The 44650-nt window shown below is 60.9% G+C and carries 38 protein-coding genes; 14 read left to right on the forward strand and 24 right to left on the reverse strand.

Features of this window, described 5'->3' with window-relative positions:
- Positions 1-164 precede the first annotated feature (164 nt).
- Genes ACIPL2_RS15670 through ACIPL2_RS15685 form a run of 4 tightly spaced genes read right to left on the reverse strand, consistent with a single transcriptional unit; the run spans position 165 to position 5793 of the window.
- The gene (locus tag ACIPL2_RS15670; RefSeq protein WP_401357719.1) at positions 165-1613 is read right to left on the reverse strand and encodes a curlin; all 1449 of its coding nucleotides are present in this window, start codon (positions 1611-1613) and stop codon (positions 165-167) included.
- A 27-nt stretch (positions 1614-1640) separates the two neighbouring features.
- Positions 1641-2102, reverse strand: a complete 462-nt coding sequence (locus tag ACIPL2_RS15675) for a curlin (protein WP_401357720.1) — start codon at positions 2100-2102, stop codon at positions 1641-1643.
- A gap of 59 nt (positions 2103-2161) precedes the next feature.
- Positions 2162-4411, reverse strand: coding sequence for an Ig-like domain-containing protein (locus ACIPL2_RS15680; protein WP_401357722.1), 2250 nt, complete (start codon positions 4409-4411; stop codon positions 2162-2164).
- A gap of 35 nt (positions 4412-4446) precedes the next feature.
- On the reverse strand, positions 4447-5793 hold the full coding sequence (locus ACIPL2_RS15685; protein ID WP_401357723.1) for a hypothetical protein: 1347 nt from the start codon (positions 5791-5793) through the stop codon (positions 4447-4449).
- A gap of 282 nt (positions 5794-6075) precedes the next feature.
- On the opposite strand from ACIPL2_RS15685, the gene ACIPL2_RS15690 reads away from it, so the two are divergent.
- From ACIPL2_RS15690 to ACIPL2_RS15710, 5 genes are all read left to right on the forward strand, one after another.
- Positions 6076-7524, forward strand: coding sequence for a sensor histidine kinase (locus ACIPL2_RS15690; RefSeq protein WP_401357724.1), 1449 nt, complete (start codon positions 6076-6078; stop codon positions 7522-7524).
- Between the two features lie 224 nt (positions 7525-7748).
- Positions 7749-8096, forward strand: coding sequence for a hypothetical protein (locus ACIPL2_RS15695; RefSeq protein WP_401357725.1), 348 nt, complete (start codon positions 7749-7751; stop codon positions 8094-8096).
- A complete protein-coding gene (locus ACIPL2_RS15700) occupies positions 8093-9121 on the forward strand; it encodes an SCO family protein (protein WP_401357726.1) in 1029 nt (342 codons plus the stop codon). The genes ACIPL2_RS15695 and ACIPL2_RS15700 overlap by 4 nt, the downstream gene beginning before the upstream one ends.
- 101 nt (positions 9122-9222) lie before the next feature.
- Positions 9223-10716 (forward strand): sensor histidine kinase, encoded by a 1494-nt coding sequence (locus tag ACIPL2_RS15705; RefSeq protein ID WP_401357727.1) that lies wholly within the window; start codon positions 9223-9225, stop codon positions 10714-10716.
- Positions 10685-12115: a sigma-54-dependent transcriptional regulator gene (locus ACIPL2_RS15710; protein WP_401357728.1), complete on the forward strand. Its 1431-nt coding sequence runs from the start codon at positions 10685-10687 to the stop codon at positions 12113-12115. The genes ACIPL2_RS15705 and ACIPL2_RS15710 overlap by 32 nt, the downstream gene beginning before the upstream one ends.
- Positions 12116-12121: 6 nt before the next feature.
- Here the strand turns inward: ACIPL2_RS15710 and ACIPL2_RS15715 are convergent, their stop codons facing one another.
- Positions 12122-12505, reverse strand: a complete 384-nt coding sequence (locus ACIPL2_RS15715; RefSeq protein WP_401357729.1) for a hypothetical protein — start codon at positions 12503-12505, stop codon at positions 12122-12124.
- Between the two features lie 177 nt (positions 12506-12682).
- On the opposite strand from ACIPL2_RS15715, the gene ACIPL2_RS15720 reads away from it, so the two are divergent.
- The gene (locus ACIPL2_RS15720) at positions 12683-13489 is read left to right on the forward strand and encodes a class I SAM-dependent methyltransferase (protein WP_401357731.1); all 807 of its coding nucleotides are present in this window, start codon (positions 12683-12685) and stop codon (positions 13487-13489) included.
- Positions 13490-14295: 806 nt separating this feature from the next.
- Here ACIPL2_RS15720 and ACIPL2_RS15725 read toward each other — a convergent pair.
- The 17 genes from ACIPL2_RS15725 to ACIPL2_RS15805 form a co-directional block, all read right to left on the reverse strand.
- On the reverse strand, positions 14296-14988 hold the full coding sequence (locus tag ACIPL2_RS15725) for an N-acetyltransferase (protein ID WP_401357733.1): 693 nt from the start codon (positions 14986-14988) through the stop codon (positions 14296-14298).
- Positions 14989-15103: 115 nt separating this feature from the next.
- Complete coding sequence (locus ACIPL2_RS15730; RefSeq protein ID WP_401357735.1) at positions 15104-15895, reverse strand: ChbG/HpnK family deacetylase; 792 nt, start codon at positions 15893-15895, stop codon at positions 15104-15106.
- Positions 15873-17108 carry a GNAT family N-acetyltransferase gene (locus ACIPL2_RS15735; RefSeq protein WP_401357737.1) on the reverse strand — a complete coding sequence of 412 codons (1236 nt, stop codon included), beginning with the start codon at positions 17106-17108 and terminating at the stop codon, positions 15873-15875. Before ACIPL2_RS15735 ends, ACIPL2_RS15730 begins: the two co-directional genes overlap by 23 nt.
- A 4-nt stretch (positions 17109-17112) precedes the next feature.
- Positions 17113-17802, reverse strand: coding sequence for an N-acetyltransferase (locus ACIPL2_RS15740; RefSeq protein WP_401357738.1), 690 nt, complete (start codon positions 17800-17802; stop codon positions 17113-17115).
- 86 nt (positions 17803-17888) lie between these two features.
- Positions 17889-19808 (reverse strand): hypothetical protein, encoded by a 1920-nt coding sequence (locus tag ACIPL2_RS15745; RefSeq protein WP_401357739.1) that lies wholly within the window; start codon positions 19806-19808, stop codon positions 17889-17891.
- Positions 19805-21109, reverse strand: a complete 1305-nt coding sequence (locus tag ACIPL2_RS15750; RefSeq protein ID WP_401357740.1) for a lipopolysaccharide biosynthesis protein — start codon at positions 21107-21109, stop codon at positions 19805-19807. The genes ACIPL2_RS15745 and ACIPL2_RS15750 overlap by 4 nt, the downstream gene beginning before the upstream one ends.
- Positions 21106-22107 (reverse strand): polysaccharide deacetylase family protein, encoded by a 1002-nt coding sequence (locus tag ACIPL2_RS15755; protein WP_401357741.1) that lies wholly within the window; start codon positions 22105-22107, stop codon positions 21106-21108. The genes ACIPL2_RS15750 and ACIPL2_RS15755 overlap by 4 nt, the downstream gene beginning before the upstream one ends.
- Before the next feature lie 12 nt (positions 22108-22119).
- Positions 22120-23256 (reverse strand): glycosyltransferase, encoded by a 1137-nt coding sequence (locus ACIPL2_RS15760; RefSeq protein ID WP_401357742.1) that lies wholly within the window; start codon positions 23254-23256, stop codon positions 22120-22122.
- Positions 23249-24217 (reverse strand): glycosyltransferase family 2 protein, encoded by a 969-nt coding sequence (locus ACIPL2_RS15765; protein WP_401357743.1) that lies wholly within the window; start codon positions 24215-24217, stop codon positions 23249-23251. Before ACIPL2_RS15765 ends, ACIPL2_RS15760 begins: the two co-directional genes overlap by 8 nt.
- A complete protein-coding gene (locus tag ACIPL2_RS15770; protein WP_401357744.1) occupies positions 24214-25581 on the reverse strand; it encodes an O-antigen ligase family protein in 1368 nt (455 codons plus the stop codon). Before ACIPL2_RS15770 ends, ACIPL2_RS15765 begins: the two co-directional genes overlap by 4 nt.
- Positions 25578-26678 carry a glycosyltransferase family 4 protein gene (locus tag ACIPL2_RS15775; RefSeq protein ID WP_401357745.1) on the reverse strand — a complete coding sequence of 367 codons (1101 nt, stop codon included), beginning with the start codon at positions 26676-26678 and terminating at the stop codon, positions 25578-25580. The genes ACIPL2_RS15770 and ACIPL2_RS15775 overlap by 4 nt, the downstream gene beginning before the upstream one ends.
- On the reverse strand, positions 26663-28255 hold the full coding sequence (locus tag ACIPL2_RS15780) for a GumC family protein (RefSeq protein ID WP_401357747.1): 1593 nt from the start codon (positions 28253-28255) through the stop codon (positions 26663-26665). The genes ACIPL2_RS15775 and ACIPL2_RS15780 overlap by 16 nt, the downstream gene beginning before the upstream one ends.
- A 17-nt stretch (positions 28256-28272) precedes the next feature.
- Positions 28273-29298, reverse strand: coding sequence for a polysaccharide biosynthesis/export family protein (locus ACIPL2_RS15785; RefSeq protein WP_401357749.1), 1026 nt, complete (start codon positions 29296-29298; stop codon positions 28273-28275).
- 22 nt (positions 29299-29320) lie between these two features.
- Positions 29321-29968, reverse strand: coding sequence for a CpsD/CapB family tyrosine-protein kinase (locus ACIPL2_RS15790; protein WP_401357750.1), 648 nt, complete (start codon positions 29966-29968; stop codon positions 29321-29323).
- A complete protein-coding gene (locus ACIPL2_RS15795; protein WP_401357751.1) occupies positions 29969-30715 on the reverse strand; it encodes a sugar transferase in 747 nt (248 codons plus the stop codon).
- Positions 30712-31770 (reverse strand): NAD-dependent epimerase, encoded by a 1059-nt coding sequence (locus tag ACIPL2_RS15800; protein WP_401357752.1) that lies wholly within the window; start codon positions 31768-31770, stop codon positions 30712-30714. The genes ACIPL2_RS15795 and ACIPL2_RS15800 overlap by 4 nt, the downstream gene beginning before the upstream one ends.
- Entirely contained in the window at positions 31767-33119 is a 1353-nt protein-coding gene (locus tag ACIPL2_RS15805; RefSeq protein WP_401357753.1) for a UDP-glucose dehydrogenase family protein, read from the reverse strand. The genes ACIPL2_RS15800 and ACIPL2_RS15805 overlap by 4 nt, the downstream gene beginning before the upstream one ends.
- A 388-nt stretch (positions 33120-33507) precedes the next feature.
- Here ACIPL2_RS15805 and ACIPL2_RS15810 point away from each other — a divergent pair, with 388 nt between their 5' ends.
- The 7 genes from ACIPL2_RS15810 (at position 33508) to ACIPL2_RS15840 (ending at position 40828) form a co-directional block, all read left to right on the forward strand.
- Positions 33508-35205 carry a sulfatase-like hydrolase/transferase gene (locus ACIPL2_RS15810; RefSeq protein WP_401357755.1) on the forward strand — a complete coding sequence of 566 codons (1698 nt, stop codon included), beginning with the start codon at positions 33508-33510 and terminating at the stop codon, positions 35203-35205.
- A gap of 236 nt (positions 35206-35441) precedes the next feature.
- Entirely contained in the window at positions 35442-36110 is a 669-nt protein-coding gene (locus tag ACIPL2_RS15815; protein WP_401357756.1) for an ABC transporter ATP-binding protein, read from the forward strand.
- Between the two features lies 1 nt (position 36111).
- A complete protein-coding gene (locus ACIPL2_RS15820) occupies positions 36112-38583 on the forward strand; it encodes an ABC transporter permease (RefSeq protein ID WP_401357979.1) in 2472 nt (823 codons plus the stop codon).
- On the forward strand, positions 38573-39643 hold the full coding sequence (locus ACIPL2_RS15825; RefSeq protein WP_401357758.1) for a lipocalin-like domain-containing protein: 1071 nt from the start codon (positions 38573-38575) through the stop codon (positions 39641-39643). Before ACIPL2_RS15820 ends, ACIPL2_RS15825 begins: the two co-directional genes overlap by 11 nt.
- 92 nt (positions 39644-39735) lie before the next feature.
- Positions 39736-39978: a hypothetical protein gene (locus ACIPL2_RS15830; protein WP_401357760.1), complete on the forward strand. Its 243-nt coding sequence runs from the start codon at positions 39736-39738 to the stop codon at positions 39976-39978.
- Positions 39979-39989: 11 nt separating this feature from the next.
- The gene (locus ACIPL2_RS15835) at positions 39990-40157 is read left to right on the forward strand and encodes a hypothetical protein (protein WP_401357762.1); all 168 of its coding nucleotides are present in this window, start codon (positions 39990-39992) and stop codon (positions 40155-40157) included.
- 86 nt (positions 40158-40243) lie between these two features.
- On the forward strand, positions 40244-40828 hold the full coding sequence (locus tag ACIPL2_RS15840; RefSeq protein WP_401357764.1) for a hypothetical protein: 585 nt from the start codon (positions 40244-40246) through the stop codon (positions 40826-40828).
- Between the two features lie 434 nt (positions 40829-41262).
- On the opposite strand, the gene ACIPL2_RS15845 is transcribed toward ACIPL2_RS15840, so the two are convergent.
- Positions 41263-41781, reverse strand: coding sequence for an Hcp family type VI secretion system effector (locus ACIPL2_RS15845; RefSeq protein WP_401357766.1), 519 nt, complete (start codon positions 41779-41781; stop codon positions 41263-41265).
- 442 nt (positions 41782-42223) lie between these two features.
- On the opposite strand from ACIPL2_RS15845, the gene ACIPL2_RS15850 reads away from it, so the two are divergent.
- On the forward strand, positions 42224-42901 hold the full coding sequence (locus ACIPL2_RS15850; protein ID WP_401357767.1) for a type 1 glutamine amidotransferase domain-containing protein: 678 nt from the start codon (positions 42224-42226) through the stop codon (positions 42899-42901).
- A 159-nt stretch (positions 42902-43060) separates the two neighbouring features.
- Here the strand turns inward: ACIPL2_RS15850 and ACIPL2_RS15855 are convergent, their stop codons facing one another.
- A complete protein-coding gene (locus tag ACIPL2_RS15855) occupies positions 43061-44440 on the reverse strand; it encodes a VOC family protein (RefSeq protein WP_401357768.1) in 1380 nt (459 codons plus the stop codon).
- Between the last annotated feature and the right edge of the window lie 210 nt (positions 44441-44650).

Genomic DNA, 44650 nt, shown 5'->3' on the forward strand with positions numbered 1-44650 from the left:
TACGGAGATCGATTCATCAGACCAAACTGGTGAAATGAAGGCCTGCCTAACGGCAGGCCGTTATCGGCCCGCACACAAAAAATCTGACACTCTCCGACCTCCCGCCCATAAAAAAAACCGCGACCCTCCCTCAAGAGTCGCGGTTTTTTCATCCCCCGCCCCGATTATTGCTGCAACACGGTCGCCCGGTTATCCGCCCCCATCTGCTGCACTGTCGCCATCTGCGTCATGCCACTCTGATCAACGCTGGCAATGTTCCCGGTACCCCCTTGGGTCACATACGCCACGTTCATCGTGTCAGCCTGTTTCACCGTGATCTGGTTGTCGCTGCCCCACAGCTGGTTGGTGTAAGCCTGGTTGCCGGTGCCTTCCTGGTTGAACTCGGTGCTGTTACCCGAACCGTTGGAAGACCCCTGGGCCAGGTTGGTGGTGCCGCGCTGGTCGGCGATGAGGATGTTGTCGCTCCCGTTCTGGTCGAAGTACAGCTCGTTGTAGTTGTCGGCCTGGCTGACAGTGGTTTTGTTGCCGGTGCCGGTCTGGTTCGTGGTCATGATGTGGCCGACGCCATCCTGCTTGAAGCTGGCCACGTTGGCGTTGCCGTTCTGGGTGATGGTGGCGCGCTGGTTGCTGCCGAACTGGCCGCCCAGTTGCGGGCCTTTCCAGTTGCTGGCGTAGACCTTGTTGTCATTGCCCACCGAGGTGGCGTTGAGCACATGGCTGTCGCCGCTCTGGTAGGTGAAGTGCACGTTGCCGGCGCCTTGCTGATACAGCGCCAGGACCGAACCGACGGAGTCGAACTGGTCGGCGTAGATGGCGTTGGCGTCACCGACTTGCAGGACTCGCGCGTCGTTGTTTTCACCGAAGCTCTGGTCGACCACGGTTTCGTTGGTCGTGCCGTACTGGTCGACGGTGGCCTGGCTGCCGGTTTGCGCGCCCTGCCAGATTTCCGTGCCGTTGAAGTCGCCGAACTGGTTGATGGTGATGACGCCACCGATACCATCACGCTGGTCGCCGTAGGCGTAGTTGCCCTCGCCGGCCTGGTTGATGCCGATCTGGCCGCCCAAGTGGTTGATCTGTTCAGCCGTGCCGTAGTTGGCCGTGCCGTACTGGATGATCACCGCGTTGTTGGCAACGCCCAGCTGGATCTGCTCGATATTGGCCTCGTTGCTGTCACCGAACTGGAAGGTTTGACCGGTGGAGCTTTCCTGGCTGTCTTGATAGATGAACGAGAAGTTGCCGGTGCCTTGCTGTTGTTGCAGCGCCTGGTTGCCGCCCATGCCGATTGACTGGCTGGCATGGCTGGTGTTGGTACTACCGACCTGTTGCTGGGTGATGGTGCTGCCGTCTTCGAACAACTGCTCGGCGTAACCGGCGTTGTAGTCGCCCAGTTGGTTCTGGTCGATGGTGCTGGTCGCCGTGTCTTGCACCGCGGCCGCATCGTTGCCTTGGCCCAGTTGCTGTTGGGTGGCGGTACTGAAGGGGGCCGCGGACTGTTTCACATCGGCGACGTTGGCGGTCCCGACCTGGTCCTGGGTGGAAACGCTGTCGTCGGCCATCGCCTGGGCACTGACAATGACCAGTATGGCGGCGGTGAGGGGCGTCAGTTTGAACATGATGAAACCTCCAAGTGGTGCAGTGCTTTAGCGATACTGTTTGACCGAAACGCTCATGCCATTTCCCGACTGGGTCACGGCGCTTGAAAGCCCCGTACCGGCCTGGTCGATGCTGGCGTCGTTGTTATTGCCGTTCTGGGAAATCTGCGCACGGTTGTGGCTGCCGCTTTGGGTAATCGCGGCGTTGTTGCCCGAACCTTGCTGGGTGATCATTGCCATCAGGTCGCTGCCTTGTTGCAGGATGTAGGCTTCCTGATTGCTGCCCGACTGCACGATGTTGCCGAGCAGCGACTGGCCGTTCTGTTGCACCAGCGCGGCGTTGGTCTGGCCGTTCTGGTCGATCAGCGCGTGTTGGCCAATGGGCGGTGGCAACTCGCCGAGGTCGGTGCCGGGGCCAAGGTCGTCGTTCTCCATCAAATCGTCGGCGCGCACGCCTGCGCTGCTGCAGAGCAGAAGCAGGCAGAGCAGGGCGGCGGTCGGCGTTTTCATGGCGTTGTCCTTTGCCAGGAACCGACCCCATCGACCTGTGCGGTCGATGGGGCGAGGGCTCAGTTGGAGATCACGGACACCGAGCGCACGGTGCCTTGGGACGAGGTGATGGTGGCTGTCGGGTTCGCCGACGGAATCACCGTGGTGGTGTTGTTCACCGTCAGTCTCCAGCGACCGGTCACCGGCACCGTGGTGGTGCCCAGGGTTTGCAGTCCGGTCGGAGTGGACACCTGGACGGTGATGACGTTGCCGGTGATTACCGACGAGGTGCCTGCAAAGTCCCAGGTGAAGCGGTTGTTGGAACGGGCCGAGACGGTTGCCGTGGTCACCGTGAAGGTTTCCGCCGCAGGCCGTGGCGAGACTTGCACCGTGACCGTGGCCGGCGACGTCGACACAGCACCGAAGCTGTCCCGGGCGAAGTAGGTGAAGGTCGTGGTGAAGGCCGTGGTGACCGTGGCCGGTGGGGTGTAGGTGATCACCGTGCCGTTGCTGCTGACGGTGCCGCGGCCTGCCGGTGGTTGAGTGACGCTGGCGACGGCGAGCGGCACGTTGCCTTCCGGATCGGTGTCGTTGGCCAGCACGCTGATGGGAACCGCCACGCCCAGGGTTGCGATGCTGTCGGCGACGGCCACCGGCGGCTGGTTAGGCGCAACGGTGATGGTCACGGTCGCCGGAGCGGTCGAGGCCAGGCCTTTGACGTCTTGAGCCTTGTAGGTGAAGGTCGTTGTCAGCGGTGCATTGACCACGGCGGGCGGGGTATAGACCACCGAAGTCGTGCCGCTCAACGCCACGGTGCCCTGGCCTGCGGCCGGTTGGGTCAGCGCGGTGATGCTCAACGGCGTGTTGCCATCCGGGTCGCTGTCGTTGGCCAGCAGGTTGAGGGTGATGGGCACCCCGAAACTGGTGCTGCCGGTGTCGGCGACGCTGAGTGGTGCCTGGTTCTCACCGGTGTCCGGTGCGGCGCCGACCACGACAACCGCTTCGGTGTCACTGCCGCCCGCGGCCGACTTGACCGTGACGGATGCCGGTGGCTGGGTCAGATCGGCGATGGTGATTTTTTGCAGGGTGCCGGATTTCGACAGGCGTCCGTAACCTTGCGCGACCATGTCCGGCACCGCCACTTCGTCCGTCGAGGTGGCCTCGATGAGCAGGCTGTGATTGCTCCAGTTATAGCGAGCGGTCTGGATTTTCACCACGTCGGTCAGCTTGCTCGACACCGCTGTCGGACGGGTCGTGCCGCCCGGGTTGGTGGCGGTGACCACCACGACTGGCGGCACGGCGCCGGTGACCAGATGATTGCCGAAGAACTGGCCGTTGTTGTCGCCGAGCATGTTGATCAGGCAAGGCGTCTGCGGTGGTCCGGGCACCAGGGCCACGGTTTCGCGGAAGCACAGGCTCGAACCGTTGGTCGATTTGCCAAAGACTTCAACCCGGGTACTGCTGGTGCCCGGGCCGGTAGACGTGCGGCGGTAAGTGGCGCGACCGATCTCTACCGGAGTTTGCGCACGGCTGTCGAGGACTTTGCCGGACACGGTAAAGAGCGTGGTCTGGATGGTCCCGGCCGGCCCCTGCACACGCAGGAAGTTGTTGTTGAACGGGCTGCCGGTGACCGCTTCGGTGAGATTCGGATCGCCGACGTACGACTCGATGGCACCGGTGTCCGGGTTCACTTCGTTGTACGGCCCGTTGACACTGCGCAGGAACGGCCCGACCTGTCCATTGAGCGCGCCGCTGAAGTTGCCCGGTGCGCCGATGCCGATGTCGCGGGTGATGTTGATCGCCCGCCGGCCCGGAGTGGTGACGTTGACTGTTTCCACCCCGTACGGGTGGGTGATGGTGTAGGTCCCGGCGACCGGCACGTTCACCCGCAGACGAATCCGCGCGAAGCTGGCCTGATCGCCGTCGACTGGGTTTTCCGCCGCGAAAGCCGCTTCGATCCCGGCCACGTAGGCATCCACGCCATAGCCGCCGACGTCATTGATGCTGGTCTCGGCGAGGAACCAGAAGGCTTCCGGTGGCCAGTTATCCGGGAACACCATCGGCTGGGTGTCGTCGAAAACCCCGGGTTCCGGATTCAGGATGCACATGTAGGCTGGCGCGCCGGGTGCGCCAGGCGACCGCGAGCTGGTCGCCCGCGACTGGCACAGTTCCAGCGACAGCAGATTGTTGTCCTGGTACCACATCGGGAATTTCCCGGTGGCAAAGGTGTAGGGGCCGGGGTCGACGGCAGCGAGTTGCGCGAATGCACTGCCGGACAGCGATAAAGTCAGTCCCAGGGCGTTGAGCGCCAGGCGTGGCCAATTGTTCATGATGCCTCCTGATGAGGATCTGGGCATGTGAGCGTTCATGGCAGGATGACCACTTCTTCGGTATCAGTGCCGCCATTGGATGACGTCACTCGAACCTTGGCCGGTGGAATCGGCGAGATGCCGGTCGCCAGGGATTTCACGGCGCCGTCACCGCTCAGGGCACCGATGGCCGCCCCCGTGCCGGAGGTGGCGACGAGTACCGGCGGCGAGGTTTCATCGCTGGTCGAAGCCACGACCGTGAGTTGCCCGCTGCTCAAGCTGTACTGGGCGGACTGGATCACCACCAGGTCCGTCAGTGGCATCGACAGCGTGGTCGGCGTGCTGCTGGGAATGGCCAGGTGGTTGTCGGCGGTCACCACCAGGTTACTGGGCAACGTGGGGTTGGTTGAGGACTGGGCATACCAGTGGCCGGAAGTATCAGCCTCGGTCAGGTTCAGCACCGGCGTGTTGCTGTCCAGGGTCACGACGGCCGGAGGTGGCGGGGCCATGACGAACACATCGCGCTGCGCCACCGGTGCGCTTTCACCGGCCTTACGCGAGTAAGTGCTGCGTTCGGCGATCATCGGGGTCGGTCGGACCACGGTCGACAACTTGCCGGAAATGGCCATGACCGTCGTGCGCAAGTCCAGGCCGTTAGGCCCTTCGATGCGGATGTAGTTGGTGTTGAAAGGGCTGCCGGTGAAGGCTTCTTCCAGGTTCGGATCGCCGACGAATTTCTCCGCCGAGCCAGTGACCGGATTCGTCTCGGTGTAGGGGCCGTTGACGCTGCGCAGGAACGGGCCGATGTCACTCTTGAGGGCGCCGTCGTAGGTTTTTGGCGTGCCGATACCGATGTCGCGCGTCATGTTGATGGCGCGGCGTCCACCGGCGGGAACGTCAAAGATGTCGACGCCGTAAGGGTGGGTAATGGTGTAGACACCGGCGGTGGGCACGTCCACCCGAATGCGGATACGGCCAAAACTGACCTGATCGCCTTCTACCGGTTCTTCGGCGGCGAAAGCCGCTTCCACGGCGCTGACGTAGGTCAGGTCGATCCCCCGCGCGGCATCGACGATTGAGCCGTCGCCGGTGAACCAGAACGCCTCATCGGGAAAGTTGGTCGGGAAAACGATGGGCTGCGCGTCGTCGAAAACCCCGGGGGTCGCTCCCAGCAGGCACATGTAGGCCGGCGCACCGGGTGCGCCGGCAACCCTGGAGCTGACCGCTTTGGACAGGCACAAGTCGAGGGTTCGACCATGGGAGTCCTGATACCAGGCGGCGAAGCCGCCGTTGCCTGGCAGGTAGGGGCCGGGGTCGACAGCAAACAGCGCGGCCTGAGCAATGCCTTGGGCCAGAGCGCTAACGACCAGAGCGGCCGCTGTTTTGGACAGTAAAGGGTGCATGAGTTAATCCCTCTATCAGAGTACCTGTCCCGTGGGGATGGGTCAGTTGAGAGGGTTTTGGCAACTTCCATACCAACCGGCGAAAACAGCCGGCATAAGCCCGGTACACAGGCCTTTCACGATCACGCGGCATCACAACGCCAGCCGTGGTGATAGGGCCACTGTCCCCAGCATTGGGGGTAGATGGGGGGAGCGGGGAAGGGGGAGGGACAACACCCAATGACGGGCAAACGGCCATTAGTGGGCTATAACCCTATAGGGGAAATGTCGGGAAGTACGTTCATGGACATGCCGGTAAAAATGCACCCGTCCGAAGAGGGCGACGTCCGCTTGAGCTCGCGCAAACAGCCGTTCAATCTGCTGCGCTGGTTCTCGCTCATCAGCCTGGCGGTGATTGGCACGGTGGCGGTGGCGTTGGGGGCGGTGTCCACGCGGTTCGTGATTACCGAAAGCGTTCAGCGTGATGCGTTGCTGACCTCGCAGTTCATTCAGGCCATCGCCTCGGCCGAGGTGCGCCACGTATCGATCCCCAATGTGCGGACCATGGGCGAGTTGCTTGATCCACGCCAGGACAAGGACTTCCCCGACGTCGATCCGATGGCCCGAGCCAGCGCCCGCGGTGAATTCCTCGACCATATCGAACACCTGCCGGATGTGATCCTGGCGAACATCTATGCCCCCGACCGCATGGTGATCTGGTCGACCAACCCGGCGTTGATGGGCACTACGATCCACGCCGACGAAGACCTGGACCAAGCCTTCAGCAACAAGATTCCGGTGTCGGCCAGCTATCACGATGTCGACAAGAGCCGCATGGAACAGAAGTTCGTGACGCCGCCGGAATACATCTTTATCGAAAACTACATTCCGCTGTTCGATGCCGACGGCGACAAAGTCACGGCGATGGTCGAGATCTACAAGGAACCCAAGGACCTGATCGATCGCATGGAGCGCGGCCTGGTGTTGATCTGGCTGGCCACTGCCCTGGGCGGCGGGCTGATTTACCTGGGCTTGTACTGGATTGTGCGGCGGGCGGCGATTTTGCTGGCGGTGCAACAAAAGCAATTGATCACCAACGAAACCTTTGTCGCCCTGGGCGAGATGTCGTCAGCGGTGGCCCATAGCTTGCGTAATCCATTGGCGACCATCCGCTCCAGCGCCGAACTGGCCCTGGAGTTCGACAGCGGTCCGGCGCACAAGAACATCAACGACATCATCGGCCAGGTTGATCGCATGTCGAAGTGGGTGCGGGAGCTGCTGCAGTCCTTGCGTCCGCTCAATGACGAGGCCGAGTCGGTGAATCTGGTGGCGGCGCTGCATGACAGTCTGATGGCCTTCGAACAGCAGATCGCCAAAGCCTCGGTCCAGGTTGTGTTCGCGCCCAAGGAAACGCCGATGGTCTTGAGCCAGCAAGTGCAGTTGACGCAGATCCTCAACAGCTTGCTCGCCAACGCACTGGAAGCCATGGACAGCGGCGGCACGCTGACCATCACTCTGGAACCGACCGCTTCCTGGGGCGTCAGCGTGGTGATCAGCGACACCGGCAAAGGCATGACCGAAGAACAACGGGCCCTGGCGTTCCGCCCGTTTTTCACCACCAAGCAAGGCGGGCTCGGTGTCGGGCTGGTGCTGGTCAAACGCATCATGGAGCGTTTTGGCGGCTCGGTGTCCCTGGCTAGCCGTGAAGGCGAGGGCACGAGTGTGCGTCTGTCGTTCAGGTTAATTCCCTGAAAGCGGGTGTGAACTTTCCCCGTTAGCGGGTGCCATTCCCCAGTCGCTTTTCCCGGTCATGGCTCAAAGATTTTGATAAATCATTGTTTTGAAAAGTATTTATATTACGTATAAGTCTGTTACAAATTTGGCGAGGTCCTTGCAAAACCCCCATTACCCCCTTCACGATTTCGAGGCGGCTGGTGATGGACAGAAAAGCGCGGTACCCCTTCAGGTGGTTCGGTTTGTTGACGCCTCTGGGCGTCCTTCTGACAGTGCCGCTGGGAACAGCGCCTGTGCCCGTCCGCCTCATCGATGACAAACGACAGCCCGAGCCCTCCGATCCCTCGGCTGATTACGACGACCCGGCTGATAAAGCGGGGGCGTTGAACGCCATCCTGTCCATGGCCGAGGCCAACGCCGATTCGTTCGAAGCGTTCGCTCCGGAAAAACCCGACCCCGCCAACCCGGCCGCCCGCAGCGTGCTACCCAGCGTCGCACTCGAGACAGTCTTCCCCAGCCAGTACTCCGCCGCGCTGCCAATCTTCCGTAATGGCGATGGCGTGGGCCCGCACGTCACGGTGAAAAAATGAACCGCGAGCGAGCCGACATGAGGGTGCCAACGCCGCGCTCCCGCGCGTTGGGCATGCACCTGATATTGATGCTGGTCACTTGTCTGCTGGCCAGCCGGGTGCTGCTGGCCCATGAAGGCGCACTGGCGCCAACGGAGGCGGCAACACCCTGGGGCGGCGACTATTTCCCTAACACTCTGCTGACCGATCAGGACGGTCAGCAGCTGCATTTCTTCGATGATTTGATCAAGGACAAAGTGGTGGTGATCAATTTCATCTTCACTTCGTGCAGCGACTCGTGCCCGCTGGAAACCGCGCGCCTGCGTCAGGTGCAGAAGTTGCTGGGGGACCGGGTCGGCAAGGACATTTTTTTCTACTCCATCAGCATCGATCCGCTGAGCGATACACCCGAGGTGCTCAAGGCCTACGCACAACGCTTCAAGGTCGGGCCGGGCTGGAAATTCCTCACCGGGGAATTCGCTGACGTGACCGACCTGCGAAAAAAACTCGGGCTGTTCATCGAAGGCGTCGACAACGGCCGCAGCAAGGACCACAACCTGAGCCTGATCGTCGGCAACCAGACCACGGGCCGCTGGATGAAAGCGTCGCCGTTTGAAAACCCGTGGATCCTCGCCGATCAGTTGGCCAACACCTTGCAGAACTGGAAACAGCCCAGCGTCGAGGAAAGCTACGCCAATGCACCGGAGATCCGCCCGCCGAGCAATGGCGAAGAACTGTTTCGCACCCGGTGCGCGTCGTGTCACAGCCTCGGTCCGCTGGATGGGCAGGGCATTGGCATGCGCAGCATTGGCCCGGACCTGATCGGTGTCACCCGTCAGCGCAATCCGGCCTGGCTGAGTCGCTGGATACGCGAGCCGGACCGCATGCTCGCCGAAAAAGACCCGATTGCGCTGGAGCTGTACGAACGCTTTGAAAAGATCCCGATGCCCAACTTGCGCCTCGATGAAAACGCCGCGCAAGCCATCATCGGATTCTTGCAGGAAGAGACGGATCGCCAGCAGACACTGGCGGTACAAGCGCCATAGCGGCGAAATACTATCAATGGCCAGTCGGTCACGATCAATGCCACCTACACTGATCCGAAACGCGACTGAAAAGGCTCGATGCAAGCATCCAGGAAGGTCCCATGCAGAGACTGGAACAACAAAAAATGCCGGCGCCGGATCCACCGGCAGTGGAGAGCAAGGGCTGGCGCGGGCAGTTCAACTTGTTGCGCTGGTTTTCCCTGGGCAGCTTTTTGATCATCGCCGGCGTGGCACTGGGGCTGGGCTACATTTCCACGCGTTTTGTGGTCGAGGAGAGCATCGAGCGCGATTCAATGCTGACCGCGCAGTTCATCCAGGCGATCGGCGATGCCGAAATTCGCCATGCCGGGATCACCACGGCCAGGACCATGGGCGAGATGCTTGACCCACGCCAGGAGAATGCCTATGCCGACGTGAGCCCGGAGTCCCGTGCCGCCGCGCGTATCGAGTTTCTCGATCACGTGGACCATCTGCCGGACATTCTGTTGGCCACGGTCTACGCCCTCGATCGCACCGTGGTCTGGTCCACCAACCCTGAGCTGATCGGGGTGCGCATCGAAGACGATGACGAGCTGGACGAGTCCTTCGAAATGAAGGCAGCGGTGTCCACCAGCTACCACGAGATCGACGAAGAGCGCCCTGAACAGAAATTACTGCGTGAGCCTCAATACCTGTTCATCGAGAACTACATCCCGATGTTCAATGCCGACAAAAGCAAAGTGATCGCCATGGTCGAGATCTACAAGGAACCGGTGGACCTGGTGGAACGCATCCAGCGTGGCTTCAAGGCGATCTGGCTGGCGACCGTGCTCGGCGGGGCGGTCATCTACCTGGCGCTGTTCTGGATTGTGCGGCGTGCGGCCATGCTGTTGCAAAGCCAGCAGAAACAGCTGATCAACAACGAGACGTTCGCGGCGCTGGGGGAAATGTCTTCGGCGGTTGCACACAGCCTGCGCAACCCGTTGGCGAACATTCGTTCCAGCGCCGAACTGGCCCAGGAAATCGCCAGCCAGAGTGCCCAGAAGAACATCGGCGACATCATCAACCAGGTGGATCGCATGTCACGCTGGGTCCGGGAATTGCTCGTGTCGCTGCGGCCAATGAACGACGACTTTGAAACGGTGGACCTGGTGATGGCCCTCGACGACACGCTGAGTGCCTTTGACGCGCTGATCAAACGTTCCGGCGTCGAAGTGCGTTTCATGCCGCAGAGTTGTCCGCCGATCGTCAGCCAGCAGGTGCTGCTCACGCAAATTCTTAATAGCCTGTTCGCCAATGCCCTCGAAGCCATGCCCAAGGGCGGCGTGCTGAGCATCAATATTGCTTCGCCGCAGCCGGGGCACGTGCGCATGACCCTGAGCGATACCGGCAAAGGCATGACCCAACAGCAGCAACAAATGGCCTTCAAGCCGTTTTTCACCACAAAACAAGGCGGGTTGGGCGTCGGCCTGGCCCTGGTCAAAAGAATAATGGAGCGTTTCGAAGGCTCGGTCGAACTGACCAGCCAGGAGCAGGAAGGAACCCGCGTCAGTCTTAATTTCAAAGTGGCAACGGGAGGGGAATATGGAGCACAGCATACTGCTGGTCGAGGATGATGAACTCCTCGCCGAGAATATTCAGACCTACCTGGAGCGCAAGGACTTCGAGGTGACAGTCTGCCACTCGGCTGAAGATGCATTGGAGCAATTGGGCACTTTCGTCCCTGACGTGGTGCTGACCGACAACTCGCTGCCGGGCATGAGCGGTCACGACCTGATCCAGAAGCTGCGCATCAGCGCGCCGGATCTGAAGGTGATCATGATGACCGGTTACGGCAACGTCGAAGACGCCGTGGTGGCGATGAAAGAGGGCGCTTTCCATTACGTCACCAAACCGGTGGCCTTGCCGGAGCTCAAGCTGTTGCTGGACAAAGCCCTGGCCACCGACCGTATGGAACGCACGCTGTCGTTCTATCAGGAACGCGAAGCGCAGAAGTCGGGAGTGCAGGCATTGATTGGCGAATCGGCTCCCATGCAGTACCTGAAAAGTACCATCGGCCAGTTGCTCGACGCCGAGCGGCGGATGGCCAACACCGATCTGCCGCCGGTGCTGGTGGAAGGCGAGACCGGCACCGGCAAGGAACTGGTGGCCCGGGCGCTGCACTTCGACGGCCCGCGCGCCAAAGGTCCGTTCATTGAATTCAACTGCGCCTCGATCCCCTCGAACCTGGTGGAGTCGGAGCTGTTCGGGCATGAGAAGGGCGCTTTCACCGACGCCAAGGACCGCCGCGTCGGGCTGGTTGAGGCAGCCGATGGCGGCACGCTGTTTCTCGATGAAGTCGGTGAAATGGACCTGCTGCTGCAAGCCAAACTGCTGAAGCTGCTGGAAGACCGGACCATTCGCCGGGTCGGCTCGGTGAAGGAGCGCAAGGTCGATTTGCGGGTGATCAGCGCCACCAACTGCAACCTCGAACAAATGGTCCAGCAGGGCAAATTCCGCCGCGACCTGTTCTTTCGTTTGCGCATCATCTCGATCAAGGTCCCGCGCTTGTATGCCCGTGGCGCCGACATCTTGCTGCTGGCCCGGCATTTCCTGGCGATCCACGGCAAACGCTATGGCAAGCCGCACCTGCATTTCAGCGACCAGGCCGAAGAGTTGATGCTCAGCTACAGCTGGCCGGGCAACGTGCGCGAGTTGCGCAACATGCTCGAGCAAACCGTCTTGCTGGCCCAGAACGACACCATCGCCGCCCACCAGTTGAACGTCTGCATGAGCCTGGTGGACGAGCCGCTGGTGTTTCAACAGGAGCCGCAACACGCTGAACCTCGTCCGGTGTACAACGGCAGCGAGTCGATGAACCTGCCGGAAGTGGAACGGGACATGGTGCGCAAAATGCTCGACAAGACCGACTGGAACGTCACCAAGTCCGCGCGGCTGCTGGGCCTGAGCCGCGACATGTTGCGTTACCGGATCGAGAAACTGGGCCTCGCGCGCCCGGACAAACGCCAGTGGTAAGCGGTGTTACAACGAAGGCCCCGGACGGCTGAGGCATTCGAGCAGGCACGTGGGGTCGAGCACCTCTTCGTTGACGTAGACGCCACGTTGCGAATCGTAGGAGCGGATGAACACCCGGACGGTGGCGTCCGCCACCGTCGGCAATCGTGAGTCGGAGAAATCATGTTGGCTCGCAATCGGGATGAAATCCCCGGGCGCAGTCGGGATGTACGAGCCCGGCGGCACCGTGCTCATGGAGGGTGGAACGGGGTGGGCGAACGGTTGGTCGGCCCCGTAATAGTTGAACTCACTGCTGTAGTCGGTAGTGGGTGTCAGCTCATCGGCTGCCTGTAACCCGGTGGTGGCGGTCAGGCAAAGGGTGAACAACAGCGTCAGATCGGTTTTTTTCATGGCAGCACCTGCGTACTCGTATTCCCGCACTTCCCCAAGGCCATTAACTATAGCGCTTGCCGGAGTAAGCGTCGGCAGGCCCGGATTACAAGATCACAACACATCCCGTATGTGGGTTTTTCAAGGCTTGATCTAGACTCGTGCCGGTCAATCAAGACCCGAGATCTGGAGTGCGCAATGGACATGCCGACTAAAGAAAAAGCCATCGCCAGCAACCGCGATGCCTGGAACGACTCCGCCCGACACCACAAAGACAGACCTGAATGGCAAGCCCAGTTGAGCGGCGTGGTGCAGGCGAATTTTTCCTGCCTGGATGACACCCTCACGGGTTTGCTGGAGCAGGTCGGTGTCGACGGCAAGGACGTGGTGCAACTGGGCTGCAACAATGGCCGCGAAAGTCTTTCGCTGTTTGCGCTGGGGGCCCGCAGCGTAGTGGGCGTCGACCAGTCCGAGGCCTTTCTCGAACAGGCGCGGGAACTGGCATCGCGCTCACCCCATGCGCCGCAATTCATCGAGGCCGATATCCATCAGTTGCCGCGTGAACTTCAGGGGCGCTTCGACGTGGCCCTGGTCACCATCGGCGTGTTGAACTGGATGCCGGACATCGGCGAATTCTTCCGCCACGTCGCGCAAACACTGAAACCGGGCGGCAGCCTGGTGGTGTATGAAACCCACCCGTTCCTGGAAATGTTCGACCCCGAGGCCGCCGATCCCTATCGCCCGACCAGCTCGTACTTTCGCCGCGAGCCTTTTGTGCAGAACGAACCGATCGTCTACGAAGGCAAAGTCGAACAACCGTCGTCGCCGTCCTACTGGTTCGTCCACACCCTGGGCGCAATCTTCACCGGCGCCCTCGATGCGGGGCTGCACATCAGCCACTTCAAGGAATACCCGCATTCCAACCGCGAGGAACTCTATGACCGGTATCAGGAGCAGCAGGCGCAGTTGCCGTTGTGTTTTACGTGGGTGGCGGTGAAGACCTGAAACCGCGTCGCCTGCATCGCGAGCAGGCTCACTCCCACATTTGATCGTCGTCTTGCGCAGGTTGTGTGTGCACCGCAGATCCACTGTGGGAGCGAGCCTGCTCGCGATGGCATTCTTTCAGTCACATCAATGCTGGATGTGCCGCCGCCTTCGCGAGCAAGCCCGCTCCCACATTTGATCGTCGTCTTGCACAGGTTGTGTGTGCGCAGGAGATCCAGTGTGGGAGCGGGCTTGCTCGCGAAAGCTATTTTCCAGTCACATCAATGCTGGATGTGCCGCCGCCTTCGCGAGCAAGCCCGCTCCCACATTTGATCGTCGACGAGCACAGGTTTTGTGTGCACTGGAGTTCCAGTGTGGGAGCGGGCTTGCTCGCGAAAGCTATTTTCCAGTCACATCAATGCTGGATGTGCCGCCGCCTTCGCGAGCAAGCCCGCTCCCACATTTGATCGTCGTCTTGCGCAGGTTGTGTGTGCACCGCAGATCCACTGTGGGAGCGAGCCTGCTCGCGATGGCATTCTTTCAGTCACCTCAACGTCGAATGTGCCGCCGTTATCGCGAGCAGGCTCGCTCCCACAATTTGATCGTCGTCTTGCACAGGTTTTGTGTGCACTGGAGATCCAATGTGGGAGCGGGCTTGCTCGCGAAGGCATTCTTTCAGTCACCTCAACATCGAATGTGCCGCCGCCATCGCGGGCAAGCCGCTCCCACATTTGATCGTCGTCTTGCACAGGTATTGTGTGCGCTGGAGATCCACTGTGGGAGCGAGCCTGCTCGCGATGGCATTCTTTCAGTCACCCACCGATGACTCAAGCCCTCGCCGCACCCGTCACCACTGGCCGTCCCGGTTTGCGCAGTGGGTCCAGGCGTGAGCCTTCGTAGCGGGTTTCGCGGAAGAAGCGCCAGCGACCGAACAGGCCGTAGACGTGGGTGACGCGGCCCTGTTCGTGATAGCCCATGCGGATGTGCAGTTTCAGCGCTGGGATGTTATGGGTTTCACAGACGTCCACCACCTTGTTGCAACCCTGTTCCGCCATGGCGGCCCACAGGTTGATCTGGGCGTCCACCGACAGGCTGGTGCCGAAGTAGCCGCGGGTCATCTCGCCGCCGAATTCGAAGAACTCGCCGGGTTTGACCGGGAACCAACAGCCGTAATAGTGACGGTCGTGGTAGTCGCGCGTACTGCCCCAGATGAACGCGATGGCGTGGCCGTCTTCGTCCAGGTACATCTGCCCGGTGTGACCTTCTGCGGCGAGTTCGGCCATGGTCTCGACCCGGTCACCGAAGTGCTTGGTAAACGCCGTGGCATTTTCGGGCGTGATGGCGACCAGGCGCACCCCCGAATACGGACGCAACTTGTGCGGCGGTACCGGGCTGACCAGGTCGCGCTCCATCCATAAAAGCTCCCAGTGAAAGAACACATAACGCTTCCACAGCGTGTTGAACGTGCGGCTCAGGCCTTTTTGTTTGATTCGTTCGCGAAGCTTGTCGATGACGCTCATGTTGCTCTCCTAAGCCGGGGCCAGGGTGTGGTGGATGGTGCTTTTGATGGGTATAGATCAAGGTTGGAAATTCATGTCAAAGCGCCAGCTTTGAATATGTTGCAACTTATGTAACTTATTCGAGTGCCGCTGCACCGGTCTGCATAAACCCGTTGACCAAGCCGTATGAGATACGTGGCACACCTTGCAGGCGCCGCTCTAGCACACGGGTTAGCGACTCATCGGGAGGCAAGTAGGCGTCACCGAAATCAGCGCCCAGCTGAGTCGGATGGGCGACGATTTCCAGCACGCCTTCGGTCGGCACATCGCTATCGCGCAGGTCCACTGGCGTGCACACATAATCCGCGGTGACGCCGGCAAGGCTGCGCAAACGACGATTGAGCAGTTCCTTGAACACACGCTTGGGCAGGTTCAGGTTTTGCCCCAGATTGCGCGCCAACCGCACCGCCACACCTTGGCGGGCAGCGAAGCGCGCGACGATCTCGCCGATCGGCCAGATGTTGTGCACGTGCTGATGAGAATCCAGATGGCTGGGGCGCAGGCCGTTGTCCAGGCAGCGTTGCCATTGCGCTTCGAGTTCTTCCAGCACCGCGGCACGGTCCCGGCGATTGAGCCAGAGGCGGTGGCGGGACAGGTTGAGGTCGAAAACGCCGGCGCTGTCGCAGAAGGTCGGCCGACTCAGAATCGACTGACTCAACGGTCGCCCGTAAGTCAGGTTGAAGTGCAAGCCGATGCGCCCTTCGAGCAACGGATGCCGCGCCAGGACGCACGCCGCTTCGAAGGCCGGCATATTGGCCATGGCCGTCGCGGAGCTGATGATCCCGGCTTGAAAAGCCCCCAGGATCACTGCGTTTTCGCAGGCACTGAGGCCGAAGTCGTCAGCGTTAACTATGACGTGTTGAGGCATGTTCTCCCTCCATGATTTTTTCGCTGGGCGTAGCCGCCTTCTTTGAAACAGGTGCTGCAACAGGTGCCGCTACAGCAGCGGCAACCGGCGTCGGCTTAACGGCTGACGCCGCGCGCCGGGCTCGCCATTTTTGCAGCGACGGTTTGAGCCGTTGCCAAAAACGCAACGCCAATCCCAGCGCAACCCCACTGGGCTGCCAGGAATAAAAACTCCAGCGCCAGTGCTCCAGTTGCCCGGTCATGCGCTCATGCAATTGATGGCTGGAATTCTCCAGGCTGACGCGTGAGGCATCGATCCAGCGCCAGTTGTCGTCGAGGCCCCAGCGAATCCACTCTTCGAGCAGCACTCGGCCGCTGCCCAGGTCGGCGTATTGCGGCAGGAACGCCAGGTTGTAATCGTACAGTCGGCCCTGTTCCAGCAACCCGAGGCGATAGCTGATGCAGCGTCCGTCCAGTTCCAGCACCACCACGCGCACCAACCCTTGGGCGGCGAGGGCGGTGAAGGCCTGATCCATCCAGGTCCGGTGGCGCTCATCGGCAAAAATCCCGACGCCTTCATCACCTTTCCAGCTCACCGCTTCGACTTCGCTGATGGCCTGCAACAACGGCCCCATGGTCGACGCGTCGGGCGTGATTCGGCGGACGACGGCACCGCAGGCCGCGATGCGTTTGCGCGCGCGACGCAGTTTATAGCGTGGGTCGCCAGAGACTTCCTGGCGATCGGCCTCGCTGATCAGGTGCACCGGCGCTCGGCAACTGAGGCGTCGCTCGCCGGTCGAACTGTGGGCCATCCAGTGCGCCAGGGCACTTTCTTCGCCCGTCGGTTCGGACATTTCGTTGAGTTGCAGCAAGGCATGAGGCAACCGGCGACGGATCTCGATCAGTGCCTTGCGCACGTTCTCGGCGTCCAGGCGAGCGAGTAAGGCAAGGCGATCGGCAAGCGGATAACCCAGGTGATGCAACACCCGGAACGGCAGCCCGCCGAAGCGCTCCACCGAAGCCACCAGCGGCAGGCACAAGACCAACTCGTTGCCTTGCCAGCCGAGCAAAACGTGCAGGTTTTCCCCGGCCGCCAGTGCCTGTTCCGACGCGGTCATCCAGGCCAGCGTATTGAATGGCGTGTGGTCCGTCACACGCAGACGCAGCGCTTCATAAGCCGCTGCGGGGAAGTCAGCGGCGCACAAGGATGTGCGCCATTCGAATCGAGCCGCCATAGGGTCAGGTCGCCGGTGCTGTAGCAGGTTCACGGGCCGGTTTGCGCAAGGCATCCAGGCGCGATTCGCTGTAGTGGGTTTCGCGGTAGAAGCGCCAGCGGCCAAACAGCTCGTAGACGTTCATGATCCGCCCTTGCTCCTTGTAGCCCATGCGAATGTGCAACTTCAGGGCCGGGATGTTGTGGCTTTCGCAGACGTCGACCACTTTGTTGCAGCCTTTAGCCTGCATGGCTTTCCAAAGGTTCAGTTGGAAATCAACCGACAGCAGGGAGCCCCAGTAGGCGCGGATCTGCTCGCCGCCGAATTCAAAGAACTCGCCTTCCTTCACCGGGAACCAGCAGCCGAAGTAATGACGGTCGTGGTAGTCGCGCGCGCTGCCCCAGATGAACGCCACCGCATCGCCTTTATCGTCCAGGTACATGTGCCCCGTATGACCTTCGCGGGCCAGTTCGGCCATGGTTTCCACGCGATCGCCGAAATGACGGGTGAACGCCACGGCGTTGTCCGGGGTGATGGTTTCCAGGCGCAACGGCGCGTAGGGCTTGAGTTTATGCGGCGGGATAGGGCTGACCAGGTCGCGCTCCATCCAGATCAGTTCCTGGTGGGAAAAGACGAAATGCTTCCATGCTTTTTTGACAGTGGCGCGCAGGCCTTTCTGTCTGATGTGCTCGCTGAGCTTCTTCAAAATACTCATGTTGTTGACTCCTGACGGCATGGACCGTAAGTGGAGTGGTGCAACGCGCGGCAAGTGGCCCGCGTGGCAAAGCATTTGATAGGTGGTCATGAGGCGCTCCAACTCAGGGCGAACAAGGTTTCCCCAGGCAGTTCGAAGCTGACGCGCCCGTTTTGGCAGTTGAAAGGTGCATCGCGGCTGCGGTTGTCCGCGCCGAAGTAACGCAATGAGCCATTGGCCAATGGACAAGGCACCCCGGTCATATCCACCCGTTGCAAGCGCGTGCCTTTGTTGACCCCCAGCAGGCCACGTTTGGAGTCGTCGGTCATGGCCAGGACGTCGACCTCGAAGGCGTCGTTCTCCAGCCACAGCACTTTGCTCAGCCAATGCTCCGAAATGAAGTGTTGTGCCAGGCCCACGGGCTTGAGTTCGAAGTGATCGTCGCCGAGAACGCGCAACATGCCTTTGGGGTATTCGGGTTCGTCGGCGGCCTGGAACCAGCCCAGCATCTCCAGCAAACCGTCTTGCGCCGAGTTGATGACCACCGAGGCCCACCACATTGAGGCGAAGTGGGTTTCCTGATCGTAAGGGCTGAGGCTTGAACCGCTGGACATGTTGGTCTGGTCCAGCAACAAGGCCTTGCGCGGCCGCCCTTGGTCGTCGAGGCCCACCAGGTCGGCGGCGCGGCGCACGCTGTCGCGATACACGCGGGTCGCCAGCAGGTCGCGAACCATCCATTCGTGCCAGGCCAGGGCATCGATCTGGTCAGGGGATTGCGCCAGCAAACGCCTGGCCCAGTCGATGCCGCGCTTGTCGGCGCCGTTATCGACGAACGGGCCGTTGATCAATCTGGAACTGGCGGGCATGGCGATGCGCACGCCGGCCTTGGCGTTCTCAGGATTGCTGCGGACCTGCCGGGCCATGCTGTCGAAGATGCTTTTATAGTCGGCGTAATCGGCGTAGTTGAGGTTCGGTTCGTCGGCAAAACCGATGTAATGGGTGCCTTTGCCGCCCAGGGCTCGGGTCGTGGCGAGCCAGGCGTCGAGGCCGGCGTTGCTGACGGTGTCGGCGCGCAGGTCGGCCTTGCGCTGGCTGCCGGCCAACAGGGTGATGTCTTGAGTGATGCCGAAGCGGTCCTGATACAGCTGACGGAACGCGTCTTCGTAGTGCGGATTCTTCGCGGTGATGTCGACGAAACTGTAGTAAGTCCCTGCCTGGGGCTTGAGCGCGTCGAGCACGGCGAAACTCGACTCCGGCGGTTTCACGTAGGGCAGGGCGATGGCCAGGTTCGGCGTCGGGCCGAGTACTTTTTGATGCAGGGTCAAGCGAGTCTGGCCGTCGTCCTCGCGCAGGGGCTTGAGCTGTTGCGGGTTCTGCGCGAACAGGTTTGGCGTGCCGTCGAGCCAGAACGCCGCTTTGCCACTGCCTTGCAGGCGCAGGCGCCAGACCTGGTCGACACTGGCGACCGGCAACTCGACCTGATCGAACTGCCAATACCCGCGGTAGGGTTTGAGGGCCAGTGACCGTTTTTGCCCGTCACTCACCCGTTGCGCTTGCAGGGCACCAACGCCACCGTGGAATTTACCGGCCAGCACCGCGTGTTCACCCGCCGCGACCTTGAAATACAGCTCGTCACCGTCGCGGGTTTCGGCGCTGAAATGCACCTTGGCCGGGGCGAACAGCGCCGCCGTGTGCTCATCGTGTTCAACCGTGTAGCGGCGGAAGCTATAGCCGGGAATCTCCAGGCGATAACTGGCGGCGCTCGGTGCCAACGGCCAGCTCTGGCTGCCCCGGGAATTGCTCGCGGCAATCAGGCGTTCGCCCTGCAGTTTGCCTTGGCCGTCGAGCAGGTACAGGCGCTCTTCGTTGGAATCCGCGTGCCACGCGGGCACCCAGCGGACGGTCAGCGTGTCGGGGCGATCCGGTTGCAAGTACAGGCTGCCGTCGCGAATATCGGCCCAACGCATGGGCGCCGCCAAGGCGCTCAGCGAGAAGCCAAGGCTCAACAGCAGCAGGAGGCGTTTCATGCCGACTTCCGTTGCAGCATCTGAAGCATCGGTGCCACATCGCTGGGCAGGATGATCAGGGTTTGCCAGACCGGTACGTGACTCAACCGGCAGTACATCACCAGCAGCGCAATGGTCACCGCGAGGTAAGCGATGGACGAGGCCGCCGCCGCGCCGACGATGCCGTAAGTCGGGATCAATACCAGGTTCAGCGCCAGGTTCAGCAACGCACTGATGCCCATCAACAGCGAAATGGTGCCGGGGCGATTCTTGCCCAGCAGGTCGAGGCGCAGGATGCTCGCGTAACACAAACCGAGCAGTCCCGGCAGCAGCGCCAGCAAGGCCGGATAGGCCGGCTGATAAGCGACGCCGAACAGTGTGACGATCAGCCATTCACCAATCAGTGCCATGGTCAGGCACGCACCGAGCATCACTGTGGCCGTCAGGCGCAGGGCCAGTGGCGTCACTTTGTCGATGCCTTCTTCCTGTTGCAGCAGGCGCTTCATCAGGGGCGTGGTCACCGCTTCCGGGACGATCAGCAGCAACTCGGCGGCGGCGCTGGCCATGGCGTAATGACCCAGGGCGGTACTGCCGAGCAGGGCGCCGATGAACAGGTAATCGGAACGCAGAATCACTTGCTGGAACAGCAAATCCGGATGGCTGCGAGCGCTGTAGCGCAGCAGTTCGTTCTGGCTGGCGCGATCCCATTGCAGCGTCAGCGGCTGCTCGCGTTTGAGCCAGACCCAACCGGCCAGCACCACCAGGCTGATGCCGGCCAGCCAGCTGATCAACGCGGCTTCCAGGGCGGCGGTTTTCCACATCCAGAACAAGGCAAGGAACAGCAGCAGCGGCGCCAGGGATTCCACCAGTCGCAAGGCATTGAACGCCACCACGCCGCCCGAGGCGTTGTGCAACGTCAACAGCCCGCTTTTCAGCACGGTCAGCGGCACCGCCAGCAGCAACAGCCAGGCGAGCAAACCGAGCTGGGTGGTGATGTCCAGTTCACTGCCGAATTCGCGGGTCAACGCCACCACTAGCAAGGTCAACAAACCGGCGAGCAAACAGCCGAACACCAGCACCTGACTCAGCAACAATCCCATAGGCCGTTGCTTGGCGGCCTGAAAACCCACCGCCGAATTCAGCCCGCCGCTGGTGGCGGCGCTGATCAGGTCGGGCAGGGTGCTGAGCAGCGCAAACAAACCGCGCTCGCTGGGCCCGAGGATTCGCGCCAGCAACACGTTGCGCAGCAAACGCAGGGCGATCATCGCCAATTTGGTCCCCATGCTCAGGGCCAAATGCTTGAGGTAGTGGCTGCGGCTCATGGGCGGGCCCCACGGTAGATGCGCCAGGACAGCAACTCTGGATTGCGTGCGGTGCGCTGGCTGACGCCAAACCGTGGCAGGGCCAATGGGTTGTCGGTGCCACGATAGATACCCGTGCCGGTGCCCAGGGCGAACGGGAATTTATGCGCGGCTACCTGCTGGCGAACGCGCGCGTCGTTGTCGCCATTGGGGTAGCAGTAAACCGGCAGCGGCCGATTGCAGCCGTTCAACAGCGCGTCGCGACTGCGGCTCAATTCTTCATCGAGGCGCTGATCGTCGAGGCCGGTGAGGATCGCGTGACTGGCGCCGTGCGGTCCGAAGCGCACCAGGCCGGACGCTTCCAGCGCACGCACCTGATGCCAATCCAGCGCTTGTGGCAACGAGTCCTGCGGGCAGGCGTCGGTCAGTCGATTCAGATCGTCCGGGGACAGGGTCTTCAGGGTTTGCAGGAAATGCAAAAGCGCCAGGCTGCGACGTGGCTCATCCGGATCATCGAGCAGCGGCGGCAGCGGCCGACCGACTTGTTGCAGGCAGTCAATCAACTGCTTCCGGGCGTGTTCACCATGGCTGTTCCACAGGGTTTCGCCGATGCTTTCCCACCAGAAACGCTGGCGGCTGCCGATGAAATCGGTGGACAGAAAAATGCTCGCCGGCACCTGATGTTTTTGCAGCAGCGGGAAGGCGTTCAAGGCGTTGTCGCGCCAGCCATCGTCGAACGTCAGCGCGACTTTCGGCCGTTCCGAGCGTTTCGCGCCGGGTTGCAGGATCTCCATCAGCGGCACGCAGTCGAAATGCCGTTTGAGCCACACCAGCAAATGCTCGAAGGCTTTCGGCCCGACACACAGTTCATTGCGATGCGGCAGTTCAGCGGCGCGATCGCTGGCCAGCACCCGGTGCAGCATCAGGATCACGCCGGCGCCGTGCAGCTGATTGCGCCCCACCGGCGAGTTGAGGTAAAGCCAGCCACTGGTGCGTTTTAATAATTGTTTGATCGCCATGGCACGGTCCTTTCAACGATTTTGCTCGGGGTTCCATTGGGCGTACCGCTGGCCACGCAAGAACTGCCACAGGCCGATACTCATCCCGGCAAGGGTCACCAGAAGGAACGCGGCCAGACGAAACGGTTTCGGCAAACGGTGTTGCGAATCCAGCAGGCCGGCGATGGCCACCGCGTAACCGAACAGTTGTGCGATCAGGCTCAGGCGATAGAAACCGTGTTCTTCCCACAACCAGAAATTGCTCAGCAGCAACGGCAACAGCAGGATCGGCGCCAGTCGGCGGATCAACTTGTGGCTGATCAACGCAATCGAATACAAGCCGTGCTTCATAGGATTGAGCAGTTCGCTGCGCTGGGCCAGGCTTTGCAGACCGCCAACGGTCACCCGCTGACGGCGCCGGAATTGCTTGTCGGCCTCATCCACGCCCTGGTCGATCACCTGCGCTTCGGGCACGTAGACGATGCGCTTGAACGCCACCGGCGCGCAGGTGCTGATGAAGAAGTCATCGTTGACCTCCGCCGGTACGTTCTGGAACAGCTCGCGGCGCAGGGCCAGCAGGGCGCCGTCGGCGGAGACCATGCAACCGGTGCGGTTCTCGACCTTGCGCAGCCAGCCTTCGTAATGCCGATAGAGGCTGTCACCGATGCTCAGGCCTTTGCCGGCGACCGGGATCACCATGTGCCCGGCGCAGGCGCCCACTGCCGGGTCTGCCAGGGGCGCGAGCAAGTGGCCGAGAGTATCGCGGGACCATTGGTTGTCGGCATCGGTGAACACCAGGATATCGCCGGTGCTCAGCGCCACGCCCGCGTTCAATGTCGCGGCCTTGCCTTGGCGGGGCAGGTCGAGCACGGTGATGCGCGGGTCGATGACCTTGTGCGCGCAGGCCACGGTGTCGTCGGTCGAGCCGTCGCTGGCCAAAATGATCTGCAGCGAGCGTGCCTGATAATCCTGGGCCAGCAGCGTACGCAGCTTGTGTTCGATGTGCCGCGCCTCGTTATGCGCGGCGACCACGATGCTGATGTTCATCGGTTCTGCTGGCGTGTGCCGGCGCGCCGGAAAAAACGGCGCGAGCAACGTCAGCAGCAGCGGATAACCGAGGTAGGCGTACACCGGCAGTAACAGGCACATCCAGAAAATGAATTCAGCCACGGGCAGGCCTCCTTGCTTTCCAATGACAAAGGCTGAGGATAAACGCGGCGCCGGCCAGGTGCAGACGCAACCAGTGCAGGCCCCAGAGTTGCAGTGTCAGACCGACATCCCGATGCTTCAGGCTTTGGCGCATGCTCAAGGCAAGCGCTGGCACACTGGTGATAAATAATAGAAACAACGCCAGGTGCGGCAAGCCATCAAGCAGGGCGGAAATCGCCATGAAATCGAGGACCCAGGCGAGAATCGACAGCATCGGGAAGCGCAGCAAACGCATCGTCATGCCGTGGCTGCGCAGTAATTGCAGATGACTGCCCTGACGCCAGAATTCCTTGCCCATCCATTCGCCCCAACTGCCCTCATACCCCCAATGCAGGGCGACGGTCTGGTTGACCGAGAGCAAGCGTGCGCCGGCATGGCTAAGGCGCATGGTGAAGTCCTTGTCCTCGCCGGTGCGCAGGTTTTCATCGAAACCCCCGACCTTGTCGAACCAGGGACGGCGCATCAGCAGGTTGGAACTGGGCAGCCAGCGCACGGTTTGCACGGTGTCCGCACTCGGACGCAACGTGCGGCGTTGCCAGGCATCGGCATACCACGGCGCTTCCGCCGGGGTGTGCAGGTCCAGCCCGAGGACATCGACCTGAACCGCAGGCTCGATTTTCAACAACAGCGTCAGCCAGTCCTCCGGCACCTCGACATCGGCATCGATGAAGGCCAGCCATTCACCGGTGGCGACGGCGGCGCCGCGATTACGCAGGGCGCCGATCAGCAAGCCCGGTAGTTCCAGCACCTGCGCGCCCATTTGCCGGGCAATGTGCGGGCCCTGATCCTCGGAGCCGTTGTCGACCACGATCAGCTCGCATTCCAGGCCGGCCGCGAAGGTGGCGCGTTGCGCAGCCAGCAAGGTCCGGGCGATGTGATGGGCTTCGTTGTACATCGGTATGACGATACTGATGCGGCTCATGCCTTGGCCTCCGTGAGTGGGCTTTCTTCAGCTTTCAGACGCAGCACGCTTGTCAGGGCGAGCATGATCCACACGTACTTTTGGTTGGGTGCACTGAGGAACATCAAAAACAGCGTCAGCGACAGAAAACTCATGCTCATGTGCGTCATCAAATCTGCCTGCACGCGGTTTTTTCGCTGCATCCAGAGGCGACGCGCACGCACCAGGTTGTACAAGCCGAGGCCGAGCATGCCGACGAACAACAGGCCGGCGGGAACCCCCAGTTCACTGAACACTTCCAGGTACGTGTTGTGGGCGCGCCGGTACAGGTCGCCGACTTTGCGGTTGGCTGAAAACGCCTTGGCGTAACCGGTGCTGGCGTAATGCAAAGGGAAGGTCCCGGGACCGGTGCCCAGCAGCGGGTTCTCGCGGATCATCTGGCTGCCGACCACGATGTAGGAGGCGCGGCGGCCGAGGGATTCGTCCTGGCTCTTGGCACCGGCTTTCAAAATACTCAAGGACTGGATGCGCTCGATGTAACCGGGCGGCATCGCGTAAATCGCCAGCGGAATCACGATCGCCATGCCGAGCATGGCAAAGCCCAGGTGCCGTGGACGGATGCGTTTGAGCTCGACACGGTAGTGCCAGGCGCCAATCGCCAGGCTCAGAAACAGCACCACCAGCCCCGAACGGGATTCGGTCTTGGTCATGCCGCCCAGCAGCAAAATGAAGCACGCGCCCCAGAACAACCGGTGCAGCAGCTTCGGACTGCGGATCACCAGCAACAAGGCGAGCGGCACGGCGAAGGCGATCAGCATGGCAAAGCCGTTCGGGTCTTCCAGCAGGCCGGTGGCGCGGCCCTGGTCCTGATACTTGCTGGAAAACATCGCCAATACGCAGGTCGCCGTGATACTGAGGGTCACCAGTTTGGCGAACAGGTCCAGGTTCAACTCGCGACCGATCAGCAGCGTGATCACAAACAGAATCAGGCCGACGCTCAGTTCCCGCAGATGCCCCATCGACATGCCCATGTCATCGGTATTGAGCAGGCTCAGCAGGTACAACAGCATGAACCAGACCAGGTAGCGCCAGATGTTGCTGCGCAGGCGTTCGGAGGGCAGCTGGTGAATCGCCAGTTGCAGCATCAGGATCACGGCCAGGGATATGCCGAGGAACTTGGGGCCGGACAATGCACTGTCCTTGAAGAAACCTTCAAACGGCACCAGCGCCGCAATCCCGAGTAAACCCCAGGTGGGTTTGCGATACAGCAACGCGACACCCACTAGGCCGAGCACCGCTCCCGGTGCCAGAAAGGGATAAGGGCTGGCCAGCAAACCAAGGCAGACCAGGCCGAGCAAACTGACAATCGAGAGCGGAAAGATCACGCGCGTGCCTCCCGTGCAGTACGGATATAAAGCTGCGACCAGCGTTCGGCCAGGGCCTTGAGGTCGTAGCGATCCAATTGTGTACGTCTTGCGTTGTCGATCAGGTCGCACGCCAGGGCCGGCTCAGTCAGCAAGGTGCCGATCTGGTGGGCGAGGGCGGCGCTGTCGGCGGGTGTCGCCAGCAGGCCGTTGTGGCGGTTTTGCAGCACATCGGGAATCCCGCCGACGCCGAAAGCCACCACCGGCACGCCGGCCTGCATCGCTTCGAGCAGAATCATCGGCGTGCCTTCGGTGCGCGAGCTGATCACCAGCGCATCGAGTTGCCGCCACCACACATTCATGTCGGTCTGATAACCCGGCAGCGTGATGCGCTCCTGCAGACCCGCGGCACTGATACGCGCCATCAGGCTGTCCCGTTCCGGGCCGTCGCCGAGCATCACGGCGTCCAGTTGCGGGTGTTGCTGGCAGAGCGGAATCAGCGCATCGAGAAACAGGTCGGGGCCCTTTTCACTGCTCAGCCGCCCGACGTAACCGGCCAGCCAACGCTGGCGATCGACGCGGTGCGGCAACACACCTTTCGCGGCCGGCAGGCCGTTGGGGATCACTTGCAGCTTTTCCGCCCGGACGCTGGCCTGACGGCACAGTGCAGCAATGCTTTCGGCGACGCAGACCACGCGCTTCACCGAGGCTGTGCGGCACAATTGCAGGCTGAGCCAGGTGTAGAACTTCTGCTTGCGACTGCGCGGCGTGAAGCCGTGCTGCGTAATCACCAAGGGCAGGCGCAACAGGGTTGCGCCGACCCAGCCAAACAACAGGCCTTTGAAGTTATGCGTATTGATCAGCGGCCGCTCGGCCCGCCGCTGACGCAAATGCGCCAGCAACGCCCCCAGCCCCGTGCAGCCGCGACAGTCCACGCCGGCCTCGCGAAACCGCGCGAGTAACGCGTAGGGCGCATCGAGAAACAACACCTGATGCTGCCCCGGCGTCGCCAGGCAGTGGTCGAGTAACATCCGCTCAGCCCCGTAGAAGCCGCCGCTGCTGAGCAAATGAATGATCGGCAGGGTAGGGTTGAGCGGCGCGTTCAATTGCGCACCCAATGGGCAATGCCGCGTACGGACATGTTTCTGTGCGGATTGCTCGGCAGCACGTTTTGATCGTTGATCACCAACAGCACCGGCAGGCCCAGTTCGTGGGTGATTTGCGCTGGGTGCTTGAAGCGGTGATCGAAGAACTCACGCACGTAGACCAGGGCAATCGCCAGCAACAGACCGGTGAACAACCCGAACGGAATGATCAGCATCGGTTTCGGAAACGCTGCGGCAGTCGGTTCGTACGGCGGGCTGAGTACCCGTGCGTTGGACAGGTCGTTGTCCAGCGAGCGAGCGGTGCTGCTTTCGGCGAAGCGCTGGGCGTAGGTGGCGAACGCGGCGTGCAAGGCGTTGATCTCGGTGTCCATCTGCCGCAGCTTGCTCTGGGTTTCCTGCAACTGGTGGATGCGGTTCTTGAACTCGGCAATGCGCGCGGTCTTCTGTTCGATCACCGAGCCGACAACCTGCAGGTCGATGGTGCGTTCCTGAATCCGGTTGCTGACCACTTTCAAGAATTGCTGACGGGTGCGGGCGATTTGCTCGCGGGTCAGCAGCATCGGTTCACTGCTCGGCTGGAAGATCGCCAGGTCGTTCATGTAGCGGCTGACTTGAGTGGTCAGCGCCTCGCCCATCTGTTTGATCTCGCGATCTTCGAAGGCGACGTTGTCCACGGTGGTGGTGAAGGTGTAGGGGAAGGTGTAGTCGTTGAGCTTGTTGTTACTGGCGGCGGCCAGGCTGGTTTTCAGGTATTCAAGCCAGCGTTGGCTTTGCAGCAGGCGGTCGCGATACAGGTTGAGCGCTTGCTCCTCGGTGTTGATGGCGTTGAGGCGGAAGGTGATTTCCTCCTTGGGATCGGACGAGCCGATCGCTTCGAGCAACGACAGTCGATTGCCTTCCAGGCCATCGAGGCGCACCTGATACTGAGTCTTCTTGGTTTCATAGAAGCTCTGTGGCAGGTCGATCGATTGCAGGGCCTGACGGCTGACCAGGTAGTTTTGCAGCAGTGAGGCAACAAACTTGGTGCCCTGCGCCGGATCGCCAAAACTGTAGATGATCGAGATCACGTTAGAGCCCGGCAAGGTTTCGATCTTCAAGCTATCGATCGCCTCTTGGGTCAGCGCATCCAGCGCCGTGTCGCGCACCGGGTCGGTCTCAAGCCCGAGCGCATCGCGCAGCGGGTTGATCACGTGTTCGCGCAGCGGCGTACTGACGTACTGTTTGAACGGTTCGCCCAGCAGCTTTTTGAACACGCCGGGTGGCGGGGTGTATTCACCCTTGTCCCGCAGTTCGCTGATGGTCTGCCGGATCAGGGCCGGCGAGCGCAGGATATTGCTCTCGGTTTCCATGTCCGCCAGGGACGGTGGAATGAACGAGGCGTTTTCCTGGTTGAGTGAGGTGGTGGCGTCCCCTTGGGACAGTTTTTTGGACTGCACGATCACCTGGGCGGTGATATCGAAGCTCAGCTTGAGCAGCAGCGGTAGCACCAGGGCAATCACTGCAAAGACCAGGAAGACTCGCTTCACCATTTGTTTGTTGGCGAAGAAGATCCTGAAGAACTCGTGCAGGTAGTTTTCCTTTGGATTCATGTCAGGTCACCTGAGAGTCAGTTGTTGTTGTCGTCTTTGTTGTCGAGGCGGTAGCCGAAACTCACGCCCACACCCTGGAACAACACCACGTCCGCCAATTGCCGTGCGAGCTCGCCGGCGCTGGCCAGTTTGGTCTTGGGCACGTAGAGCATGTCGTCCGGTTGCAGGTAGGCGATCTGCGACGCATCGCCGGACAGGGCTTTTTCGACGTCATAACGCACGGCCTGAACCTGGTTACCGTTGCGACGCATGATCACCACCGAATCGAGGCGTGCCTTGACGTTGGTGCCACGGGCCAGGGTCAGCGCCTCAAGCACCGAGACCGGCCGGCGGATCGGGTAGGAACCCGGTTGGCCGACTTCGCCCAGCACATAGATTTCGTTGCCCGCGGTGGATTTCAGCAGCACGTCGACGGTCATCCGTCCCGGCAGTTGCGCGTAGCGTTTGTTGAGGAAGGTTTCCAGTTGATTGACGGTCATGCCTTGCAGCGGCACGGCGCCGATTTCCGGGAAACTCGCATAACCGTCGGTGCCCACGGTGATCTCCCGGCTCATGCCGGTACCAGGGTGGTTCAGGGCGCTCTTGAGGTTCGTTTCGTTGCTCAGCGGGCTGATGACCTGCACCGACAGCTGGTTGCGGTTGGGCTGGAACAGCTGTTTGCGCTGATAGGCACGCTGGATTTCCTGACGTGCGTCTTCGGACGTCAGCCCGGCAATTTTCACCGAGGTGTTGGCGCCCGGCAGTTCGATGGTGCCGTCGGGCAGCACCAGTTGATTGCCGTTGAGCTGGCTCGCGGCGGTGAAGTTCAGGCCGATCTGGTCACCGGACTGGATGCGGTAGGCGTCCGAGCCACTGGTGCTGATGTGGAAGATCACGTCCAGCACATCCTGGGGCCGCAAGGTTTGTTCGACCTTGGGCATGTCGGTGGCCTGGGCGTTGGCCGGCGAGGCCGTGAGGATCTGCACCGGCATGCTCTGGGTTTCGGAAGTGCTGGAGCAACCTGCAAGCGGCAGCAACAGCAGGACAAGCATCTTGGCGTTCATGTCGTCATCCTTTTCTGGTTGCTTACAGGTTTTTGTAGAGCCATTTGGGCATGTAGTACTTGCGTCGGTTGAACACACTGCCGACCAGCTTCGCACCGGCCTGGGTCAGGCGCTGAACCGCGGCCTGGGCCACTTCCCAACGCGTGTCTTCGGAGCGTACGACCATGATCACGCCGTCTACCTGAGTGCTGATGACCAGCGTGTCGGCGGCCGAATACACCGCGTCGCCGTCGATCACCACAAAGCGATACTGACTGCCCAGTTGATCAAGCAACGGGCTCAGGCGCTCGGGCGTCAGGTGCTCGATGCCCCGCACATACCGGCCGTTGGGCAGGATGTGGAAGGGCAGGCTGGAAACGTCCACCACACAGTCCTGCAACAACGGCGGGCTCTGGGTGTTGAACAGCAGATCGCGGAAACCGCGTTCTTTGGTCAGCCCCAGCTGCTGCGTGAGGTTAGTCGCCGACTGGCTGGCGTCGACCAGCAGCACCTGGCCGCTGCTCATCTGCGCCAGTTGGCTGGCCAGCGCCAGGGCGCTGGTGGTCGTGCCTGCGCCGGGGTTGGCGGCGGTCAGGAATAGGATCCGCAGATCTTGATCGAGCACGGTCGACGTCAGGTTGGACTCGCTCGGGTTGGCAATGCTTAGACTTTTGGCTGATGAACCGTCCATTTAACTCGCTCCGTGGCCGCTGAATACTTTGAAGGGGGTTTTCAACAAGATCTTCAGATCAAGCAAGAGGCTCTGCTCGGCGATATAGTTGAGGTCCAACTCAACGCGCTGGTCGAAGTCGATATTGCTGCGTCCGGAGATCTGCCAAAGGCCGGTCATGCCGGGGTAGATGCTCAGGCGTGCAAGGTGGCTGTCCTTGTAGCGATAGGCGTTGAACGAGGTCGGCCGAGGGCCCACCAGACGCATATCGCCGGCCACTACATTGATCAGGTTCGGCAGCTCGTCGAGGCTGCTGCGCCGCAGGAAGCCGCCGATGCCGGTAATTCGCGGATCCTTGTCGATCTTGAAATCAATGGCGTCGGCACCGTGTTTGTTCAGGTGGCGCAGGGACTCCTTGAGCTCCTCTGCGTTGGCCACCATGGTGCGAAACTTGTACATGCCGAACTTGCGGCCGCGGTAGCCGGTGCGTTTCTGCACGAACATCACCGGCCCCGGGCTGCTGAGTTTGATGGCCAGCGCCAGACCCAGCAGCACCGGCGAGATCAGCACCAGGATCAGCAGCGCACCGAGGCAGGCGACGACCCGGTTGGTGCGCGACAGCGTCCACGGCCGACCGCCGTCACGACCGGTGACCCAGCCGCGACCCTGCATGTGGATCGCCGCGTCGAGGCGCATTCGGTGTTCGGGGTCCAGGCGTTTGTCACGGCGCAACTGTTGCAGTGGCACACCTTTTTCATGTCCAGTCATAGAATCCTCCGCTGAAATTCAGCCGCGAGCGGCGCATGGGCGATAGGCAGTGGGTAGTAATCACGGAACCAGGCAATGAAGCGCCCAAGTCCCTCATCCAGCTCGATACAAGGCTGAAATCCGGTTGCCCGAGCCAGGTCGCTGGCGTCGGCGCAGGTGTTGAGAACGTCGCCGGGTTGCAGGGGCAGCAACTCGACGATGGCTTTTTTTCCGAGGTGTTTTTCCAGCAGCGCCAGGTAATCCTTGAGCTCCACCGGGTGCTGGCCGCCGATGTTGTAGATCCGCCACGGCGCCATGCTGCTGGCCGGGTCCGGTTGCTCGCGATCCCACTCAACGTTGGCCTGTGGAGCGCGCTCGATCAGTCGGGCGATGCTCTCGATGATGTCGTCGATGTAGGTGAAATCGCGTTGGTGCTCGCCGTAGTTGAACAACTTCAACGGCGTGCCTTCGGCAATCGCCCGGGCGAACTGGATCGGCGACATGTCCGGCCGGCCCCAGGGGCCGTACACGGTGAAGAAGCGCAGGCCGGTGCAGGGAATGCCGAACAGGTGGCTGTAACTGTGGGCCATCAACTCATTGGCTTTCTTGGTCGCGGCGTACAGCGACAGCGGGTGATTGACGCCATCCTTGACCGAGTACGGCGTGTGCTGGTTGGCGCCATACACCGAACTGGACGAGGCGTAGATCAAATGCTTGACCGGGTGCTGGCAGCAGCTTTCGAGGATGTTGAGAAATCCGTTCAGGTTGCTGTCGAGGTAGGCCCGAGGGTTTTCCAGTGAGTAACGCACGCCGGCCTGGGCCGCGAGGTGAATCACCACCTCAGGTGTTTCGCGGGCAAACAGGGCTTCGATGGCCGCGGCATCGGCCAGGTCAACCCTGTCGAGCTGGAAAGGGCCGACCTGCTCCTGCACCCAATCCACGCGATCGTGTTTGAGTTGCGGGTCGTAGTAGTCGTTGAAGTTGTCCAGCCCGCACACCTGATGCCCGTCGCGCAACAGCCGCAACACACAGTGGGCACCAATGAAGCCGGCCGCTCCGGTCACGAGTATTTTCATGGGCGCGGCGCCTCTGGAGCGATGTGCCGCAGGCCGATGCCGCTGTAGTGCAAACCCGCGGCGGCCACTTGTTCCGGGTTGTAGAGGTTGCGCCCGTCGACAATCACCCGTGCGCGCAGTTTGCTGGCCAACAGGTCGAAGTCGACCACGCGGAAGTTTTTCCACTCGGTGCAAATCACCAGCGCGTCGGCGTCTTCGAGGGTGTCGTCGCGGGTGGCGCACAGGTGCAGGTCCTTGCGATAGCCGTAGATGCGCCGGCATTCGGACATGGCTTCCGGGTCGTAAGCCTGCACGCTCGCGCCTTCGGCCCACAGCGCTTCCATCAGGTAGCGGCTTGGCGCTTCGCGCATGTCATCGGTGTTGGGCTTGAACGCCAGGCCCCAGATCGCGATGGATTTGCCCGCCAGCCCGGCAGGGAATTGCGCGTTCAGTTTGCTGAACAGGATGTGGCGCTGGCTGTCGTTGACGTCGGTGACGCTGCGCAGCAGGCGCAATGGCATGCCGTTGTGTTCGGCGGTATGCAGCAGGGCGCGCAGGTCCTTGGGGAAGCATGAGCCGCCGAAGCCGCAACCGGGGTAGATGAAGTGGTAACCGATGCGCGGGTCCGAGCCGATGCCTTTGCGCACCGCTTCGATGTCGGCGCCCAGCAGTTCGGTGAGGTTGGCCAGCTCATTCATGAAACTGATGCGGGTGGCGAGCATTGCGTTGGCCGCGTATTTGGTCAGCTCGGCACTGCGGTTGTCCATGAACATCAGCTTTTCATGGTTGCGGCAGAACGGTGCGTAGAGTTCGCTCAGTTGGTTGCGAGCTTCTTCGTCGTTGGTGCCGACGATGATCCGGTCCGGGCGCATGCAATCGGCGAGGGCGCTGCCTTCCTTGAGGAACTCCGGGTTGGACACCACCCGCACCGTCAGTGCGCCTTTGCCCCGGCGCTGCAATTCTTCGTTGGCGGTGGCAGCCACCTGGTCCGCCGTGCCGACCGGCACGGTGGACTTGATGATGAGTGTGCGATCGGCCTCCATCAGACTGGCGATCTGCCGGGCGACATTGAGTACATGGCTGAGGTCGGCGGAACCGTCTTCATCGGCAGGCGTACCGACCGCGATGAAAATCAGCCCGGCGTGTTCGACCGCGTCGCTGGCCTGGGTGGTGAACAGCAGACGGCCGGCCTTGATGTTTTCTTCAAGCGTTCCGGAAAGCCCCGGTTCACTGATCGGTGGCACGGCTTGTTGCAGTTGTTTTATTTTATTGGGGTCGATGTCGACACACAGGACGCGATGTCCAACATCGGCCAATGCCGCTGCTTGAATCAGGCCAACGTAGCCCGTACCAAATACGCTCACGTCCATATTGGCGTGCCTCGTAAGACGGTGGAAAGATGTGAAATAAGACTGTCAAAAGGGGTATAGCCCAGCCGTGGGAAACCGTGTCAGCAAAATGACATGTTGCTCTGGTTTGACGCCCCATTTTTGGGGGCGAATGGCCATCAAGTGCTTGTCGTAGATGGCTTTGCCGCGGTTTTGACGGGTTTTTCACAATTAAAAGAAAGCGATAAACGGTCGTAGGCCCTGAATTACAAGGCCTTCAGCCACTTGAGTGTGTCATTTTTGAGTCAACGTTTTTTTGACGCTTTTAGCGAAAGTCCGACATTTCTTGCGCTCTGATGGCGCGGTGCTAGTGTCAAGAAATGGCCGACAATCTATTGGCCAAAAGACTTCAACGAGTAGTGCAAATACTATGATTCGATACCTCAAAGAATTGCTGTTAGTTGTCTATCTACTGAAGAACTACGACTATTACGTCGAACGTCTGAGTGCGATGGGCATCGGCTTTCCGGTAGTGCTGTTTGCCGGGATGTTTATTGCGCTGACGGTGGCGCTGTTCATGACCGCGTACATCCGCCAAACCCTGGTTCGACACCTGTTTGCTGTGACGATGTTTGTCTCGGCGGTATTTTTCGACGTTTATACCCGGGTCACGGCTGATTACCTGACGTACAGCAGCTTTGTGTCGCTGGTGTATTCCGGCGGATTCATTCAGGAAGCGGCCTACCAGTACCGCGATGCGCTCACCAGTGGGGTGCTCGGTGGTTTGCTGCTGCTGTTCGGCATCGGGCTGAAGCCGCGTCGGCGCCTGCCGTTGCCGGGTGCGTTGCTGGTGGCGGCCCCGGTGCTCGGGGTGCTGCTGCTCAGTGCCGTGCTGTTTGTGCGGGCGGGTGAGGGCGCCCGGGGGCTGCCGATCATGTACACGCCGTTGGCGTATCTGAATCTGTTTACCTATGAAGCCCTGCACAATACCGTCGGTCCCCGTGAACCGGTGAAACTGGCGCGCGCCGATCAGCCGGTGGGCCACGACATCGTGCTGATCATCGATGAGAGCATTTCCGGCAATTACCTGGACATCAACGCGCCGTTCGGCGTGCACAGCAATCTCAAGGAGCCGCGTGCCGGGGTCGAGATCTTCAACTACGGCTATGCCGCCTCCATCGCCAATTGCAGCGCCGACACCAACGTCACTTTGCGTTACGGCGGCACCCGCGCCGATTACATGCGCATCAACAGCACGCTGCCGTCGATCTGGCAGTACGCGAAAAAGGCCGGCCTGCGTACCGTTTATATCGACGCACAGCGCACCGCCGGCAATTTGCAGAACCTGATGAACGACGCCGAGAAAAAAGACATCGACGAATTTGTCCAATTCGACCAGACCAGCGTGCGTGATCGCGACATGGCGGCGGCGGCGAAATTGATCGAACTGCTCAACGATGACCAACCGGAGTTGGTGGTGATCAACAAGGTCGGCGCGCATTTTCCGGTGCACGACAAGTATCCGGATGCGTTCATGGCCTATCGTCCGACCTTGCCGCGCGGACAGTTTGTCGAGGTGGCGGACACCGGCCAGCGTGATGGTTTCAATGGCCAGCCGGATGATTGGGTGCTGTACCGCAACGCCTACAAGAACACGCTGTTGTGGAACGTCGGGGAGTTTTTCTCACGGGTGTTTGCTCAGGCGAACTTGAACAACGCGTTGCTGATCTACACCTCGGACCATGGGCAGGACCTGCATGAGCGGGGCAATCCGGGCTTGAACACGCACTGTGGCGGCGATCCGGTGGAAGAGGAGGGGTTGGTGCCGCTGGTGGTGATCCAGGGCAGCGGTTTGAAGACCGTTGACTGGCAGGCGCAACTGGCGGGGAACAAGGATCGCTCCAGCCACTACAACATCTTCCCGACACTGCTGCAGTTGATGGGGTATGACTTGGCGGGCGTCGAGGCGGTGTACGGCAAGCCATTGAGTGTGCCGACGGCCGACGATTTCACCTTTAACTATCGGTTCAACGCGCGGCTGGGGGCCAAGCCTGAGTGGAAGCATATTGACCTGAAGAGCATCGTGACGCCTTCGCAGGTGGCTACCAGCGTAGCGGTGGGGCAGTGAGGTTTTGGGTTGTCTGAGCTGGCCTCTTCGCGAGCAAGCCCGCTCCCACATTTGAAATGCATTCCAATGTGGGAGCGGGCTTGCTCGCGAAGGGGCAATCAGTTTCAACCTCCTCATTGCCTGATACACCGCCTTCACGAGGGTAGGGCATCGGCCGGACTGGTCGGCAATCGTCAACGGACAAAAACCATTCAGGGCCGCTATCCTTGCCCCACGCCCATCGAACAGGTTTTCCCATGCTTGAAGTCCACGGCGTCTTCAAAAGCTATGCCACTGCGCAAGGTCCGCTGCCGGTGTTGCAAGGCGTCGACCTGACGTTGAAACCCGGCAGCAGCCTGGCGCTGATGGGCGAGTCGGGGAGTGGCAAAAGCACCTTGCTGCACCTGATCGCCGGGCTGGACAAGGTCGATCGCGGCAGCATCCGCAGTGGCGAACATCGGCTGGAACTGATGAACGAAGGGCAATTGGCGAATTGGCGGCGGACTGAAATCGGCCTGGTGTTCCAGCAGTTCAACCTGATCGGCAGCTTGCGCGTGGAGGACAACCTGGCGTTTCAGGCGCGACTGGCCGGGCGCCACGATCCGCGCTGGCAGGCGCATCTGGTGCGGCGTCTGGGGCTGGGTGATTTGCTTGGGCGGTATCCGGAGCAGTTATCCGGCGGCCAGCAGCAACGGGTCGCACTGGGACGTGCCCTGGCGTCGCAGCCAAAATTGCTGTTGGCCGATGAGCCCACCGGCAGCCTTGATGAAACCACCAGCGATGAGGTGCTGAAGTTGTTGCTGGAACTGCTCGACGACAGCCCCACCACGTTGTTGATGGTCACCCACAGCCCACGGGTTGCGGCGCGACTGGCGGAAAAAGTGGTACTCCATGGTGGCCGGTTGGCTGGCGCGGACGAGCGCTGACGTGCGCGTCTTTGGCGAAACATTACGGGCGCTGCTCAGTCATTGGCGGCAACACCCGGTGCAATTTTTCAGTGTGTTGACCGGGCTCTGGCTCGCCACCAGCCTGCTGACCGGCGTGCAGGCACTGAACAGCCAGGCGCGGGAAAGCTACGCGCGGGCCAGTCAGTTGATCGGCGGCGAACCCCAGGCCAGCCTCAGTGCGCCCAATGGCACGACCTTTTCCCAGTCCTTGTTTGTCGACCTGCGCCGCGCCGGCTGGCCGGTGTCGCCGGTGCTGCAAGGGCGGGTAACGCTCAAGGGCCATGAAGACCAGCGCCTGCAACTGATGGGCATCGAGCCGGTGTCGCTGCCGACCGGTTCCGCGGTGGCGGGGCGGGCACTGGCGATCGAGCAGATTGTCGAGTTTTTCAGCCCGCCGGGCAGTACCTGGATTTCGCCGCAAACCTTGCAGGCATTGGCTCTGCGCGAAGGTGAACAGCCTCTGAGTTTGAGCGGTGTGGCATTGCCGCCCTTGCGTGTTCAAACCGATATGGCGCCCGGTGTGTTGTTGGTGGACATTGGTTTCGCCCAGCAGATTCTGGGCCTGCCGGAGCAACTGACGCGCCTGCTGTTGCCCAAGGATTTCACCGCGCCGTTGCCCGATCAGTTCAAAGGCCAGCTCCAGCTCAAAAGCAGCGGCGAAGAGAACAACCTGTCGCGCCTGACCGAGAGCTTTCACCTCAACCTCGATGCCTTGGGTTTCCTGTCATTCGTGGTCGGTCTGTTCATCGTCCATGCGGCAATCGGCCTGGCCCTCGAACAGCGCCGAGGGTTACTCCGAACCCTGCGCGCCTGCGGGGTCAGTGCACGGATGCTGATCGGTTGCCTCGCCGTCGAATTGGGCGCGCTGGCCCTGATCGGCGGACTCGCCGGGGTGGTCAGCGGCTACCTGTTGGCCAGCGTGCTGTTGCCGGATGTCGCCGCCAGCCTGCGCGGGTTGTACGGCGCCGAAGTGGCGGGGCAGTTGAACCTGAGCCCCTGGTGGTGGCTCAGCGGTATCGGCCTGAGTGTGCTCGGCGCGTTGCTGGCCGGTGCCAACAGTCTGTTGCGCGCCACGCGTTTGCCGTTGCTGGCCCTGGCCGACCCGCAAGCCTGGCATCAGGCCCATGCGCGCTGGTTAAGGCGTCAGGGTTGGGTGGCGGCAATTGCCGCCGTGATTGCGTTGCTGGCGTTGAGTGGGGGCGACAGCCTGGTCGCCGGTTTTGTACTGATGGCGGCGCTGTTGCTCAGCGCCGCGCTGGCGCTGCCGGTGGTGTTGAACATCGTGCTGAACCTGGTGCTGCGTCGCAGTCGTTCGGTACTCGGTCAATGGTTTCTCGCTGATTGTCGGCAACAACTACCGGCGTTGAGCCTGGCGTTGATGGCGCTGCTGTTGGCCCTGGCGGCGAACATCGGTGCCGGCAGCATGACCGCCGGTTTTCGCCAGACCTTCAGCGACTGGCTCGAACAGCGCCTGACCGCCGAGCTCTACCTCACGCCACAAAATCCAGCCCAGTCACGGGAGCTTTACGCCTGGCTCAAACAGCAGACGCCGCTCACGGCGGTACTGCCCAACTGGCAAGTATCGATCCAGTTGCAGGGTTGGCCAACGGAAGTCTTCGGGGTGATCGATCACCCGACCTATCGCCAGCATTGGCCGCTGCTGGAGAGCGTGGGGGACAACCCTTGGGACCGGTTGGCCAAGGACGATGCGCTGATGCTCAGCGAACAACTGGCCCGCCGGCTGAAAGTGCGGCTCGGCGACCACCTGACAATTCCCACGCCGAGCGGGCCATGGTCGCCGCGAATCGTCGGGATCTATGCCGACTACGGCAATCCCAAGGGCCACGTGCTGGTCAACGTCAACCACCTGTTGCGTGGCTGGCCGCAGCTGACGCCGAACCGCTTCAACCTGCGCATCGACCCGGCGTCGATCCCCGGGTTCGTGACAGCGTTGCAATCACGCTTCGCCCTGGACGACAACCGCATCGTCGATCAGGCCCGGCTCAAGGGTTGGTCCACCCAAGTGTTTGAACGGACCTTCGCCGCGACCGCTGCGCTGAACAGCCTGACCCTGGCCGTCGCCGGTGTGGCGTTGTTCATCAGCCTGTTGACCCAGAGCCAGAGTCGTCTCGGACAACTGGCGCCCTTGTGGGCATTGGGCGTGACGCGTCGGCAACTGATGCTGCTCAACCTCGGGCAGACCTGGTTGCTGGCGGTGCTGACGCTGGTGCTGGCGTTGCCCTTGGGCATCGCGCTGGCGTGGTGCCTGGACACGGTGATCAACGTCCAGGCGTTTGGCTGGCGCCTGCCGTTGCGGGTGTTTCCGCTGCAGCTGGTGCAGTTGATGGGGCTGGCGTTGCTTGCGACATTGCTGGCGTCGGCGTGGCCGCTGTACTCGCTGTATCGCACGCAACCTGCCGATCTGCTGAGGACGTTTGCTCATGAGGATTAAGCTCGGTGTGTGGCTGCTGGCCTTGTTGAGCGCGTGCGATAACTCGGCGCCTGTCGAAAAAGGCTTCGCCGGGCTTGGCAATCAGGCCGCTGCGTTTACGCCGGTCGTGCCCGGGCGGGTGTTCAGCTTTCCGGCGGATCATGGGCCTCACGACGGTTTTCGCATCGAATGGTGGTACGTCACCGCCAACCTCAAGGACGATCAGGGACGCGAGTTTGGCGTGCAATGGACGTTGTTTCGCAGTGCCTTGAAAGCGCTTCCCGAGGTGGCCGGTTGGGGTAATCAAACGATCTGGCTGGGCCACGCGGCCGTGACGTCGGCGACGGTGCATCACGCCGCTGAGCGCTATGCCCGTGGCGGCGTCGGCCAGGCTGGGGTGAGTCTGGCGCCGTTCAAGGCGTGGATCGACGATTGGCATTTCAGCAATCAGGGGCCTGACGCGGATCCTCTGGCCGACGTGCAACTCAGCGCCCGCGACAAGGGTTTCAGCTATCAATTGCGCCTGACCTCGACAGGTCCGCTGGTGCTTCAGGGCGACAAGGGCTTCAGCCAGAAATCCGAACAGGGCCAGGCGTCGTACTACTACAGCCAGCCGTTTTTCCAGGCCAGAGGCCAACTCGAAATCGATGGCAAGGTTTATCAAGTCAGCGGCCCGGCCTGGCTCGACCGCGAGTGGAGCAGCCAGCCGCTGACCGCCAACCAGTCAGGCTGGGACTGGTTTTCCCTGCACCTGGACAGTGGCGAACAGGTGATGCTTTTCCGCATGCGACAAAAGGACGGCGCGCCGTACCTGACCGGTACGTGGATCGACGCCCGGGGCCAGACGCAATTACTGCACGCCGCCGACATCAGCCTCACCCCGCAAGACACCGCCAACGTTGCTGGCCGTTCGATGCCCATTCGCTGGTCGATCAAAATCCCCGAAAAGCACCTCGACATCCACATCACGGCCCTTAACCCCAAGGCGTGGATGGATTTGCGTATTCCTTATTGGGAAGGGCCGGTGCAATTGAGCGGCAGCCATGGCGGGCAGGGGTATCTGGAAATGACCGGATATTAAGATCAAAAGATCGCAGCCTTGCTCCCCACTCCGCCGGAACTCCGAGCACGGCCCAACCCTCTACCGTACGAACACCCCGCAGGAGCTTTTCGATGAGCGAAGACCTCAAACCGCCCGACCTTGATGCGTGGCAACGCCTGTTCGAAGACAAGGCCTACTGGCAGCAATCCCCCGACGCCCATTACAGCGAACTGCTGCGCGTGGCCGACGATCTGCTGGGGCAGGGCGCCATCGACCTCGAACAGTGGCAGGCCCTGAAGACCAAAGCGGAGCAATCCCACAAGGACTCGCCTGCCGTGAACGTCGCCCACGAGGTTGACGATCCCGACGCCTGAGGAGAACCCGGATGAAACCCACACCCGACACGGAACACCCCGACGAACCGCGTCCTCCCGGAGAAGTCGAGCGCGACAATGATGCCCTGCGTCCCACCGACCCGACCCGACGCAAGGACAGCGGCAAGGGCACCGAGAGCGGCGAATCCACCGCGCAAGAAACCGCGAACACTCCCTGATCAGCGTCTATGCTCATCGGCACGGACGGCGCCGGCCCCTGATCCAGAGCCGTCTGCTGCCATTAATCACAGGGAACGTATTGCCAATGAAACTTCACGTACTGGCTCAGACCATCACCCTTGCAACCTTGCTGTCCACCGCCAGCCTTGGCGCCATGGCTGCGGACATCCCGCTGTCGGGCGTCGTGGTTGCCGATCAGGTCAGCACCAAAGTCCTGGCGGTCGACGCTGCCAACCATCAGGTCGTGCTTGAGGGGCCTGAAGGTAAACAGGTTCACGTACAACTGACAGATAAGGCCAAAGACCTGGGTCACCTGAAAGTTGGCGATAAGGTCAACGTTGAGGTCATCCACTCGGTGGCAGCGTACCTCGATACCGACGTCGACAAAGGTCTGCCAGGCTCTACCGAGCGTGCCGGTGATATCCGCGCCACCAAAGACAACCCGAACCCCGGCGGTGAAGCCTTCCGTCAGGTGCAGGTGCAGCTGAAAATTACCCACATCGACCTGAAGAAAAACCAGGTCACCTTCGAAAACCCGGCCGGTCAGTCCAAAGTCGTCAACGTCGAAAAGCCTGAAGTGCAAGCGAAATTGAAAGACCTGAAAGTAGGACAGAGTGTTGTGGTGACCTACACCGATATATTGAAAGTGACAAGCCAGCACGAAAGCTGAAAATTAATTCTACATATCGATTGTTCTTGTACAGTTTCTGGTACAAGAACAATCAGTTTTGATGGTCGAACTGGTGGGTTTAAAAAGTTTGTCGGAATGATATTTCAACCGACATTTTGTTAAATAAGGTGTCGATAAATTTCATGTTTGTACTAAGGACATATCCGCCAACTTCTATTAAAATACGTCCCGTTCGCCCAGTGTCAGGGCTCTTTACCGGTGCATGGATTGCCAGGCCATTACACTGGGCGAACACCTCCTCTGAAGCGCAGCGTTTAAAGTTTCAGATGTAAAAATGGGCGACCGTCGAAGTCGCCCATTTTTTATTTGTCTGGATTTAACCCATCAAGAAGATATTCCACTCCCTCAGTTTGGAAGAGCGGTAGCAACATCGACCAGCAAGGTTGGCCGAAGCTTGAAAAGGCTGGCCGGAGTTAGCTCGCGGTTGGAGCGCGCCAGTCATCAGCTCCCATAGACCGGGATATCTGATGTTCCCAAGTGATTGCCCGGTAGCTGAAATGCACATCTTGTAAATGTGTGAAGTGCGAATTCGCCGGATCCTGGCAGTTGTGCATGTAGTCCTTGATGTGGACGATGACTGCGTCCAGAAGCGTGGTGGTGTAATAGAGTTCTTGGGTGCCGACAGTCGAAGTGCGGTACCACTGAATTTCGACTATTTCCATGACCTCGCCTTTGCACAGCGCTTCCAATAGAAGTGGGGACGCCTTGTCGAATACCTTGGTAATGACGAGTGGTTTGTGAACGCGCTGACCGGTCGGTTGGCCCGACTGAGGGTCCCGCGGGATGGTCACCTCGTGGCTGAAACCCTGAACCATGACCTTGTCTTGGTGATCTTCCTGATAGATGTTCCCAACCGATTCAGCAGTGAATGCCTGATCAGTGAGCGAAACACCTTTCTTGTTAATGATGATCATATACGCTGGTGTAGCCATGAATGCTCTTCCTTGCTCAATCAGTGAGGGCCCGGGGCCGGTATCGCCCGGTGGGTGTCTGACTGTTATCAAGGCTCGTGCCAGAAGCCATTAAAGCTATATAAATCAGTATGTTGAGCCGTTAACTTTGTTGCTGTAAAAATGTTTCGCAGCAAATGCCCCTGAATATGCGCAAGAACCTGCGCATCATCCGCAACTTCTTGCGCATCCGGCTAAAGCGCCACATAACCGGGTGTTCAGCCGTGGCACAGCGCGTTTCGCAGACCCGACCCAGCAACTTCTTGCGCATCAAGGCGATTAGCCGTCACTCCAATTAACCAATCGTCTCAAGGACCGAAAACCCATCGCAGAACGACTATGTTGTCAGGTGCAACGAACAGAGCAGCGCGGCGGTCAAAGTTAGCCGAGACGACCCGACATTCCCGAACTCAAGGAGCCCGACATGAAAATTCTGATGGTTCTAACGTCCCACGATCAATTGGGTGACACCGGCAAGAAAACCGGCTTCTGGCTGGAAGAATTCGCTGCACCGTATTACGTGTTCAAGGACGCCGGCGCTCAGTTGACACTGGTTTCACCCAAGGGCGGCCAGCCGCCGCTGGACCCGAAAAGCGACGAGCCGGACTTTCAAACAGCCGCCACCGAGCGATTCCGCAAAGACTCTGCTGCGCAGTCCGCATTGGCCTCTACCGCCCTGTTGAGCAGTGTGAGAGCCGAAGATTACGACGCGGTTTTCTATCCGGGTGGCCACGGCCCGCTGTGGGATCTGACCGAAGACAAAAATTCGATTGCGCTGATCGAGGCACTGTTCAAGGCCGGCAAACCGGTCGCGGCGGTCTGTCATGCGCCGGGTGTGTTGCGTCACGTCAAGGCAGCGGACGGCCAGCCGTTGGTCAAAGGCAAGCGTGTGACGGGGTTTACAAACACCGAGGAAGAGGCGGTGCAACTGACGAAGGTCGTGCCGTATCTGGTGGAGGACATGCTCAAGGAGAAGGGCGGGATTTACTCCAAGGGCGATGACTGGGCGAGTTACACGGTGGCTGATGGCCTGCTGCTGACAGGCCAGAATCCGGCGTCTTCGGAGGCCACCGCCAAAGCCCTCCTGGCGAAACTCGGCTAAACACCGAACTCCGTAGCAGCTGGCGCAGCCTGCGTTCGGCTGCACAGCAGTCGTAAAACCGGTAAACACGGTTTGTCTGAATAACCGCGGGGGCCGAAATAGCGACTGCTTCGCAGCCGAACGCAGGCTGCGCCAGCTGCTACAGGTTCGTGTGATGCCTCAGATGGTTAAGGCTGCAAAACACTGCTCGATCGAGCGCCGCTGCGTCTCGGCATACAAGCCCAGTTCGTCAATGGTCGGCCGCCCCAGTGCCTTCTCGAACGCCTGCTGATTCGAATGCACCCCGTAGTGGGTTTGCGCCGCGTCCCCCAGGTTCGACTGAAAAATCCCCGCCGCACTGACCGGCAGGAAGTCTTCGTACACCAGCGGTTCAACCTGCAAATAGCCGCCGCTGAGCAAGTCTTCCAGCGACGAGGTTTTCAGTTCCTCCACCGCCCGGCCTTTTTCCGTGACGAAGTAGCGAAAGTACGCCAGTTCCTCTCGGCGCATGCCTTCGTAGGTGTCAGGGAATTCGCCGAAGTGCTGGGCCATCAGCGTGTTGTAGCGCTCGGCGTTGGCTTCGTTGGGAAAGTCCTTGAGTTCGTCCCGGGCGGCATTGAGCAAGCGGTCGTAAAGCGCCCGGCCTTTGGGGGTGAGGGCGGCGCCGCGTTGCTCGATTTCACCAAAGCGCGCGCTGTGGCTGCCGCGCGTCTCGGCTTGATCGGTGAAGGCAATCGGCTCGTCCAGGGCTTTGAAACTGGTTTGGCGCAGCAGGATCGGGCACTGCCGGCGGGGCGGACCTTCGATCACCGCTTTGGGCGTGATGCCGTGCGCCGGCATTTGCGCCTGGACGATGTCGATGTCCAGGGTGCGCGGGGTCAAGTGGTTGATGTGCGGGCCTTTGAATGCGACCACATCGGCGATCAGTCGATGCTGGGCGCTGAGTCTCTGGTATTGCTCGGCGGTGACGGTAGCGCTGTGGTGCCAGCGAAAAGTTTCCAGCGCCTGTACGACGAAATCCTCGGCCTCTTGTTCAGTGAGACCGCCCTGGGTTTCCGCGCGTTCGATGAGGATCAGCGCCACAGGGGTGAAAATCGAACGTTTATCCAGCACCGACTGGGCGAAGGCCCGCAGTTCGAGGTCTTCGATCAGTTCCAGGCGCAGCAGCGAGGTGAATACGCGGAACGGGCTGACTTGCAGCGCAGTTTCATGCACCGCGCGAAACGCCGTGGAGTGCACCGGTACGCCGGCCGGCGTCAGGTCGTAATAGCCCACGGGTTGCATGCCCATGACGGCAAACAGTCGGGCCAGGGTCGCCAGTTCATGAGCGGTGCCAACGCGGATGGCGCCATGACGCTCCATGTCCAGGCGCTGGATTTCGCCGGTGCTGTTCAGCTGTTGAGCCACGTGCGGATCGCTTTCCAGCACATGGCGGTTGGTTTGTTCCACCAGTTCCATCAGCGCGCCGTACAGCGGCACTTCTTCGCGGTACATGTCGGACATCGCTTTGGAGAAGCGTTGGCGGATCAGGTCAGGGCTGACGAAGTTCGGGTGGTTCATGAAAAAAATTCCTGGCGCGATGACGTAAAGGATGTGAGAAAAGATCGCAGCCTTCAGCGGCGCCGACAAACGAAGTTTCTGACGGACTTCATTCTGCGAAGGACTGCTGTCGTAGCAACTATGGCCCCTGTAGGAGCTGTCGAGTGAAACGAGGCTGCGATCTTTTGATCTTGCCCCAGTCAGAATCGCTGCAAGGCAAGATCAAAAGAT

Origin of the sequence: Pseudomonas sp. NPDC086251 (assembly GCF_044746405.1) — a bacterium.
In the GTDB taxonomy this organism is placed as follows: domain Bacteria; phylum Pseudomonadota; class Gammaproteobacteria; order Pseudomonadales; family Pseudomonadaceae; genus Aquipseudomonas.

What these genes read in the sequence shown, in the direction of transcription:
- ACIPL2_RS15670 (WP_401357719.1), bottom strand. Translation starts at nt 1,613, where the DNA reads ATGTTCAAACTGACGCCCCTCACCGCCGCCATACTGGTCATTGTCAGT.
- ACIPL2_RS15675 (WP_401357720.1), bottom strand. Translation starts at nt 2,102, where the DNA reads ATGAAAACGCCGACCGCCGCCCTGCTCTGCCTGCTTCTGCTCTGCAGC.
- ACIPL2_RS15680 (WP_401357722.1), bottom strand. Translation starts at nt 4,411, where the DNA reads ATGAACAATTGGCCACGCCTGGCGCTCAACGCCCTGGGACTGACTTTA.
- ACIPL2_RS15685 (WP_401357723.1), bottom strand. Translation starts at nt 5,793, where the DNA reads ATGCACCCTTTACTGTCCAAAACAGCGGCCGCTCTGGTCGTTAGCGCT.
- ACIPL2_RS15690 (WP_401357724.1), top strand. Translation starts at nt 6,076, where the DNA reads ATGGACATGCCGGTAAAAATGCACCCGTCCGAAGAGGGCGACGTCCGC.
- ACIPL2_RS15700 (WP_401357726.1), top strand. Translation starts at nt 8,093, where the DNA reads ATGAACCGCGAGCGAGCCGACATGAGGGTGCCAACGCCGCGCTCCCGC.
- ACIPL2_RS15705 (WP_401357727.1), top strand. Translation starts at nt 9,223, where the DNA reads ATGCAGAGACTGGAACAACAAAAAATGCCGGCGCCGGATCCACCGGCA.
- ACIPL2_RS15710 (WP_401357728.1), top strand. Translation starts at nt 10,685, where the DNA reads ATGGAGCACAGCATACTGCTGGTCGAGGATGATGAACTCCTCGCCGAG.
- ACIPL2_RS15715 (WP_401357729.1), bottom strand. Translation starts at nt 12,505, where the DNA reads ATGAAAAAAACCGATCTGACGCTGTTGTTCACCCTTTGCCTGACCGCC.
- ACIPL2_RS15720 (WP_401357731.1), top strand. Translation starts at nt 12,683, where the DNA reads ATGGACATGCCGACTAAAGAAAAAGCCATCGCCAGCAACCGCGATGCC.
- ACIPL2_RS15725 (WP_401357733.1), bottom strand. Translation starts at nt 14,988, where the DNA reads ATGAGCGTCATCGACAAGCTTCGCGAACGAATCAAACAAAAAGGCCTG.
- ACIPL2_RS15730 (WP_401357735.1), bottom strand. Translation starts at nt 15,895, where the DNA reads ATGCCTCAACACGTCATAGTTAACGCTGACGACTTCGGCCTCAGTGCC.
- ACIPL2_RS15735 (WP_401357737.1), bottom strand. Translation starts at nt 17,108, where the DNA reads ATGGCGGCTCGATTCGAATGGCGCACATCCTTGTGCGCCGCTGACTTC.
- ACIPL2_RS15740 (WP_401357738.1), bottom strand. Translation starts at nt 17,802, where the DNA reads ATGAGTATTTTGAAGAAGCTCAGCGAGCACATCAGACAGAAAGGCCTG.
- ACIPL2_RS15745 (WP_401357739.1), bottom strand. Translation starts at nt 19,808, where the DNA reads ATGAAACGCCTCCTGCTGCTGTTGAGCCTTGGCTTCTCGCTGAGCGCC.
- ACIPL2_RS15750 (WP_401357740.1), bottom strand. Translation starts at nt 21,109, where the DNA reads ATGAGCCGCAGCCACTACCTCAAGCATTTGGCCCTGAGCATGGGGACC.
- ACIPL2_RS15755 (WP_401357741.1), bottom strand. Translation starts at nt 22,107, where the DNA reads ATGGCGATCAAACAATTATTAAAACGCACCAGTGGCTGGCTTTACCTC.
- ACIPL2_RS15765 (WP_401357743.1), bottom strand. Translation starts at nt 24,217, where the DNA reads ATGAGCCGCATCAGTATCGTCATACCGATGTACAACGAAGCCCATCAC.
- ACIPL2_RS15780 (WP_401357747.1), bottom strand. Translation starts at nt 28,255, where the DNA reads ATGAATCCAAAGGAAAACTACCTGCACGAGTTCTTCAGGATCTTCTTC.
- ACIPL2_RS15785 (WP_401357749.1), bottom strand. Translation starts at nt 29,298, where the DNA reads ATGAACGCCAAGATGCTTGTCCTGCTGTTGCTGCCGCTTGCAGGTTGC.
- ACIPL2_RS15790 (WP_401357750.1), bottom strand. Translation starts at nt 29,968, where the DNA reads ATGGACGGTTCATCAGCCAAAAGTCTAAGCATTGCCAACCCGAGCGAG.
- ACIPL2_RS15795 (WP_401357751.1), bottom strand. Translation starts at nt 30,715, where the DNA reads ATGACTGGACATGAAAAAGGTGTGCCACTGCAACAGTTGCGCCGTGAC.
- ACIPL2_RS15800 (WP_401357752.1), bottom strand. Translation starts at nt 31,770, where the DNA reads ATGAAAATACTCGTGACCGGAGCGGCCGGCTTCATTGGTGCCCACTGT.
- ACIPL2_RS15805 (WP_401357753.1), bottom strand. Translation starts at nt 33,119, where the DNA reads ATGGACGTGAGCGTATTTGGTACGGGCTACGTTGGCCTGATTCAAGCA.
- ACIPL2_RS15810 (WP_401357755.1), top strand. Translation starts at nt 33,508, where the DNA reads ATGATTCGATACCTCAAAGAATTGCTGTTAGTTGTCTATCTACTGAAG.
- ACIPL2_RS15815 (WP_401357756.1), top strand. Translation starts at nt 35,442, where the DNA reads ATGCTTGAAGTCCACGGCGTCTTCAAAAGCTATGCCACTGCGCAAGGT.
- ACIPL2_RS15825 (WP_401357758.1), top strand. Translation starts at nt 38,573, where the DNA reads ATGAGGATTAAGCTCGGTGTGTGGCTGCTGGCCTTGTTGAGCGCGTGC.
- ACIPL2_RS15830 (WP_401357760.1), top strand. Translation starts at nt 39,736, where the DNA reads ATGAGCGAAGACCTCAAACCGCCCGACCTTGATGCGTGGCAACGCCTG.
- ACIPL2_RS15835 (WP_401357762.1), top strand. Translation starts at nt 39,990, where the DNA reads ATGAAACCCACACCCGACACGGAACACCCCGACGAACCGCGTCCTCCC.
- ACIPL2_RS15840 (WP_401357764.1), top strand. Translation starts at nt 40,244, where the DNA reads ATGAAACTTCACGTACTGGCTCAGACCATCACCCTTGCAACCTTGCTG.
- ACIPL2_RS15845 (WP_401357766.1), bottom strand. Translation starts at nt 41,781, where the DNA reads ATGGCTACACCAGCGTATATGATCATCATTAACAAGAAAGGTGTTTCG.
- ACIPL2_RS15850 (WP_401357767.1), top strand. Translation starts at nt 42,224, where the DNA reads ATGAAAATTCTGATGGTTCTAACGTCCCACGATCAATTGGGTGACACC.
- ACIPL2_RS15855 (WP_401357768.1), bottom strand. Translation starts at nt 44,440, where the DNA reads ATGAACCACCCGAACTTCGTCAGCCCTGACCTGATCCGCCAACGCTTC.